The following is a 56,247-nucleotide window of genomic DNA, read 5'->3' as shown; positions in this document are numbered from 1 at the left end:
GCAGATGGCCCAGTTCAGCGCCCACGATGTCGGCATTACGTATCTGCGGCTCCCTTTGTCCAAACAGGCGCGTCAGGGCAGGCACGACATAAAGTTCGAGTGTGCGAATGGCATTGCGCATCTGCGCCCGTGCCGCTGCGCCCGTGACAATCAAGGACGGTTCCGGGAAATTATCCTCAAGATAATCGATGATTGTCTCTGACTCGGCAATCGCCAGACCATTGTCCGTTACCAGAACCGGCAGCTTGCCGATCGGGTTTATGGCCAGATATTCCGGGGAACGGGTGCCACCGCCCAGCGGTGCTTCCTGTTCATAGGCCAGTCCCTTGATCCGTAGCGCGAGCCGGACTCGCGCCGCATAAGGGGACAGGGTGAGGGCATAAAGTTTCATCACTTCTGCTCCACCGGAAACATGTAGGGCACAGTTCCGCTCAACGCGACAGGCACGAAACCGTCGCCATGCGGCCAGTCGAGGAATCCTGCCGCCGCCATCGTGCCACCATCCACATGCATCGTCATGCCTGACACGAAGGTCGCAAGGTCTGAGGCGAGGAACAGCACCGCATTGGCCAGTGCTTCGACCGGGGGTGGACCACCTGCCGGTATATACATCGCCATCGCCTTACCGATCGATTCGGGTAGAACATTGGCATAACCCGCCGCTATCTCAGGCGGCATCGCGCTCTCATTGCCCTTGCTGGGCGTCGTGTCCGGCGCGATGCAGTTCAGGCGGATGCCTTCCTTGCCCAGTTCTACAGCCATGGACCGGGTGAAGTTTGTCGTCGCTGCCTTGGCCCCGGCATAGACCGCAAATGTTGCCGCGCCGCGATGCGCCTCGATCGTGGTGAAGTTTATGATGCTCCCGCCGCGTCCACCCAATCGGATCAAGGGAACGGCACGTTGCACCGACTGAACCACATAGCCATAATTGCGCTGGATATCACGCGCGATCCCAGTGCGATCGAGGTCCATGAAATTGGTGCGATACGTGCCGCCCACGACATTGACGACAATATCCAGATGGTCGAACGCGCGCGCTACATCGTCATAAAAGCGATCAAGCGCGTCCGGGTCCGTCGCATCGATCCGGTCCGAATAGACCTTCCGCCCCATGTCCCTGGCAGTCGCGACAGTCACAGCCATCTGCTCCTGATCGATATCGCACAGCGCGACATCGACGCCAGCGCCGGCCAGGGCAAGCGTGATGCCGGCACCAATGCCGCCACCCCCGCCGATGACCACGGCGGTTCGGCCTGCCAGTCCGGCGCGCTGATCCAGATATCCTTGTGTGTCTGTCATGATCTTCTCACAATATTCAAAGTTGTCAGATGGTGGAATGGATGTGCGCAGCCAACCATGCCTCAATATCGGCGTTTGCCTGACGACTTACCTGCGCTGTTGGGAACATGTCGAACCCATGGATTGCACCGGGGTAGAGATGAGCCTCCACCGCTACGCCCGCCGCGTTCAGACGCCGGGCATAATCCATGTCCTCGTCCACCAGCAGGTCCAGCGCCGCCGCACTGATGAAACAGGGCGGCAGCCCCGAAAGATCTTCTGCCAACGCGGGTGAAAACCAGCCCTTGCGCGAATCGTCGACCATATAGTCGCCGCGCAGACAGTCCCAGCCAAAACGATTGTCCTCCACCTTCCACCCCAGATGGCCTGCAAACGCATTGCGCCACAATCCGGCGTCAGTTCCGGTCCGATGGTCCAGCATCGGATAGATCAGCGCTTGCCCCGCAAGGGGCAGATCGCCACGGTCACGCACCATCAGCGCGAGCGACGCTGCCAGGCAGCCACCCGCGCTTTCGCCAATCACCACAATCCTTGCAGGATTAATTCCGATCGCATCGGCGTGCACAACCATCCACTGGAGCGCGGCGTAGCAATCTTCCTGTGGACCGGGAAACGGAGTCTCCGGTGCCAGACGATATTCCACCGACACGCCCACTGCGCCAAGCCGCTCAGCCCATCCGGCAAGCCGGGCGGATGCCATGTGCGCCGAGCCAATGACCATGCCGCCGCCATGGATGTACAGGATAGCGGGCCGGTCTTGCGCACCTTCGCCATTGTAGATCAGTAACGGCACGTCGGGCGCACCATCCCGCCCCGGTGCCAATGCGTGTCGCGGCTGCGCCTGACTATCTTCACGTGACGCCAGAATAGTGAGGATATCGATGCGGAGTTGCGGAAGCGTCTCTTTGGTGAACACCAGCTCTGGCAGCATATCCAGTAGCGAAACAAGTTCCGGATCCAGCCGCGCCAGCGTACGGTCGCGCGCCTCGCCCATTCGACTTTCCTCTCAATCCTTGTTCCGCCGACCGATTGCCGTCCGCCTAATGTCTCGCCTGTGCTCCGTCCGCGCCAGAGGCAAGCGTAGCGAAGCCCCATTCATCGTCCTTGCGATAGCTGCGCCGGGCCGCTTGTCGCGTTCCGGTTCCCGGCCACATCGCTGTCAACGACAAGGTTTTGGGAGGCGCAATTGGACGATGCAATGGATCTTGGCGCTCTACAGGACAGCATCCGCGACATGCTGACCACGGAGTGCCCCCGTGAACGGGTGGTCCGCCATGCACAGCACGGCAACGGGATCGACCGGGATCTGTGGAGCAAGGCCATCGCGCTTGGCTGGACCATGATCAGCATTCCGGAAGAAAATGGTGGTCTTGGACTCGGCACGGATGCGCTGGCTTTGTTGTATGAAGAAGCCGGGCGTGCGGCGGCCCCGCTGCCTCTGCTTTCCTGCCTGCTCGCCGTGCAGAGCATCGTTGCATCGGCCAGTCCGGCGCAACGCGATAGCTGGCTGCCCCGCATCGCCGAAGGCGCGATCGTGGCGATGGATGCCCCCATCGGCATCACGTCGCCTGGCCTTTCCCTGTCGCGGACGGGCGGTGACATCGTGCTGACCGGCACTGTGCGTGATCTGCTGGACGGAGCGGATGCCCAGTTGCTGCTTTTGACTGCTGCGGATGCCGAAGGTCGCGCTTACCGGATCATGCTGGACGTTGCCGCAGATGACCTGACAATACACCGCGAAACCCTTTGGGATCGGGGCCGTAGCCTGTCGAACATCACGCTCGATGGGTTGAAACTTTCCGCTGACCGGGCCTGGCTCACGACATCTGAAGCCGAAGAGGCACTGGTCGATCATGCCGCCATCGCCCTTGCCGCCGACAGTGTCGGCGGGCAGGACGCTCTCCTCGACCTCACCATAGAATATCTCAAAACGCGCCAGCAATTCGGTCGGCCGATCGGTTCTTTCCAGGCGTTGAAACATCGGGTCGCCGACCATCGAACCCGACTGGAAGGGGCCCGCTGGCTCACGCGCAGCGCGGTTGCGGCCGTGACGGCCGGTTTGGCGCATCACGCGACGGAGGCATCGGCGGCCAAGGCCCAGGCCGCAGCCGATTATATCGATCTGGGTCGTGATGCGATCCAGTTGCACGGCGGTATCGGCTTCACGGCCGAATATCCCTGCCATGTTTTCGTCAAACGGGCATTCCTCAACGAACAATTGTTCGGCAGCCGCACCTTCCACCTGAATAGGGCTGCCGCGCCTGCCTTGTGCGGAGCCGTCTGATGACCAGCCTGATCAACACACCTGTTTCGGTCGCAGATGACCTGGACGCTTTCCGCGACGCACTGCGGCACTGGTTGCCCGGCGCCATCCCGGCGAACTGGCGCGACCGTATCCGCAAGGGTGGCGAGCCTGCCTATCTGGACGTGCAACGGGAATGGTACAAGGCTCTGGCCGATGCGGGCCTCGCCACCGCGCACTGGCCGTCGGCCTGGGGTGGCGCGGATCTGTCGCTGGATGCCCAGATCATATTCTATTCCGAACTGGCCCGCGCCGGCGCACCGATGGCGCTGCTTTATACGGTATCGCTGTATCACATGCCTGCGACCATGTTCGCTTACGGCACGCCTGAGCAGCGGGACCGCTATCTCGAAGGGGTCCGTAACGGTGGCGTGGTATGGTGTCAGGGGTTTTCGGAACCCGGTGCCGGGTCCGACCTCGCCAGCCTCAAGACCCGCGCGGAGCGGCGCGGCGACACATATGTGGTGAACGGGCAGAAAATCTGGTCATCGTCCGGGCAACATGCGGAATTCTGTCTTTTGCTTGCGCGTACCGACCCGACGGCCAAGCGCAAGCAGGAAGGAATCTCATACTTCATCTGCGACCTGCGCAGTCCCGGCGTCACGGTGCGCCCGATCGCACAGCCGACCGCTGAATCGGAATTCAATGAAATCTTCTTCGATGATGTCGAGATTCCGGCCGAAAACCTGATCGGAGAAGAAGGACAGGGCTGGCAGATTGCCCAGACCACGCTGACCACCGAACGCGGGCTGCTGATCTTCGAATGTGTGGAACGCCTGGCCCAAGCCTATCGCAAGGACGCCGACGATGGCCGTGACACCTGGCTGCGCGACCCGGTCGCCCGGCATCAATTTGTCACCTTCTATCCTCGCATTCGCGCCATTCAGGCGCTGGTGGCGCAACTGCTCGCCGAACTGCGTGAGGACCCGCATGGCGGCAACGTGACCGCCACCTATGTCAAACTCTATTGGGGGCCGCTGCTTCAGGATTATGTCCAGTTCACAACCCGCGCCCAAGGCCTTGAAGGGCAACGGTTTACTGAGCCGCAACGATGTGCCGGGCACAATAGCGGTGACGCATTCAGCGATTTTCTGTGGAGTTATGGCTGGACGATCGCAGGGGGATCGAACGAGGTTATGCGCAATCTCGTATCCGAGCGTTTCCTGGGACTGCCCAAGGGATAAAACTGCAAAAGCACTGCTTTCACGCGGAGATTTCCGCGTTACCGGATAAAAAGGGGCCGATCCGAATGCCGGATCGGTCCCTTTTTCATATCATCGGCAATTGGGTTCAGGAACGGCTTTGACCCAGCACATATTGTTCGAGCGTGCGGTGGAAGTTGGTGATTTCCTCCTCCTGCACCGGGTTAGGACGCGCATAGGAGAATACACGGTTCTTCATGCCCTTCTGGACCATGAACATATTGGCCAGGTCCTGATCCACGATCAGGCCAAAGCTCTTGCCCGTGATATCAGTATGGACCTCGGTTTGCGCCTTGGGCTCCTTGCCGGGACCATAGCGTTTTAGCGACCATATGTTGAAGATGCATTTGTTGGGATCATCCCCATCGGGACGGGCGCGATACCACACAGCGCCATCGAAATAGGGCAACGTGACGCAGTTGGGGAAGATATGCCAGTCGGTGCCCGCCTTGTACATCGCTTCCGGCGTCAGGTTCGGCGGATAGCCACAGCCTTCCTCTTCCGCCGCCCTGCGCCCCAGTTCGACCGCCATGCCGAACGCGGTCAGCGGATCCACGTCTGGCGGCAATTCAGTCATGATGCGTTTGGCGGCTTCATAGTCGCGATCGGTGAAGATCGCCGCAAAGTCCTCCTCCATCATGCGGAAGAATTCGATCACGCCAGGCCGTACGTCAGCCGGCGTTTCGCGCTTCAGGCGCGGCGAAGGCGTACCCAGCATGGCGGTCGCGCCCCAATAGCCGAAATGCGCATGCTTGCCGTGCGAGAAGCTGGTCGTATAATCCTCCCCCTGGGTCGGCAACAACTGCGTATGGGTAGCCGCGACATGATAGCCTTCCATGAAGGCTTCCATCGCAACCTTCCAGTTGCAGGGGATGTGGAGTTCCAGTGCCCAACGGAACCGCATATTCTCATATTCGAACGGATCAAGATATTCGGGGATCGGGTTCAGATATTCTTCGAGAGATTCCGAATCCGGGTCCATGTTGATCCAGACAAACCCGCCCCAGCGTCCTGTCTTGACGCGATGCAGATCGATATCCTCATTATCGAGCGTGCCGTTCCAGTCCTCCTTGTCCTGAACCACGACATTCTTGCCATCCAGGTCAAAGGTCCAGTTATGGTACTGGCAGCGGAAGTTCACCGCATGGCCGCAACCTTCCATGATCTGGCGACCGCGATGTGGGCATACATTGAAAAAGGCGCTGAAACTGTCACCATTACGGTCACGCACGACGATGATGCTGTCATCCGCGACATCAAATACGATATAATCTCCAGGATTGGGGATCTGCTCTTCGCGGCAGGCAACCTGCCACACCTTGGGCCACAGATTGTCTTTTTCCTGCTGCACGAATTCGCGTGACAAATAATTGTCGCGAGAAACCCGGATGATGTCGCGGACCCGCGGCTTTTCCGAAACTGTCGCCATAACCGAAATCTCCATCTCCATTCTGTGCATAAATGCCCCATGCCGTGGAGCCTGCACCTACAACCTCAACTGACCAGGAAGCCTCCGTCGACTGCCAGCAACTGCCCCGTTACATAACGCGACGCATCGCTCGCCAGGAACAGGCAAGCGCGAGCAATATCGCACGGCTCGCACGATGTGCCGCCGAGCGGAATGCGACCGGGCTGCGTGAAAGGCCCGCGTAGCGGATAGCCGTCCGCTTCTGCCGCAGCATGGTCGGTCGCAACCCCACCGGGCAGGACGCTGTTCACCCGGATATTATGTTCGCCATATTCCAGCGCGATCGATAGCGTCAGGTTGTTCACACCCGCCTTGCCCACACCATAATGAACATTGTCATAGATGCAGGCGCGCATGGAATTGACCGACGAGATGTTGACGATCGAACCACCCCGGCCATCCACCTTCATGCGCCTGACGGCATGCTGGATGCATTGGAACGGGCCACGCAGGTTGATCGCCAACATCTTGTCGAGCAAGGCCGTGTCCACCTCCTCAAATTTGCGGAATGGATAGATCGCCGCACAGTTTACCAGCACGTCGATCGGCCCGATGGCGTCAACCTGCTCGAAAAGGGCAGCGATGGACGCCGGATCACTCTGATCAAATGCAACAAGATGTACGCCGGGTCGTTCTTCCGACAAGCTGGCGAGGGCCGCTTCATTCAGATCCGCGCCGATCACTGTCGCGCCAGCATCATGAAACAGCCTGGCAATTTCCCGGCCGATACCAGTCGCTGCACCAGTAACCAGTGCCACCTTGCCATGCAGGCCAAAAATCGATGCGACATCTGCCATGTGCGTCATACCTCTTCCATGAGCAATGGCGTCAGGGCCTGACGCTGATCCGATGTAAGCGATACCGGCCTGCGGGTCTGCCGGTCGACATAGACATGAACAAAGTGCCCGGTTCCGGCAGGATGTTCCTCGCCGGGGCGGAACAGGCCGATTTCGTAACGAACACTCTTGTTCCCCAGCCTTCCGATCCGCAGCCGGGCATCCACAATCTCTGGAAACGCGATCGACTGATGGAAATCGCAGGCACTCGATACGCACAGCCCAATAGAAGGCGACGTGCCCATCGCGATCACTCCGGTTTCCAAGATATAAACCGTCACAACCTGATCCATCATCGCATAATAGATGACGTTGTTCACATGGCCGTAAGCATCGCAATCCATCCATCGCACCGGGATAGACAGGCTGTAGCGATAATCGTCGCGCGTTTCAGTCTTGCGGTCGCTCATGCAAGCTCCAGATCAATGATCATTCGCTTCAGTCCCAGGCAGCCGGGAAATGGCGGACGATCCAGAAGTTGATAGCATCATAATATTGAACCGGGGCTGTCAGGCGCAGCTTCGGCAGGCGCCTGATGAAGATGCGCAAGGCAATGCCCGCCTCCATACGCGCCGTCCATGCACCGGGGCAGAAATGCGCGCCGATGCCAAAGGCGATGTGCCGCTCCCCCTTGCGATCGAGCCGGAAACTGTCGGGATCTTTGAAATATTTGGGATCACGGTTCGCGCTAAGCACCGAAAATAGCACCCGCGCCCCTTCCGGGATAGTTTCACCGGACATCTGCACCGGGCATGGCGCGCCACGAAACATGCCCATGGCGGGCGGCTGGAGCCGCAGCGATTCCTCGATCGCCGCATCGACCAGATCAGGATTCTCCTTGACCTCTTCCCACAGGTCCGGCTGCTCCAGCAGGCTGGCGAGTGTGTTCAGCATCAGTGCGCCGGTCGTATCTACCCCGCCGACGAAAAACCCCCGGATAGTGCGACGCAGTTCATCGTTGGTAAGGTAGCGTCCGCGATAGGGCGATGTCATCAGCACGGAAGTCAGGCTGTCGTCCAGCACGGTGCCGACATGCTCCGGCCCCGGCTGGGTCACGCCCGCATCGCGCAGCCTCTGGCGCTTCAATTCGAACTGTTCATCGAAAAAGGCATACATTTCCGCGATGATGCGCTGCTGCGCTTCGGGATCGCGGATCATCGCGTCGAGGAAGGAATCGGTCCAGCGCCGATACATCTCCACCGGCTCTTCGGGAAAGCCGATGGCCCGCGCCGCCACCTTGGCGGGGACCGGCTTGCCGAACAGATGCTGCAAATCACCCGAACCGAGCGCTTCGAAACCGTCGATCACCTCGTTGGCGATACGTGTGCAATCGGCGGCCCAGCGCTTGACCCCGGCGGGAGACATATAGGCATTGTAGAGCCGTTTGAACTCGTTGAAATCCGGCGGATCCTGGTTCAGTGCGATGCCACGTTCCATCGGCGCGAGCTGGCTTCCCCACTCCTTGGAAAAATGCGCGCTATCCTCCAGCACCTGCTTCACATTGTCGAAGCCGGCAGCATAATAATATTCACCATTTGACGCAGCCGCCACGCCAAAATCGCGCAAGCGGTTGTGAAAGGCCGGGCGGTCAGCCAGCGCTTCGGGACTGTTCGGATCAACCGTCTGCATTGCCTCTCCCTTCCGGTCGCTCAGTGCCCGGCGTGTCAACGGAGATAAAAGGGGTGCATCGCGGCTGTGCAATGGCCTGATCGAAAGCATCGTCTCTCCGATACATGCCGGGCATTGAGCATGATCATTCGATTTGGATCACGACCTTGCCGATGCGCGAAGCCGACTCGAAATAACGGAAAGCCTCCGCCGCCCGGTCGAAGCTGAAAGAACGATCAATGACAGGGACTATGCGCGCCTGCATGATCGCACGGTTCATCTGCTCGAAATGTTCGCGACTCCCCACGCGCGTGGGATTGAGGCTAAGGCCACGCATCATGAACAGCGAGGGCATGTCTCCCCCGCTTCGGTCGAGCGCGCCAACCAGGCTGACACGGCCGCATTCGCGGGTCGACTTGATCGTCTCGGCCCAACCTGTCGGTCCACCGACATCCAGAGCCACATCGACCCCGCGACCGCCGGTTGCCGCCAGAACCGCCTTGTGCCAGCCGGAAGCCGAACTATCCACCACGACATCGGCCCCAAGGTCGCGCAATCGTTGCTGTTTGGCGGCTGTGGTCGTCGTGGCGATCACGCGGGCGCCAGCGGCCTTGGCCAGTTGCAGCGCGAAGATGGCGACGCCGCCCGTGCCCATGACCATGACATCCTCGCCCGCCCGCAAGTGCGTTTGCCCCTGAAGCGCCGCCCAGGCGGTAACACCGGCACAGGGAAGGGTAGCGGCTTCCTCAAACGAAAGATGGTCGGGCACGACCACCACCTCACTCTGGTCAACCTTGGTATATTGCGCCAGAAGGCCGTCATTGAGGTGGCGGCCTCGACCCAGCATGTTGAAATCATCCGGGATGCGACCGGATATCCAGCCAGGATGAAAGGTCAGGGCAACCCGATCACCCGGCTTCACGCGGGTGACATTCTCGCCCACGCTGACGACCTCTCCTGCGCCGTCGCACATCGGGATATGATTGGGCGTCATGCCGGTGCCGAACTGCAACATCCCCTGCAACCCCATCAAATCGCGGAAATTGATCGACGTGGCACGCAGTCTTACGATCACCTGCCCTGCGACAGCCGGCGCCGGATCGGGTTCGACACATTGGGTAAGGGCGTCTGGCCCGGTGAAGGCGGGCACGCGATAAAGCTTCATATGATGTCTCCTGATGTGGACGATGATTCAGCCGTTCATGGTGGAGCCGAGTTCGCCGAGAATTTCGATCCGCTGGCGCGAACGACCGAGCGGCATCTGATGATCGGCCAAACCCGCCTCGACGGCTTCGCCCACCGCTTCGACATCAAGGCCGGTCATCCACACGCTGGGCGTGACGATGGCCGGGTGGCTCATCAGCGCGACTTCGCCATCAACGGCCATGAATATCTGGCCGTTGAACCGGCACGAGCGTTCGGAAAGCAGATAGACGGCCAGCGGCGCAACCCCTTCCGGCGACATGCCCTGATTCGTGTCAGGATGGACGATCTGGGCGCTGCGCGTGGCGGCCCGCGGTGAAATGGCATTCACCCGGATGCCGTGCGGCGCCATGTCCATCGCCCAATTATAGGTCAGCGACGCAATCCCGCCCTTGGACGCGCCATAGGCCGCCATGTCCAGCAAGCCGGACTGGGCGCCCGATACGGTGTTGAGTATGGCCCCGCCCCTGCCCTGTGCCTTCATCGCCCGCGCTGCCGCCATGCCGACATAGGCGGTGCCCAGCAGGTTCACCTCGATCGTGCGGCGGAATGTCTCCGGCGCCTCATCAAAGGGCGTCGCCATGGAGAATGTCGCTGCATTGTTGCAAACCGCATCAACCGCGCCAAATATATCGACGCATCGATCGATCAGGGCGCAGGCAAAATCCCAGTCGGCGATATCACCGGGACAGGCGATCGCCTTGCCGCCATCCGCTATGATTTCATCGACCACCGACTGGGCGACCTGCCCATCGACCCCATTGACGACGACGCTTGCCCCTTCGCGGGCAGCCAGGCGCGCATAGGCCGCCCCCAGCCCTCGACCTGACCCGGTGATCACCACCGCCTTGCCTTCCAGCATACCCGGTTCCTTGGCTTGCATGTCCATAGTCATAGCGAAGGAGCATAAGGCGGCTCTTCCCAGCCAGGGAACGGGCCTGATCGCGCTGCACTGACCTTCCCTCCAAAGGCAGGTGCCCGCTTTTCCATGAAGGCGTGCGCGCCTTCGCGCGGGTCGCCACTGCGTGCCATGATGACCAGCCCCTGGCTTTCATGGCGATGCGCGTCCATCGGATGCTGCGCCACCATCCCCTGCCACACCATCTGCCGTGCCAACGCAACCGCCAGCGGAGATGTACCCTCAGCAATGCGATCCGCCAGCGCCAGCCCCGTTGCAATCAGTGCATCTGCCCCGACGATCTCGCGCAGCAATCCGGCCTCGGCAGCTTCGGCAGCATCCACGCTTCGCCCCGTCTGCAACCAGTCGAGCGCGCGTGCAACGCCAACGAGCCTTGGCAGAAACCAGCTTGAGCAGGATTCCGGGACGATGCCGCGGCGAACATAGGGAAAGATATATTTGGCGTTGGCGGTCCCGATACGGTGATCCATCGCCAGCGTGAGGGCGGCCCCCATGCCCGCAGCCGCCCCGTTGACGGCCGCGATCAAAGGCTTTCGGCAATCGAACAGGCGCAGCACCAGTTCGCCGCCCTTGTCACGCGGCGGTGGCCCGTTCGTGCTGTCGGCCTCGCCTGTGTCGCCCGAAATCCGGCTGAAACCGGAACCAAGATCGGTTCCCGCGCAAAACCCCCTGCCCGCGCCGGTGAATAGCACTGCACGGATCGCATCGTCCCGATTGGCACGATCGATTGCCTCGGCGATCAGCCGATGCATATCGAATGTCAGGGCATTGAGCCTGTCCGGCCGATTAAGCGTGACCAACAGCGTCGCGCCCGCCATCTCCGTGATCACTTCAGTCACGCCACCTCTCCTTGCCACGTCTCTGCCAAGGACTGGAGCGCAGCACAGGGACGGGAAGCAAGACCGAAATCAGATCGCAGCGATATCAGCGAGCATGTGATCATCATGCATCAACCGCATGACTGGCAGCGCAAAGAATACCTCCATCGCCGGAGCACGTCCGGGATCATGAGCGCACCTGTATACAGCCAGCCCACCGAAGCGCATTTTCCATGAGAGGCATCAACAATCGCGGCAAATGCAATGCGCCCGGCAAGTCACTGGCACCCACGCAGGCGAATGCCGCGCGCGTCAGAACATGGGAAGCAGCGGGGGCAGGCCAAGAGCGACGCGCCCCGCATCCTCCATCATCGCGCGCTGGTAAACGACATGCCCGCCGGTCGCGTTGACATCACGCAGGGCGCGCTCGAACGGATGACTTTCGAACACAGCCGCACCGCCTGCCGCGCGATAGCACATGCCAACAGCCTCGATCGCTGTCTCCACCGCATGGACCGAAGCACGACGCAGCCTGGCCCGACTTTCCATCGTCGCCCCGTCTTTACGAACCTCCGCCCACATGGACGAGAAAGCATTGCGCACTGCCAGGCGCGCGGCCTCCACCATCGCATCGGCTTTGGCGACGACATATTGCACATGCTGTTGATCGCGCAGGCCGGGGCGCGGTGGCGCCGGAACCTTTGTCACGGCCAACTGCGCAAGACCATCCTTTGCCGCCCGCGCGATGCCCAGGGGCACAGCGGTCAAGCCAAAACCGAAAAAGCTGGTGGGTAGGCGATAGACCGGGTCGGAATGTTTGGGAGCAGCACCGAACATCATGAATGCATGACTGTCGGGCACGAACACATCCTCCAGGTCGAACTCGGTGCTGCCCGTGCCGCGCATACCGCCGGTATGCCAACTATCGATCACTGTCGCGTCGGCGCGGGGCGCCAGCACATGGATCACCACCGGGCCGCCATGGGGGCCAACCCTGCGCTCATCCCCGTCATGCACGAAACAGCCACCCATGACCCATTGCGCCTGATGAATGCCGCTGGCCCAGGCGAAGCGGCCAGTCACGCGATAACCGCCCGCAACGGCAACGGCCCGTCCCTGCGGCGGACCGGACCCGGCCACGGCCGCCTGTCGTGTACCGAATACAGACGCGACTGTTTCTGGCGGAAGCTGGCCTGCGATCATGCCGCTATTGGCGCCGATGGCAAAATTCCACCCGACAGAGCCATCATAATAGGCCACTTCTTCCGTCATATCGAAAGCAGTCAGCGGGTCCACCCCCTGGCCGCCCAGATCCTTCGGCAGGATCAGGCGGTAAAGGTCGAGGTCCATGAAGGCTGCCGCGATCGGATCGGGCAAGCGTCTTTCCATATCCGTTTCCGCCCGGCACGAATCCACGACCGGCTTGAGTGCTTTCGTCCGCTCCCAAAGCGTCCTTGCCTCTTCAGCAGTCATGTGGTTGCCAGCTCCTGTTGACATGGTCGGTCGGGATAGCGAGGCGTGTTGCAGCCATGGTTGCCCAACTCTTTCGAAGTGCATGCATAGTGAGGGGGGCACATTCGTGCCGCAAGCGGTGACACCCCTGCGCGACGGCATCGCAGAGCGAAAATGTCTGAAATCATGTATGCGGTGGCTGGTCGATGGCATGCGTGGCCACGGCTCGCCATTCGCACACCCAGTTCAGGCCAGTATCCTTCTCGCCACTATCCTGAACCGGAGTTGATCGGCAGGATCAGTCCTGGGTCGCGACTTTCCGGGCGCCAGCGCACCGAACCGATGGGCCGTTCGAGCAGGCGTCGAATACGGTCGCCACGCTGATCGACCGTCTGATCCAGCGCACGCTCCAATATGGCCTGTTCGCCTGCCGTCATCCGCTCGCGCTGGCGCAGATAGTCGTGCCATGTGGGGCAGGAAAAACGTTCCAGCCAGCATTGCTCGTCCGCGATGTCGCGGGCCAGCGACCACATATAGGCACCGTTGCGCTGGCGGAAATGCCGCACTTCCAGCATGGCGTCGTAAAATTGGCGCGCCCTTTGCGGGTCGACCCGATAGTCGACCTCGATCACCACAGGACCGCTTCGCCCTGTAAGGGCGAGGCGGACTTCCGGCGTGGCCAGTGGCCGCTCGCGATCACCAAGGTCGGACTCTTCGCGGTTGAGCGGCCAGATACGGCTCGCCACAACGCAGAGGAACATCGCCAGACCGGAACAGGCGATGGCATTCGCAGTCCCCGCCAATTCAGCAACATGTCCCCACAGCCATGCTCCTCCGGCGATCCCTCCGGCCATCGCCGCCTGATAGGCCGCGAGCGCGCGTCCGGCGACCCAGCGCGGCGCCTGCGTCTGGATCGCGATATTGAACTGGGTCAGCGGCTGCATCCACAAAATGCCGGCCACAAACAGGATCGGCATGGCGGTCCATTGTGATCGGGCGAGCGACAGCAGGATGATGGTAAAGCCAAGAAGCGCGGTACTCGCACCGATATGCCATTCGCCAGGCAGACGATGGCGAAGCGCGGGCATGACCAATGCACCCACCACTGCGCCTATACCGAACACGCCCAGCAACAGGCCGTATGTCGCGGCTGTCCCGCCAACCAGATTCCGCGCGATCAGCGGCATGAGCGAAGAGATGGCGCCACCGGCGATCCCGGTCAGGGCCGCGCGAATAATGACCGATCGCGTGGACGGGGAATACAGGACATAGCGCACGCCAGATACCATCGCCCAGCCTATCCGTTCGGGCGGCAGACGTGGCGATTCCTGTTCCCGCCGCCAGAGAAACAAAGCGAACAGGATAGGCAAATAGCAGAATGCCGTCACACCGAACGCCGCGACCGAACCTGCCGCCGCGACAATCAGGCCGCCGATTGCCGGACCGAAACTGCGCGCGATATTGTAGCTGACCGAATTGAGCGCCACCGCCGGCGCCAGATCCTCTGCTGGCACCTGCTCGCTGACGGACGCCTGCCAGGCCGGACCGAACATGGCGTTGGCTGTACCGCTAAGGAAACACAGCATCAGCAACAGCATCGGACTTAGCCAGCCCGCCAGCGCAACTCCGGTCAGCAACAGGGAACTGCAAAGAGCGAAACACAGCATCGTCATGCCGACGGTTCGACGGTCATATGTGTCGGAAATCGCCCCGGCCGGCATCGAAAACAACATATAGGGCAGCATCAGCGCGGTCTGCACCAGCGCGACAAGATCGGCGCGCCCACTCATCTCGGTCATCGCCCAGCCAGCGCCGACACCGTTGATCAAAAGGCCGAAATTGGATAACAGGCTGGCTGTCCAGATACGCCGGAAAACCCGATGTCGCAGGGGCGCGAAAGACGTGCCGCTCCTCATTCCCTCAAGCCTGTCATCATCCCGCCTTCACTACCCTGACCTTAGCGATCATGGTCGCGCATAGGAAATTTGGCCACCGCCCGCAATCATTGCGCGATGCACAGGCCCTGCGCGAGCAGGGCACGGGATTCCGCTGTTCCGTCAAGCAGGCGATTGATCCGCCGGTCCACCCGCCAAAGCCCCGCCTCGTCCCGCGTCAGCTCCCATCGATTGGCGGCAACCCGCACGACCCGCCATTCTTCGCCGGACCGAAGATAGACACGCGAATAATTGGTGGCGACTGCGCTGTTTCCCGTCACGGTGACATGCGGAAGGCTCATGACATGGGCACATCCCGGTTCTACGAAGCCCAGATGCATCGGATCTTCGACGATCGCTCCAACCGCCTGTGCGCCTTCGAATATATGATGTTCGGTATCGTAGCGCCCATCAGGCGCCCACAGGCGCTCAAGCCCTTCGCGGCTCATGCCGTCGGCGGCAAGCCCATAGCTGGCGACCAGTTGGTAGATGGCCTGCCGGTCCTCCAGATCGCGGACCCGACACTCCAGCGCGGCCAGTCGATGCTCGACCGGATCGTCGTCCCCTGCCAGGATCACGCTGGACTGTCCTGATAGCGGGTCATGGGCGTTTCACCAGCCTCCTGCAATTTTCGCAGCGCACCAACGCGCTTGTCAAGCCACCAGCCCGCCTGCTGTGGCCAGTCGTCATAGCCTTCACCCAGCAGAACATGGCGCGCATGGTGCGTCCAGTTCGGATCGGCCAGCAGTTCCCGACCGAGGGCCACGATATCCGCATCCCCGGACCGCAACACCGCCTCGGCCTGATGCGGATCGACAATCAGCCCTACCGTCGCAACCAGGCCTCCGTCCAGCCCCTGCCGCATGGCCCGCGAATAGGGGGCATGAAAGGCATAGCCTCGCCGGACCCGCGTATCGGTCGAACGATCGGACACGGCGCCCCCTGATGAGCAATCGATCACATCCACACCACGCGCCAGCAATTCCCGGCAGAAGATCAGGCTGTCCGCTTCCGTCCAGCCCCCTGCCATCCCATCCAGCACGGACAAGCGATAGAAGATCGCACACGCATCGGGGATGGCGGCGCGCATGGCCGTGATCACCTCCAGCGGATAGCGCATCCGGTTGGCAAGGCTGCCACCATAGCTGTCGGTGCGATGGTTGGAGATGGGTGACAGGAAGGCATGGAGCAGATAGCCATGCGCCCCATGCAGGTCGATGATGCCGAACCCCGCCTGCGCCGCGCGCCGCGCCGCATCCGCCCAGAGTGTGACGTTGGCGGCGATGTCCGCCTCGCTCATTGCTTCGGGCACCTGCCAGCCCTGCCCCGGCGAGATCGCGCTCGGCCCGATGGTCGGCCAGGGCGCTTCCCCACGCGCGATGTCCGCTTCCGTAAGCGGGCCCATACCATCCCAGGGCGCCTGCATCGATCCTTTGCGCCCGGCATGGACGAGCTGGATGCCCGGCACCGCCCCCTGGCTGCTGATAAAGGCTGCGATCCGCGCCAACGGAGCGATCTGTTCATCCGACCACAGGCCAAGGTCCATATGGCTCATGCGCCCGATCGGTTCGATGGCGGTCGCCTCCACAATCACCATCCCTGCCCCGCCCATCGCGAAGCGACCAAGCTGGACAAGGTGGAAATCATTGGCCAGCCCGCTGTCGTCGCTGGCATATTGCTGCATGGGCGACACCATCACCCGATTGGGCGCGGTGAAGCCCCGGATCGTCAAAGGCGTAAAAAGCAGGGAAGCCGGTGCAGCAACATTCACTTTGAGGCGCTCCTTGGTCGCGGAACGCCCTATTGTCCGGCCAGCCCTGATGAACTGCAACCCCGCTTCCCATTGATCGGCAGGGCGATGACAATCATTGCGACCGCTTTTGTACTTATCGCGCCCCGGCCCGCTCTGCCTGCTGCCAGGCAAGCTGGATCAGTTCGGGCAAGACCCGGACCCGCTCCTGCGTCTGGGCGTTGCTGGCGGCGCCCCGGATCATCCGTCCCTTGATCCCATGGAAAATCGCCGCCAGCCGGAAGAAGTTGAACGCCACGTAAAAATCATAGCCCGGCATCCCGTCACGTCCCGTGCGCGCGCAATAGGCGGCCAGATAGTCCGCTTCGGAAGGGATGCCGAGGCCGGCGATATCCGCGCCGACAAGGCCCGCAACGATATAGGGCGGCATCCGGTACATCATCGCATGATAGGCGAAGTCCGCGCCAGGGTGGCCAAGGGTGGACAATTCCCAGTCCAGCACGGCCAGCACGCGCGGTTCGGTCGGATGAAAGATCAGATTGTCGATGCGAAAATCGCCATGGGCCAGCGTGGTCATGTCATCGCCGGCCGGAATATTGGCTTCCAGCCAGGCGATGAGCCGGTCCATCGTCTCGTCCCGGCCCGCCTCGACATCCTCGCGATATTGTTTCGACCAGCGGCCGATCTGCCGTTCGAAGAAATTGCCCGGCCTGCCATAATCACCCAGGCCGATCGCCTGATAATCCAGCGCGTGAAGCTGCGCGATCGTGGCATTCATCGCGTCGAACAATGCGGCGCGTTCCTCTTGCGGGACGCCGGGGATCGTCGCGTCCCAGAAGATGCGCCCTTCCACCATTTCCATGACATAGAAGGCGGAACCGAGGATCGCGCTGTCCTCACACAGGCCATAGACATGCGCAACGGGGAAACCCGCGCCGCCGATCGCGCTCAGCACGCGCGCCTCGCGCTCCACGGCATGGGCACCCTTCAATATCTGGCCCGGCGGCTTGCGGCGCAGCACATAATGGCGGCCAGGCGTCACCAGCTTGTAAGTCGGGTTGGACAGGCCACCCTTGAATTGCTCCACGCTGAGCGGCCCCGAAAAGCCGCCGACATGCGCCTCCATCCAGCGGGTCAGTGCCGCCTCGTCGAAGCCGTAGCCGGCCCGGACCGGGGTGGTCCCGCTATTGGCCGCCGCGTCGGCCGCCCCGCTCACGCCTGCTGTCCCTTCACCCAGTCGCGCTTGATCTTCTTGGCCAGGCTCCATTTGTGCACCTCGGTCGGGCCGTCATAGATGCGGAAGGCGCGGACTTCGCGGAACACCTGTTCGACGATCGTGTCGCCGGTCACGCCGGTGCCGCCCATCACCTGCACGCAATTGTCGGCGATCTTCATCAGCGCCTCGCTGACCGAAACCTTCGCCATCGAGCTTTCGACCGTGCCGAGCGATCCGCTGTCCAGTACGCCTGCACACCAGTCGATCATCAACGCGCACTGCTGGATCAGGATCTTGTTTTCCGCCAGCATGAAGCCCACGCCTTCATGGTCGATCAGCGTCTTGCCGAACGCTTCACGCTTGCAGGCATAGTCGATCGCGATCTCCTGCGCGCGGATACAACTGCCCAGCCAGCGCATGCAATGCGACAGGCGCGCAGGCGACAGGCGAATCTGCGCATATTTGAAACCTTCGCCCGACTGGCCCAGCATCTGGTCGGCGGGAATGCGCAGGTCACGAATGGTGAGGGTCGCATGGCCGCCCGGCATCGAACTGTCGATCGTGTCCGGCACGGCGTCGATGCGGATCGCGGGGTCGGGCAGGTCGATCAGGAACATGCAGGCACCATCGTCCGACTTGGCCATGACGATGCCGATAGCGGCGCCCTGATAGCCGGTGATGAACCGCTTGCGGCCATTTACGACCCAATGATTGCCATCCTGGCGACAGGTCGTTTTCATCATCGACGGGTCAGACCCGGCGCCGCCCTCGGTTGCGGGTTCCGTCATCAGAAAGGCGGAGCGGGCGCGCCCTTCCACCAGCGGTTTCAGGAAGCGCGCCTTCTGCTCCGCCGACCCCTCATGGCCGAGCAGATACATATTGCCTTCGTCCGGTGCCATCGTGTTGCAGGCCAGGGGGCCAAGCGGGCTGAGGCCGGAACGGATGAGGACGATTGCCGTTTCGCGCTGGGTCAGGTGACTGCCATCGGGCATGATGTGGGGGGTCAAGACGCCCGCTGCACGGGCCTTGTCACGCATTTCCATGACCAGTTCGTCCGCAGGCCCGTGGTGGCCACGCGCGCGGGGATCCCGCTCATAGGGGAACACGACATCGCGGACGAAAGCCTCGACCCGGTCGGCAATGGCAACGGCGCGTTCAGTCACTTCCATATCCTTTGGTGATTTTGCTGCATGTTGAGGCATAGCCAGGCCGTGGCCTTGCCGCGTACCTTTTTAAAGGACCGCTGCGGCCCGCAGCGCGGCGATCCGAACATCGTCATATCCCAGCACATCGCGCAGAACCGCGTCATTATCCTGCCCCAGCGTCGGCGGCGGTGTCGCCTCGCCGATCGGGGTCGCCGACATGCGAATGGGATTGCGCAAAATCGGCAAGTCGCCCGCCACGGGATGATGCGTATGGGCCAGCATCGCGCGATGCTTGACCTGGGGGTTGTCGAACACCATCGCCACGTCGTTAACCGGACTGGCAGGAACGTCGGCCGCTTCCAGTGCCTCCAGCCATTCTGTGGCAGTCCGCCTGGCGAACAGGCTGTCGAGAATGGCGAGCAGTTCATCCCGATGCATGATGCGCTTTTGCACCTGATCGAAACGCGGGTCGGAGGCCAGCGACGGTTCTCCCAGCACGCGGGTCAGTGCACCGAACTGCTTGTTGGTACTGGCCACGATGAAAATTTCGCGGTCGCTGCACATGAATGTCTGCGAAGGAATGCCACCAAATCCGCCATTACCCCGCCGTTCGGGCACGACCCCGGAAATCAGGTAATTCTGGACGTAATGGGACAGGGAGGCCAGTCCGCAATCGAGCAGGGCCATGTCGATGAACTGCCCTTCGCCGCTATTGTCCCTGTGGCGCAGCGCGGCAAGGATGGCGCTGCTGGCGTAAAGGCCGGTCAATATGTCGACCATCGACACGCCGACCTTCATTGGCCCGCCGCCCGGCACGCCATCAGGCAGGCCGGACACGCTCATCATGCCGCACATCGCCTGAAACACGCCATCATAGCCGGGCCGGGCCGCATAGGGGCCGTCCTGACCGAATCCGGTTATCGAACAATAGATCAGGCGGGGATTAAGCTCTTTCAGGCTCTCATAGTCGAGGCCATATTTGGCAAGAACGCCGGTGCGGAAATTTTCGATGAACACATCGGATTTCGCTGCCAGTTCACGCAGCAACGCTGCGCCTTCGGGCTTGGAATGATCCACCGTCATACCACGTTTGTTGCGATTGCAGCTCAGGTAAAAGCCGGCGTCCCGCGTCGGATTGCCATCGGCATCGTCCAGAAAGGGCGGGCCGTAGGAACGGCTGTCGTCGCCCGCGCCCGGACGTTCGACCTTGATCACCTCTGCGCCCAGATCCCCCAGCAACTGGGCGCAAAATGGAGCGGCCAGAATACGACTGAGGTCAAGGACCCTGATGCCCTTCAACGCTTCTGACGACATGCTCCCCCGCTCCCTTACACTGAGCAGCCTCATTCACCGACTTTGATGAGAGCGGACAACCTTGTCCCAAGGCACATCGTAACAGCGATATGTCCCGCAGTCAGCGTACCTGCCCTCGCCTTATCCGCCCCCTGTTGCCAAAGGAACGGATGACGGCCCACTTGGCCACACCAATCACAGTATAACCGAGCGGAGGCTGGTATGAGCGCAGTTGCATATGAGGTCGATGGCGAGACTGCGGTATTGACGGTCAACTACCCCCCGGTAAATGCCTTGAGCGCCGCCGTGCGCACCGGGCTTGGTGAAGCGCTCGAACGCGCGGGCGCCGATTCGGCGGTGAAGGCCGTGGTCATTCTGGGCGCCGGCAAGACCTTCATCGCCGGTGCTGACATCACCGAATTCGGCACGGACAAGAGCAAGGTAAAGCCAAGCATCCACGACCTTCAGACCGTGCTGGAAGGGTTCCCCAAACTGACTGTCGCGGCCATTCACGGCACTGCGCTGGGCGGCGGCCTGGAAGTGGCACTGACCTGTCATGCGCGCGTCGCCCTTGCATCGGCCAAGGTCGGCCTGCCTGAAGTGAATCTCGGCATCCTGCCGGGCGCAGGCGGTACGCAGCGCCTGCCCCGCCTGACGGGTGTGGAAGTAGGCATCGACCTCGTTACCTCCGGCAAGCATGTTCCGGCGCCAAAGGCCCTGGAATTGGGCATTGTCGACGCGATCGTCGATGATGTGCGCAGCGGCGGCATTGCGTTCGCCAGGGAAGCGCTGGCCTCCGGCAAGACTTTCGTGCCCGTGATCGAGCGCAATGAGAAGATCACCGGCATCGACCCGTCCGTTTTCGCCGAAGCGCGCAAGAATGTGGGTAAGAAGGCGCGCGGCAAGATCGCGCCGATGGTCATCATCGACTGCATCGAGGCCGCCTGCACGCGTCCAGCCAAAGAGGCTTTGGCATTCGAATCCGAAAAATTCCAGGAGCTGTACGCCAGCGACCAGCGCGCTGCGCTGATGCATTATTTCTTTGCCGAGCGTCAGGCACGCAAGATTCCCGGCATTCCCGCCGATGTGAAGGCCAAGCCGATCACGTCCTGCGCCATCATTGGCGCGGGCACGATGGGCGGCGGCATCGCCATGTCATTTGCCAATGCCGGCATTCCCGTGACCCTGCTCGACCTCAATCAGGAAGCGCTGGATCGCGGTATCGGCGTGATCCGCAAGAATTACGGCATTTCCGTTTCCCGCGGGTCGATCAGCCAGGACAAGATGGACAAGGCCTTGTCGCTTATCACGCCCACGACCGACTATGCAGACCTTGCCCAGTGCGACATCGTGATCGAAGCCGCCCTGGAACGGATGGACGTGAAGAAAGAGATATTCGCGCGCCTCGACGCCCTGATGAAGCCCGGTGCGATCCTGGCCACCAACACCAGCTATCTGTCGATCGACGAGATCGCCAGCGCCACCAGACGGCCCGGCGACGTTGTCGGCTGTCACTTCTTCTCGCCCGCCAATGTGATGAAGCTGCTGGAAAATGTTCGCAGCGCCGTCACATCCGCCGAAACCATCGTCACTGTCATGGAAATGGGCAAGACGATCGGCAAGGTGCCGGTTCTTGCTGGCAGCACCGAAGGCTTCATTGGCAACCGTATGCTGCAATATTATACGGGCGAAGCCGAATTCCTGCTGGAACAGGGTGCGACGCCGGAACAAATCGACCGTGTCGCGACCAAGTTCGGCATGGCCATGGGGCCTATGTCGATGCGTGATCTGGCCGGCATGGACATGGCTGTCGTGTCCCGCAAGGGCCGCGCCGCCAGTATCCCGGAAGGTGAGCGCCTGTCACCGATCGTGGAGCGCTTGGTCGAAGCTGGCCGTTTCGGGCAGAAGACCAACAAGGGCTTCTACCGCTACGAAGGGCGTGACAAATTGTCCGATCCCGAAACGATGGAGATCATCGAGGGCGTTTCGCGCGATTTCGGTATCACCCGCCGGGAGTTTACCGACGAAGAAGTCGAAGCCCGTCTGTTCGCGCCGCTGGTCAACGAAGGCGCCAAGGAGATTGAGGACGGCACCGCCATCCGCGCCGGTGATATCGATGTTGCCTGGGTCAATGGCTATGGCTTCCCCGTTCACCGCGGCGGCCCAATGTACTGGGGCGAGCAATATGGCCTCGACAAAATCTATCAGATGGCATTGGAGGCCGAAAAGCGGAATGGCCCTCGCTGGGGCCCATGCAAGCTGCTGGAGCGTCTGGCCAAGGAAGGCAAAGGCTGGGACGCAGCGTGATCGGGGACGGGATGGCCACGACAATGGCACAGGACTGGGACGAAAATCGTTTCGATCCATTGGCAGGCCCGTCCTCCATCCCGGCTCAACTTGCTGAATCCGCCCGGTGTCATGGCGATCGGACTTTCCTAGTCGGGGAGGATGGTCGCCGATTGACCTTCGGCCAAACCGAAGCGGCGGCACGCCGCATGGCCCGCGCCTTCATCGCATCGGGCCTTGCGATGGGCGAGCGGATAGCGGTCTGGGCGCCGAATGGCATCGACTGGATCATCGCGACGCTCGGCCTGCAACTGGCAGGCGGCGTGCTCGTGCCGCTCAACACCCGGTTCAAGGGCGAGGAAGCCGCCTTCATCCTCGATAAAAGTCGGGCGGCCTTCCTCTGCACGGTCGGTGATTTCCTCGGTAACGACTATGTCGGACTGCTGCGCGCAGTACGCGGCGGGGAGGAAGCAGGTCGCCCGATATCCGGCCTGCCCGATCTGCGCGATATCATCCTGTTCGACACCGATCCCATGGACGGCTTCCTGTCTCGCGCCGACAGTGTAAGCGAGGCCGAGCTGGATGAACGTATCGCGACTATCGGGCCGGACAGCCTGTGCGACATCTTGTTCACCTCCGGCACCACCGGCAATCCCAAGGGCGCGATGTTCAGCCATGCGCAAGCGCTGGGCGTCGTCCGCAGCTATAATTTCGTCAACCGCATCCAGCCCGGCGACCGGATGGTCATCGTCAACCCCTTTTTCCACAGTTTTGGCTATCGGGCCGGATGGGTGTCCTGCCTGATCGGCGGCATGACGGCCTATCCCGTCGCCGAATTGAAGGCTGACGCCCTGACCGCCCTTGTCGAACGCGAACACATCACGGTGCTGCCGGGGCCGCCGGCTCTGTTCCAGACGCTGGTCGACCAACCGACCGGCCATGATATTTCGTCTCTCCGCATCGGCATCACGGGATCGGCCAATCTTCCCGTATCCCTGATGCAGGCATGCCATGATCAACTTGGCATGGAACTGGTGCTGACCAGTTACGGCCTGACCGAAAATACCGCGATGGGCACAAGCTGCCGCTTCGGCGACAGCGCCGAAACCCTGGCCAACACGGTCGGACGCCCGTTTCCTGGCTGGGAAATGCGCCTTGTCACGTCCGACAACCAACCCGTGCCGATTGGCGAAGCGGGTGAAGTCTGCTTTCGCGGGTTCAGCGTCATGCAGGGCTATTTCGAGGATCCGACCGCGACAGCGGAAGCGATCGATGCCGATGGCTGGCTGCATAGCGGCGATGTCGGCATCCTCGATGAACGCGGCTATCTGCGTATCGTCGACCGGCTGAAGGATATCATCATCGTGGGCGGCTTCAACGTCTATCCGGCCGAAGTGGAGAATATCCTGCGCCAGGCCCCCGGTATCGCCGAAGTCGCAGTCGTCGGGATGCCCGATCACCGTATGGGTGAAGTCGCCGCCGCCTTCATCGTGCCAGTGCCCGGCATCGCGCCAAATCCTGTCGAACTGACCACATGGTCGCGTGAACATATGGCTAATTTCAAGGTGCCGCGACGCTTCGTGACGCTTGACGTCCTGCCCAAGACGCCTCTTGGCAAGGTCCGGCGGGTTGAACTGAAGCAAATAGCCCAGACATTGAACGACACATCGCCCCAAGCAAACTGAGCGTCCCTGCCGGGGCAGGCGCCAGAGCGTTGCCGCTATGAAGGCATCAGGGCACGATCTGGCGTCGCTGGACCTTAAGGCTTGAGGATGATCTTGCCCCTCAGGCCACCTGCATCCACGGCCTTCTGCCCTTCGGCCGCAGCGTCCAGCGGCAGGACACGATCAATCATGACCGGCAACGCACCCGCCGCAACAGCCGCGAGTATTTTTGTCAACTGGGCGCCGTCGGGATTGATACCATAGAATTCGGGCACAACCGGCAGGCCATCGGGCGGAATCGGACTATCCGATGCAGTCGCGATGCGCCCGCCCGGCTTCAAATGACGCATCAGGGGCGCCACACTGGGTCCGCCGATCGTGTCCGCGACCTCGTCGAACGCTTCCCCGGTCCATTCCTCTCCGATAACGGCAATCTCCGCCGCACCTGCTTCCCGCGCTTCAACGGCCCGGTCAGCCCTGACTGCGGCAATGATATGCGCCCCCCGACCACGCGCTGCGAACATGGCCGCGCGCCCGACATTGCCCAACGCGCCGGTGATCAGCACACGCTGCCCGGCTTTCAGGTCGAGTGCCGTTTCAATGAGTTGCACACCCGTGAGGTTTGCACAGGGCACCGCCGCAGCCGTCTCGAAACTCATCCCGTCGGGAATTTCCGCTACGCTGGAAACGACTGCGCTGGCATATTGGGCATAGCCACCCTTGGTCATGGGATTGAGCATGGCCGCAACCCGTGTCCCCTTGGAAAAACCCTCACCCGCCTCGACCGTACCGGCAATATCATAGCCCAGTATATGGGGCATCGTGAGGGGGATGAAGGCCTGGTACTTGCCTGACCGCCACTTGCCGTCCGCCGGATTGACGGCGGCGGCGTGAACCTTGATCAGCACTTCACCCGATGCGCATTCAGGAACCGGCATTTCGGCCGGTTCGAGCACATCCGTGTCACCATAACCGTGGATTACTACAGCGCGCATGTGCGATTTTCCTGCTACAAGATCGAAATTAAAGGGGTCTGGCGCGAGAAGGTCATGCCGGCTGCCATGCAGCAGCCTGATCATAGGCATCCAGGATCCGGTCCAGATGATGCTTTACCAGCGGGCGCATCCCGGCATGGGTAACGATCAGCGGATGATTGGCCTTCACGCCGGAAATAGCGCGAGCAGCCACTTCCTGCGGCGACAGGAAGAAAGGCGCTTCGGGCATCGGCATGCCGTCACGCGGCATGATTTGCGCGCCGGGCGTCACCTGTCGCGATCCGGCCGGATTGCCCATGGCGGTGTCCGTGGCCGAAGGCAGCAATAGCGAGACTTGCACGCCATATTTTTCCGCTTCGGGCCGCAGCGCGAATACCAGCGCGACCAGCGCGGCCTTTGCGGGCACATAAGGACCATGTCCGACCACCCAGTCCGGCACCAGCGACGTTTGCGATCCCGTAATCAGGATGGTGCCCGACCCCCGTTGGGTCATGACCGGATAAAATGCCTGGATGGAGTTGGTCGCGCCGGCGAGGTTGACGCCAAGCGTCCAGTCCCAGTCCGCATCCTGATGATCGCGATATTCGCCCGCCGTGGTCACGCCGGCATTGGCACAGAGCATGTCGACCGCACCGAACCGCGCTTCGACCTGGCCCGCCATTGCCCTGACCTGCGCGCGATCAGCCACATCACAAACGATGGCTTCCACAACGGCACCGCTATCGTCACGCAGCATCTTCGCCGCCTTTTCAAGGCGGTCCTGGCTGCGGCCGCAGATCACGACATGCATGCCCTCACCCGCCAGTGCGCGCGCCAGTTCAAGGCCGATGCCCGAACCGCCGCCCGTGACAACCGCTGTACGTCCGGGACCGATCGACGCCATCTTCTGCCTCCTCACCAGGGAACCTATATTCGTCGCGCACGGCCCTGCGGGCTTTCGTCACTTGGAATTGGCCTGTCGATGGTGCTGCCAGAACGGCACAGACGGGCCAAGGCAAAGCATCGCGCCATCATGTGACAATCGTATCCATGATGCAGAATGAAGGCCACCCGCCGTTCGATCAGGCGGCCGTCCCGAAATGCGGGGTGGCACTGGTGAATCCGCCCAGTTCGGCCAGCCGCGCGATCTGGCTCTCCGTATCGCCCAGCACCATGCCAATGGCGGTCAGTCGCCGGAAATAATGGCTGATCATATGCTCTTCGCTGACACCAATGCCACCATGGAGTTGCACCGAATATTGCGCGACAAAGCGGCCGGCCTTCCCAATGACCGCCTTGATCGCGGCATAGCCGGTGGCGCGGACATGATCATCCTGTTCGTCCGCCAGCAGAGCGGCATACATGGCGGCGGAGCGCGCCTGCTCTACTTCCACCAGCATTTCTGCCGCGCGATGCTGCAATGACTGGTTGACCGCGATCGGCTTGCCGAATTGTTCGCGGGTCTTGAGATAGTCCACCGTCAGGTCGAGTGCAGCCTGCATCGCGCCAACCGCCTCCGCCGCCAGCCAGGCGACACCCGCCTCGATCGCCCGGCCGGTGCCGCCATTGCCGCCCAGCCGGTCCGCATCGGTCAGCTTTACTCCGGCCAGCTTCACATCCGCAGCGCCGCCGCCGCCATGCAGGCGATAGCCGCGTCGCTCCAGGCCGGTTACGTCGCCGGGCACGACGAACAGGCCATCGCTGGTCGGGATGATCAGCAACGTCGCGCTGTCACCACCCAGAACGACATGGGCCGTGCCGTTCAGGGTCCAGCCGTCGCCCTCCCGTTCTGCGATTACAGCTGAATCCGTCGCCAGCGCGCCGATCGTCTCTCCGCTCATGATGCCGGGCAGCCATCCCGCCGCCTGTTCGGGCGTCGCGACATGGCTGATCGCCGTGCCAGCCAGCACGATGGAGGACAGATAGGGTTCGACCACCAGGCCGCGACCAAAGGCCTCGCCCACGATCATCGTTTCCACCCCGCCCAGGCCAAGGCCGCCCTGCTCGTCGGAGAAAGGCAACATCGTCAGGCCCAGTGCGACAAATGTGGACCACATTTCCTGCGACCAGCCCCCCGGCTGGCTCATATAGGTTTTGCGATGATCGAGATCATAATGTTCGGTAATGATGCGGTCGACGCTGTCCTTCAGCATACGCTGATCATCGGATAGTTCGAGATCCATAGATTTTCAAAGCCCCAACTGGGTTTTGGCAAGGATGCCCTTTTGCACCTCGCTCGATCCGCCATAAATGCTGGCGGCGCGCAAAATGCCGTAATTGGGCATGATCGTGCCCAGCCATTCGGCATCGTCCTCACCAAAGGCCGCGTCATCATGCCGCACTTCCAGGGCAGCGGGACCAGCCGCCGCCAGCAGCAATTCCGACGCGGCCTGCCGCAATTCCACGCCTTTCAGCTTCAGGATGGACGAACGCGGGTCCGCCGCGCTGGAACGACGCTGGCCATCCAGGATGCGAAGCTGGGTGATCTCCAATATCTTGAGTTCCGCCTCCAGCGCTGCCGCCTTGGCGAGTATGGACGTGTCGCCATCCGCCAGCCGTTTGATGCGGCGGATGAGATGCTTGGTCATGCCGATCCGGGCAATGCCGGTGCGCTCGTTTGAAAGCAGGAACTTGGTTACGTCCCAGCCCTTATTCTCCGCCCCGATCAGACAGTCGACCGGAACGCGCACCTCATCCAGGAACACTTCGTTCACTTCATGCCGTTCATCAAGGGTGATGATCGGCCGTACGGTGACGCCCGGCAGGCGCAGGTCGATCAGCAGAAAGGAAATGCCCATCTGCTTCTTGGGCGCCTGCGGGTCGGTGCGGACGAGCGTGAACATCCAGTCGGCATGATGGGCCATGCCCTGCCAGATCTTGTGGCCGCTCACCACATAATGATCGCCCTCGCGCCGGGCGGATGTGCGCAGCGAGGCAAGGTCGGACCCTGCCCCCGGTTCCGAGAAACCCTGCGCCCACCAGATATCGAGATTGGCCGTCGCCGCCAGAAACCGTTCCTGCTGTTCCGGCGTGCCATATTGGATCAGCACCGGGCCGATCATGGACACGTTGAACGACACCGGCTCAGGCGCCGGTGCCTGATGCAATTCGTCCAGGAAGATATAGCGCTCGACCGGGGTAAAACCCGGCCCGCCATGGGACTGCGGCCAGGAAGGGGTCGCCCATTTGCGGCTGTTCAGCATCCGCTGCCAGGCGACGATCTCTTCCTTGTCCGGGATGCGGCCTTCCACCATCTTGCGATGGGTCACAGGGTCGAGATTTTCGCGGATGAAGGCGCGCACGTCCTGACGGAACGCCTCCTCCTCGGCGGTAAACCGCAGGTCCATGGTCCGTGTCGCCCCTTATTTGCCGACAAAGACCGGCTTGCGCTTCTCGGCGAAGGCGCGAATGCCTTCCTTATAATCTTCCGAAGCGTAGCAGATCTGAAACAGCTCTTCGCAACGGTCAGTGTCGCGCTTGCTTTCGTCCTGGCTATATGTCCAGAGCGTATATTTGACATCTTCCGCCGTCAGCGGCGCACCGACAGAGATGGTCTTGATGATCTTGTCGATCCAGGGCTGGAATTCCTCATTGGGAAGGACGCGACCGACCAGGCCCTTGATATAGGCTTCCTGCGCATCGAACCGCAAACCGCCCAGCAGCATGTCCTTGGCAGCGCCATAGCCGATAATGTCGACCATGCGGCGCAACGAGGAATAACGATAGCCGATGCCGATGTTCATCGCCGGCTGGCCGAAGCTCGACTGGGCAGAGCAGTAGCGCAGGTCGCATACCAGCGCCACCGACACGCCGCCACCGATGCAATAGCCGTCGATCGCGGCGACAGTCACCTTCTTGGACTTGTAGATCGCCTGAAGCGCGTCCTCGCCGGTCTTGGCATAATGTTCCTGCGCGTCCTTGTCGCCGCGCTCCTGCTCATATTTGCCGACGTCCGCCCCCGCGACGAACGCCTTGCCGCCCGCACCGGAAAACACGATCACGCGCACGTCGTCGTCATTTTCGAACTGCGCCATGGCGTCGCTCATACCCTGCCACATTTCAAGGCAGATGGCGTTCATCTTCTCCGGCTTGTTGAATATGACATGGCCGATCGCGCCTTCCTTGCGCGTGACGATATACTGGGTCACTGATAACCTTTCTGTAGGGGAATATAAGGTGCCGGACCGTCAGCGTACTGCGGCGATGGCGGGCCGTTCGACCTCCCGCATGTCCGGGCGGGACCAGGGCGAGAGCCGGCTGGCGATGGCGCCCCGCAGGGTCTGGACCAACTGGTCGCAACGCGCATGAATCTGCTCGCTCTTGCCGGCGATGCCGATGACCAGTTGCTCTTCGCCCAGGCGGTGGGGCAGCAGAACCGCGACGGCCGCGAACCCGTCGCCCAGGTCGCCGACGACATAGCCCTGCTTGCTCGCACGGTTGAGCTGCGCTTCCAGGTCACTGTACCGCACATGCAAGGCGGGGTCACTTTCCGCATTGAGACGATGAACCAGCTTGCGCACATGCTCGCGATACATGACCGACAGCAACGCCACGCCGAAAGGCGAATGGAGGACATGATGTTCCGTGTCGGAAGCAATTGCATCCGACAGACCTTCGCCGACCACATGGACATGCTTCACGTCCAGACCGATCATCGATGCAAGGATGACCGCCTCTCCGGTTTCCTCCAGCAGACCGTCCATCATCGGCAACAGCCGGCCATGGCGGAACAGTTGCGGCTGGACCCAGGCGCCCAGCAAAGCCACGCGCGCGGTCGGACGGAAAGTGCGGGCAGCGCGATCGCGATAGAGATAGCCACGACGCACAAGCGAACTCAAAAGCTCTGACGTGCTCGACTGGGGCACGTTGAGCGAGCGGGCCACGTCCATCACCGTGACTTCCTGGCGATCGGCCGAGAACATCTCGAAAATTTCAAGCACCCGGTCGGCGGACTTGATCTTCTTCTCACGCATCACGGTCGCCATCGCTCGCTCTCCTAAAAACAGTCCACCAGCAGTTGCTATGCCATGTTATGTTGTCATCATATGATACTGACTCGCGGTTTTGGCAAGCGAAACATTCGCACCTGTGATGAAGGCGGCGCAGGTTCGCAAAGTTACCAAAATCCGCTAGAAACCACGCATTTTCAACGTAGAGGCGAGGACCGGGATTGATGACTTCTTTCGTAAATGTTGAGCGGCGCGGCCGCATCGCCGTCGTCACGCTCAACCGTCCCGACTCGCTGAACGCCATCGCCACGCATCAGGATTGCCATGATCTTGTCGAAGCCATCGAGTCGCTGACGGACGACCGTTCCATCTCCGCCGCCATCCTGACCGGAAGCGGTCGCGCCTTTTCCGCCGGCGGCAATCTCAAGGCGATGAAAGAGCGCAACGGCATCGGCCCGCTCGATCAGCCCGACTCCACCCGCCACAATTATCGGCGCGGGGTACAGCGGATCACCACCGCATTCATGGATTGCGAAGTTCCACTGATCGCCGCGATCAATGGCCACGCCGTGGGCCTGGGATGCGATCTGGCCTGTCTGTGCGACATGCGGATTGCCGCAGACAGCGCCAAATTTTCCGCCAGCTTCATCAAGGTCGGCATTGTCCCCGGCGATGGCGGCGCATGGTCGCTCCAGCGGGTGGTGGGCTATGCCCGCGCGGCGGAGATGTTCTTCACCGGCGATCGCTACAGCGCACAGGAAGCCCTTGGCTTTGGCCTGGTAAGCCGGGTCGTCCCGGACGAACACCTGTTGCCGGAAGCGCTGGCGTTGGCCGAACGCATCGCCGCCAATCCCGCCCGCGCCTTGCGACTGACAAAGCGCCTGCTGCGCGAGGCGCAGACCCAGCGCATGTCTGAAATCCTTGAACTATCGGCCGCCTATCAGGCGCTGGCGCACGAAACCGGCGATCATGCCGAAGCGCTGGATGCGTTCATGGCCAAGCGCGATCCGGTGTTCAAGGGGGACTGACGCAGGCCGATCGCTGGCGCCGCGAATGTTCCGGCGCCAGCCCCCCTGTCACAAACCCCGTCACCAGACCCTGTCAGACGCTTTGCAGGCTGGCCCGCAGTTCGACTTCATAACGATAGCGTTCGGGGTGATAGCGCTGGCGGGCCACCTCTATCAGCTCGCCTGTGCTGGTATAATATTTACGCTGCGCGCCCAGCACCGGCGTACCTTCGGGCAGGCCCAGATATTTGACCGTCGTGCCCCTCACCTCTGCCGGTTCGATGATCTGGGTCGCCCGGCTGACGCGCACGCCCAATTTACGTTCCAGGATGCGTATGATCGGTTCGCTGCCGACGATGTCGTCCACGGTGAGCCTGCCGGTCATGGCCGGGGTGAAGTAGAATTCGGAATGTGCGGTCGGCCCGTCCCCTGTCCGGCTGATCAATTCCAGCCGCAGCAGTTTCGTGCCTTCATCAAGGCCGAAATCGGCCAGAATCTCGTCCGGTGCGACCCGCTCGTCGAGCGAAATGACCACTGGCTCCAGTTCGGATGCGGTCATGAGGAAGGCATCGAGCGACCCGCTCAATTGCACAGCATGAAAGCCCGAAGAACGGTCCGCCACGAACGATCCGACCCCGCGACGACGCTGGATAAATCTTTGCGCCTCCAGCGATGCGAGCGCCCGCCGCACCGTGATGCGGCTGACGCCATAGGCCAGTCCGATCTGCTCTTCGGTCGGCAGCATGTCGCCCGGCGCAAATTCGCCAGACGTGATGCGCGCCTTCAAATCCTGCTCCAGTTGATGATACAACGGGATTGGGCCGACCGCGAGTTTCATTGCCGCCAACTGTGTCATCTTCCTGCCTTACACTCAGACTCGCCGGTCGCAAACGCTTAGGTGCGCAAATCACCTGTGCGATGACGCCGCGCCCGCTTGCACCTCACCGTCCATATTCGTCGAAAAACGCTATGACATCTGCGGCGAAAGCATCCGGTTCCTCCATCGCCGCGAAATGCCCGCCGGCCGTCATCTTGCTCCATCGCGTGACATTATAGGCTTGTTCGGCCAGGCGCCGGCTGGGCATCGGATAGAATTCCGCCGGAAAATGCGCCAGTCCGCTCGGCACAGTGACCGGACCTGGGCGCCGCGGCTCATGGGCGCTGGCATAATACATCCAGAAAGACGAGATGATGTTGTCCGTCACCAGATAACTCATCAGGTTGGTGATCAGGTGATCCTTGTCGAACCGGCTTTCAATATTCCCGCCGGTATCGCCCCATCGCCAGAATTTTTCCACCGCCCAGGCCGCCCATCCGACCGGATTGTCGTGCAGGGCAAGGCCAATGGTCTGCGGCTTGGTCGCCTGTTCGTGCTGATAACCGCTTTCCGCCTGCATGAGCTTGCCCACCGCGCCCCAATAATCGGCCAGTTCGGGATCATCACTCGATCCCGGCGGCGGCCCCATGAAGAAATTGACGTGGATGGCCGCGACCACATCGGCATGGGACACGCCAAGCTGCTGCGTGACGGCGCTGCCCCAGTCGCCGCCCTGGGCAAGGAAGCGGGGATAGCCCAGCACATCCACCATCAGCCTGCGCCACAGCGCCGCGACACTGGCGGGGCCGATCGGCCTTGCGGGGCGGCCCGACCAGCCATAACCGGGCAGGGAAGGGATGACGAGCGTGTAGCCCGCGCCGTTCAACAACGGGATCGCCGCCTGGAACTCCACCACCGATCCTGGCCATCCATGCGTCAGGATGATCGGCAGCGGGCGGGAGCCGTCGCCGGGAATATGGTAGAAATGAATGTCCACGCCATCCACGTCCGCCACGAACTGCGGCCAGCGGTTCAGTTCGGCTTCCTGCGCCCGCCAGTCATAATGGTCGCGCCAATACTCCACGAGTTCGGCCAGATACCGGCGATCCATGCCATAATCCCACGGACCGCCTTCCGCCGGGGCATAGCCGATGCGGGTGTCGGCGACGCGGGCGGCGATACGGTCAAGCACGGGTTGCGGCACATCGATGCGAAACGGGCGCATGGTCATTGAAGGCGTATTCCCCTCTCCTGAGGCCCTGCTTTCGGCCACGAAGAATAGTGTGCGACGCGATTGGCCATGCGGCGACAGCATGGCGCGTCGCATCGCAGTTATGATCTTCGCGATGGCAAGCTGCCAAGACTGGCGCTGCTTGTTAGATTCCGGCGCGTGTTCTGGACCGCTGATAAAGCATGACCCGCCCTGGTCGCGGCCCGGACAATCTGCATCAGGATTAGGAATGAGGATGGAACAGATGGCTGAAACCAGCACCCCCCAGCGGGGCGATTTCCAATGGCTGGGCATGTCGGGTTCATTCGAACCGTCGGTCGAAGGGGCATCGGCTTCGCGCGGCTATTTCGGGCTGGTGCCGGAAGCGACATATCCGTGGGGCACCTTCCGCGACGAAGACGGCAAGGTCTATATCTTCATGCGCCGCTTTCCCTTCGACGGCCTGACCGAGCCGCCGCGCGAAGCCGGTACGCGCAGCACCATCGGCCGGCGCGCCGTATTGTTCGTGCAGAATGACGCGGGCGAGCTTCATGTCGATCACCGTTCGATGCGCACCGGCTACAACACCGACACGATCATCGAGGTCGATGATGAAAAAATCGTCTGGCGTGCTGACGAAGTGGACGAGAAGCGCCGCGGTTTCCATGCGACATACAGGCCCGATCACCTCAGCTATCGGGAAGATGGCCTGATCGACATTGCCGGGCCGTCGCTCAAGCCGGGCCTGCAATGGTATCTGCCCGGTCGTGACAATGGCCTGTTCTATGCTTCGCAGACCTTCGCCTGCGAAGGCACGATCCTGGACAAGAAGGTCACGGGCTTCCTGTTCATAGAGCAGGCCTATATGAAGCCGGACAGCGTGCTCTACATGGTCAACGACGTACTTGTCGGCGCCGAAACGCACCTGACCTGGTACAGCTTCGCCACGGAATATGAGGACGGCGCGTTTGAATTCGGCCACTTCATCGTCGGCCATGACCGGCTGGGTATCGGCATTGTCTCCAATCAGAACGGTCTGGTCGTGCAATCCTCAACCGTGTCGGCAAAGGTCAGCCGCGCCGCCGATGGCTGGTCGGAACGGGTCGATCTCGATGTGGATGGGCAGGCCTGGGAAATCATCCAGCCGGTCGATCTGCGGATTTTGCCGACCGCGCATACGCCCAACCGCCAGCAGGAAGGCATTGTCCGCCGCGTTGGCGAGACACGCAAGCCGGTACGCTGGATGGCATGGGGCGAAACCGCCCATGGCGAGCAGCGCACCCTGCGCTACGCCTCTCCCTTCCGTCCGGTCGCCACCCACGGCTGACATAGATCGGTAGGCTGCAAGCCACCATGTTGCCTCCAGGAGCTCGTTTTTAATGTCCAATTTTCCTGATCTTGCCGGTCGCGTCGTTCTGGTGACCGGGGCCTCGTCCGGCCTTGGCGCGCACTTTGCCAGGTCGGCCGCGGCGGCCGGCGCTGCTGTCGCGCTTGCCGCGCGCCGGGTCGACCGGCTGGCCGCGCTCAAGGCGCAGATCGAGGCGACAGGCGGCAAGGCCGTGGCGGTCGCCATGGACGTGGAGGATGAAGCCTCCGTCGCGCAGGGGTTTGACGAGGCGCAGGCCGCGCTTGGCCCGGTCATGTCGGTGATCGCCAATGCGGGCATGAATGCGCCCAGTTCCGCACTTGGCCTCCCGATCGAGAATTTCGACCAGGTCGTCAGCGTCAACCTGCGCGGCGTGTTCATCACCGCGCGCGAAGCGGCCAAGCGGATGATTGCCGCCGGGTCGGCGGACAGCGGGGCTGGCCGCATCGTGCTGGTCGGTTCCGTCGGCTCGCACCGCGTCCTTGACAAGCTGGTGGCCTACAACACCACCAAGGCCGCCGTGCTGATGATGGGCAAGGCGCTGGCAAAGGAATGGGCGCTCAAGGGCATCAACGTGAACACGATCTGCCCCGGCTGGATCAAGACCGAACTGAACAGCGCGTGGCTCGAAACCCCGGCTGGCCAGGCGCTCATCGGCAGCTTCCCGCGCAAGCGGGTAATGGAACCAGCCGACCTGGCCGACATGACCCTGTTCCTGTTGTCCGATGCGGCACGCACGATCACCGGCGGCAGTTTCGAATTGGACGATGGCCAGTCACTCTGACGACGGATGGCAATCTGTCCGGTTTTTCAAGGGAAGCGACATGGACCATCTGCTGATCGATCGTCCGCTGGATGGCGTCGTGCGCCTGACCCTGAACCGCCCGGACAGTCTGAACAGCCTCTCCAGGGAGATGGTGAAGGATTTCTCCGATGCCCTGGATGATCTGGCCGAGGATCCGACCTGTCGGGTGGTGATCGTCACCGGGGCGGGACGGGGCTTCTGTTCGGGGCAGGACATGTGGGCGGCGGCGCAGCGACAGCAGCCCGGTGTCAGTTCCCCGGTCGAGAAGATGGGCTGGCAAAGCCGCTTTGCGGGCATGGCGCAGCGGATGCGGCGCATGCCCCAGCCCGTCATCTGCGCGGTCAATGGCGTCGCGGCGGGCGCAGGCATGGCCATCGCGATGGGGGCGGACATGCGTATCGGCACGCCGGCCACCCGCTTCCTCGTGGCGTCCGTCCGCATCGGCCTCAGTGCCGGGGAAAGCGGCATCAGCTATTTCCTCCCCCGCTGGATCGGCGCGGCCCGTGCCTTCGAAATCATGCTGACCGGCCGCCCGATCGAGGCCCCTGAAGCACTGGCCACAGGACTCATCCTGCGGATGGTGGAGCCTGAAGCACTGGCCGATGCGGCGCTCGACCAGGCCCGCGCCATCCTCGTCAACAGCCCGTTCGCTGTCGCGCAGACCAAGCGGATCATGTGGCGCAATCTGGATGCCGCCAGCCTGGATCATGCGCTGGATATCGAGAACCCGACCCAGATCGTCGCGAACAGCACGGCGGACTATAAGGAGGCGCTGACCGCCTTCGCGGAAAAGCGCCCGCCCCGCTTCACGGGAGCGTGACCAGCGTGGCGACCGTCCCCAACTGGGGATGGCCTTTCAAGGTGCGCCGCCTACCATCTTCACAAACAAGGACTTCAGGAGAGTGTGATGCGCGCAGCGGTGTTCAAGGAAGCCGGCAAGCCATGGGTCGTTGAGGAACGGCCGGACCCGACACCTGGCGACGGCGAGGCGGTGATCAAGGTCGGTCGCTGCGGCATCTGCGGCACGGACCTCAACATGACATCCGGCAAGGGATATGATTTCCCGTGCGACACCATCCTGGGCCATGAATTTTCCGGCGAGGTGGTCGCCATCGGCAAGGGCGTGACCAGCCTGAAGGTCGGCGATCGCGTCACGGCCCTGCCCGCGGCGGGTTGTGGCGCATGCGACATGTGCCGGGCGGGGCAGGTCGTGATGTGTCCCAATATGTCGCCCTATGCTGGCGGCTATGCCGAATATATGCGTATTGCGGAACGCACGGCGGTGCAATTGCCGGCTGCGCTCAGCCTCAACGATGGCGCTCTGGTGGAGCCGCTGGCCGTCGGCCTGCATGGCGTGCGCCTGGCCAATCTGCCTCTCGGCGCGAAGGTTCTGGTGCTGGGCGCAGGGGCTGTGGGCCTTGCCGCCACATTCTGGGCCAAGCGCCTGGGCGCCGGGCGGGTCGTTGCCGCATCGCGCTCGGAACGCCGCCGCGACATGGCCCTTGCCCTTGGCGCGGACGATTATGTCCTGACCGGCGAGGGAGAGGCGGAGCGTGTCACCCAGGCCCTGGATGGCATGCCCGACTATGTGTTCGAAGCCGCCGGAGCCGTCGGCCTGCTGCAACAGTCGATCAACCTGGTAAAACCCAACGGCCACGTCATCTCGCTCGGCTTCTGCATGGCCCCTGATCCCGTCATTCCCGGCATCAGCACTTTCAAGCAGGTCAAGCTCACATTCTCGATGGCGTGGACCGTGCCCGAATTTCAATATGCGGTGGACATGCTGGATTCAGGCCATGTCGAACCACGGCACATGATCACCAGCAATATCGGGCTCGATGCCCTGCCGGACATGATCGAAACATTGCGCGGTCCGCACAATGAAACGAAAGTCCATGTCGACCCCTGGGCCTGACAAAGGACAGGACATGCAAAAAGTGGTCGGGAATCCAGTCCCGGCCACCTTCAGTCCTGCCCCAGCACCCGCCCCCAAAATGCCTGCGCATCGGCGTCCAGCATATCCGCGCCATAGGTGATCAGGCCATTTTCCACCCGGTAGAGCATGGCCCATTCATAACGCAGTTCCTCGCCCGTCGCCCTGCTCTTGCGCCAGGCCCGGCCGTGGACGAAAGCCCCCTCCTCATCGATCGGCATAATCGCCACTATCTCGTCGGTACGGTCCGCCAGGGCCGCCGCGCAGCGGCCGACAAAATCGACGAAGGCTTGCTTGCCCTCCAGCATCTCCTTGCGGCCGGAAGGGCCGAACATACTGAACCTGGCATCGGGATGAATATTGGAGAAAGGCGCACCGCCCGCATCCGCCTGATTGTCGAATGCATCGCACGGCCAATCGCCGGTGCCGAACCCGAATTGCAGCGAAAGCATGGCGACCGCCGCGTTGCCATCCGGTCCCATGATCTTGATCCTTCCGTTCAGATCAAATCCGGGCGGAAGAACAGTTCCGTCCCGCCATCGACGAATATGATCTGGCCCAGCAGATAGCGGCCACGCAGCGTGGCCAGGAACGCGATGATCTCCGCCAGTTCCGATGCCTCGCCATAGGCACGGCCGGGCAGCGCGATCGGCGTCGCCTTGGCCAACATCGCGCGTCCTTCGGGGGTGGATAGAAAATCTTCCGTCATCGGCGTCAGCACCGAACCGGGACCAACGCCGTTCAGCAACAGGCCCGAACCGCCCCATTCTTTCGACACGGCAGCGCGACGCAGCCAGCGGGCAAGCGCCTGTTTGCTGGATGCATATCCCGTCGCCTCGGTTGCGCCATGCGTGTCCGCCATTGCCTGTGCCGCCGCCTCGTCCCCGGACAGGCAGGCTTCCACCAGCGCGTCGTCATAATCCATCAACGCGGCCGTGGAGATGACGGCGACAGCACAGGGCGTAGCCGACCGCAGCAACAAGGGCCGCAGCAATTCGAACGTCGCGACCGCACCGAAATAATTGACCGCAATGATCTTGCTGGGCGGCAGGGGCACGGTGACACCCGCCGCCGCGACGACGCCGTCGATACCGTCAGGCGCCAATCGGGCGACGCTATCGGCCATGGCCGATCGCCCAGCCGGCGTGGAAAGGTCGGCGATGACCTCCACATCCCGCAGGTCGACCCCGATCACCCGATGACCGGCCGCCGTCAATTCCTCTACCGTGGCGCGGCCCATCCCGGACGCGGCGCCTGTGACCACAATGGTTCTTGTCATGCGCGCAACATTGCCGACTGGCCGAACAGCGCAAGCCTGTACTGACGCAGGCAAGCAATCAGCGCAGATGCGATGCGCCGGAGCACTTCCAGCCAGCCCCGGCAGCCAGCCCCGGTCAATAGCCCCAGCGCGCCAGCGACGCTCTGGCGCGCGTGGAGATATCCGCGCGCCGCTGCGCCGGGGATATGCGCCGCGCATGGGGCAAGCGCGCAGCCACATCGGCCAGCGGGATTTTTTCCACGTCCGGCGCGGCCGCCACCGCGCCATCATACCAGCGCATCTGCACCAGCCCGGTCGGCGTACCGATCGGGTCGAGCCAGTTGGCGATGCCGGGATCGTCCAGGCTGAGCACCATGGCGATGCGCCCGTCCGGGTCACGCTCTGCCTGAAAGCCGTTGAGACCGCTCTGGTGATAGCTGAAATCCAGCGTCATCCACCACCAGTCGACAAGCTGGAACGACCAGTAGCGCGCCTGCGGTTCGTCCAGCGTGATCAGCAGCGCCTCGCCCGGCGCAATGTCCCACACCATCCCGCCATAGCCCGCCCGGCCCGATGCGCCATGATCGGTGGAACCCGATCCATGCACCAGCCCAAACGCATTGTCGCGCCCGCCGGCCAGTTTCCTGTTCATGTTGGCATAGCCTATCGCGCGGGCGACCGTGCGCTCCAGCAGATGGCCCGACCGAAGCAGCCGTGCATGTGTTTCCGCCGTGGGCAGGACCATGGCGTCATCCGCCGGATCCAGGCACGCGATATGGATGTCGATGCCCCGATCCCCGGCCCAGTCCCACCATGTGTCGCGCAACTGGGCGCAGATCACAGGTTCGGCGGGATCGAGGGGCAGCCAGTCCCCGTCCCACCCGGCCGGCCGCCGTGCCGACGCGATGAAGGAAAAGCTGCCGTCCGGGCCGGTGGCCAGGCTGTCGAAATCGAGATTGCCAAGCCCGCGCATATCCTCCCGCTCGAAATAGCCGTTGAACAATTGCAGGTCGGAAAAGCGGGTCGTGCCCCGGCGCCCGTGAATGCGATAGGTCCGCCGGCCGTCCAGGAACGTCCAGGCATAGACCATGTCCGATGACGGTCCGCCCCATGACGCTTCATAGGGACTCCACACTGTCTGCCGGTAAAAGGCGGGATAGTCGGGGCGGTGCAGCGCGTGGAAATGATGGCACCCGGCCTGCATCGCGACGAGCGCATATTCGGCCTGGTCGCGAACCCGCTGATGCACCGCTTCCGGCCGCGCCAGCATCCGTTCCCGCGCCTTCTGGACCAGCGCATTATATTCGGCCCAGACGCCAGCCCCTGCATCGACCCCAGTATCCGCCCCGCTCATGCCACGAACTTCGGGTCAGGGGTCAGGCCGAACCGCGCATAATAGCCGTCAAGCCGCGCGCGCAGACGGGGTATGTCGATGCCGAAATCCGCCGGACCATAGTTTACGGGAACCCGGTCCTTCCTGCCATTGTCCGCCACATAGGCGGCCATGGCGGCCCGCGCCTCATCCGTCATCGGCACGCCCGCCGCCGCCAGCACGCGCGCGGCCAGGGGAAGCGGATCCCCCATCAGGTCGGCAAAGGGCACGCTGATGAAGTGCGGGTCATTGTCCGGCCGGTCCCGCACATAAGCCTCGACCAGCCGGCCGATCATCGCTTCCGCCGCCGCGCCCGTGGCCAGCGGGTCCGGTCGGTCGGTGCGCAGGCGCTGGCCATAACAGCACAGATTGGCCAGACTGGCGGCGGCCGTCAGGGGGTCGCGCAGCGTCTCCACGATCACCGCGTCGGGGAAGGCGGCGCGCAACGGCCCCAACTGCTCCATATGCTGCGGGGCTTTCAGCAGCCAGCGCCGGCCGCCGCCGCGCATCCATTGCAATGTCTGGAGTATCTGCCGGAAATGGCGATAGCCCGCGCTGTGATCGGCCGACGCATACCATCTGCCAAAGGACGGCAGGATATAGACCCATTCATAGACGGTCGAGGCAAAGCCCGGTCCCAGCAGGTAGATTTCCTCTTCCGGCTCCTCCGCCGCCACCTGATGCAGGGCCAGCAGGCCGGGCGCGAAGCGCCGCAACCCTTCGACATTGCGTTCGGCCTGCGCGATCAGCGGCGCGTCGTCGGGCGGGCGGATGGCGGGATCATGCTGCGGCAGGGGCGCCAGATTTTCCCAGAAAGGCACCGCGCGCAGCGCCGGATGCTGGGCAAGCAGTTGTTGCAGGAATGTCGTGCCCGACCGGGGCAGGCCGACGATGAAGATCGGCGCCTCGATCGTCTCGTCCAGGATTTCGGGATGCCGGTTCCACAGGTCCTGGAACCGGAGCCGCTGCACCAGATGGTCGAGAATCTGGCCGTAAAGATTGCGGCGGCCGACGGGGCTAAGGTCCAGTTCCTCCTCCGCCGACCGGCACAGGCGGTCGAGCACCGCACGGAAATAGTCGTCGCCAAAGTCCGAAAGGCCGGTCGCGTCCCTGGCTGCGGCGATCAGGTGCGCAGGGTCGAACGGCCAGCGCTCTGCCGCCACGGGCCGCAGCTTGTCATTGGAGGCGGCAAGACCATCGGGCAGTTCGGGAAAAGCCAGCGCGCGACCAACATCCGTCAGGGTGGCGGCATCAATCGAACGGCCCTTCAGCATTATCGCCTCTCCGGTACGGAATTTCCGGGCAAATGCTAGCGATCGTCCGGGAAAGGGCGCAAATATGCCCGGCTATTCAGCGCAACTGCGATAGAGGGCGCCGGACCACGACAAGACAGCGCCAGACGCCGCCGCCGCCGTAACGCCACGCACATATCGGCATCGCGATCATCGCGCCATCGCGCCGGGATCGGGCATATGCAAACTCGACAAGCCGGCGGCGCGGCGACAAATGTTGCCAATTCCCATTCGCGCAACAGGACCCGCAGATGCCAGATTCCATCGCCGAGATAAAACCGGACGAGCAGTTCACGGCCTTTCTCGCCGAAGGACGCTTCATGATCCAGCGGGGCGTGGAAACCGGCACCCATGTGTTCTTTCCCCGCGTCGTCGCGCCCGTGACCGGCGAGGACCTGGAATGGGTCGAGGCGTCGGGGCATGGGACGGTCTATTCCACCACGGTGGTGCGCAAGCGGCCGCCCGAACCCAGCCTGAACATCGCGCTGATCGACCTGGCCGAAGGGCCGCGCATGATGAGCCGGGTGGAGGGGATCGACGCCGCCGATGTCCGCATCGGCATGGCGGTGCGTGCCCGCATCGTGACGGCGGAGGACGGGCCGCTGGTGGTGTTCGTGCCGCAGGACGCCCTCGACGGAAAGGATGCCGCATGACCACCGACGCTTTCCCCAGGGGCAAGACCGCCATCGTCGGCGTCAGCACTTTCGGCACCGGCAAGGCGCCGGGTTATGAACCGCACGACCTTGCCGCCATCGCCGCGCGCAATGCCCTGCGCGAAGCGGGCCTGACCTTCGCCGATGTGGACGGGCTGTTCTACACCAACAGCGCCGACACCTTTGGCGGCGGCACCAGCTTCGCCCAATATCTGGGCATCCAGCCAAAGGTGATCGACAATAGCCGCCCCGGCGGCAATGTGTTCGAAACCTGGCTGGAACGCGCGGCCTGGCTGCTTGACGCGGGCCTGATCGACTGCGCGCTGATCGCCTATGGCTCCAACCAGGCGTCGGCGTCGGGCAAGCTGGCGCGCACGTCGCAGCCATGGCCCTATGAAGCGCGTTACCAGCCGATCAATCCGGTCAGTTCCTACGCGCTGGCGGCCGCCCGCCACATGCATGAATTTGGCACGACCAGGGACCAGCTCGGCGCCGTCGCCGTCGCCGCGCGGCAATGGGCGATGCTGAACCCCGAAGCGTTCAAGCGCGATCCCATGACGCTGGACGATTATCGCGCATCGCGGCTGGTGTCCGATCCGCTGTCGGTGCTGGACTGCTGCCTTGTGACGGACGGGGGCGCGGCGATCGTGATGACGCGGGCGGACCGGGCGGCGGACCTCAAGGCAAAGCCGGTCAGGATATTGTCCGCCGCAAGCGGCACGACCCATCATAATATCTCGACCATGCCGGACCTGACCCGCACGGCGCTCGCCGAATGCGGGGCGCGCGCCTATGCGGCCGCAGGGCTGGGGCCGCAGGATATCGACGTGGTGGAACTGTACGATGCCTTCACGATCAACACGATCCTGTTCCTCGAAGATCTGGGTTTCTGCCCCAAGGGCGAAGGCGGGCGCTTTGTCGAAGGCGGCACAATCGCGCCGGGCGGCAGCCTGCCGGTGAACACCAATGGCGGCGGCCTGTCGTGCACCCATCCCGGCATGTACGGCCTGTTCACGATCATCGAGGCGGTGCGGCAGTTGCGCGGCACATGCGGCGAGCGGCAGGTGGCCGGGGCGCGGACCGCCATCGCCCAGGGCAATGGCGGCGTGCTTTCGGCCCAGGCGCTGGCGATATTGGCGACCGACTGAAAACTGTATAAAGGACCGTGATGGAAACACCCTTCGCCACTGCGCGCCCAGAACCTGAATATCGGCCGGTCCGGTCCGTCCGCACATTTGAAGGGGTTGTGGAGCGCATTCGCGCCATGATCGGCGAAGGGCATCTCAAGCCCGGAGACAAGCTGCCGGCGGAACGCGATCTCAGCGCCCGTCTGGGCATCGGCCGCAATGCCGTGCGCGAAGGGCTGCGCGCGCTGGAACAGGCCGGGATCGTGGACCTGCGCCCCGGCAAGACCGGCGGCGCCTTCGTCACGTCCGGGCGCACCAATGTCATCAGCGAAAATATGGGCGACCTGCTCTCGCTCGGCAAAATCTCGTTCGAGGACCTGTGGGATACGCGCCTGCTGCTGGCGGACGTGGTGATCCGCCTGGCGGTGGAGCGCATGACCGAGGACGATCTCGCCGCGCTCAAGGCGAATGTCGCGCGCGCGCGGGCGCTCTATGACAGCGGGCGGCTGCGTGAAAAATCACGCTGCAATATCGAATTTCACGATGTACTGGCGGCCGCCACCCACAATCCGCTGCTGGCCGTGTTCATGACCAGCATGGCCGATCTGGTCCGCCGCTTCACCGAACAACTGGGTTCCGATCCGGGGCCGGAAACGCTGCAATCGCGCGAACGCCTGCTGGACGCATTGCAGGCACGGGATGCCGAAGCCGCGATTGCCGAAATGCGGGCCGACCTGATCCGGGTGCATGATTTCTACAAAAGCCTTGCCCGCACACCGATCACGGGATGAGGATCATCGCGACGGCCGGCCGGCGCGCAATCGCGCATAAGTGGAACAACGAGTGGAACAGCTATATCGCATTTTTGTCCGTCCGGTGACGCCTTATTACTCAGAGTAATAGGGATGATGCCGGGCGGGCCGGATCACCCTTGAGCACAAGCGGCAGGCCGGCCGCGACGAACACCACTTGGGTGGCGGTGGCGGCGACCGCCTGGTTGATGCGGCCAGCGGCGTCGCGGAAACGGCGCGCCAGCGCATTGTCGGGAACGATGCCAAGGCCGACTTCATTGGCGACAAGGATGACCGGGCCGGGCGCGCCTGCGATGGCATGGGTCAGCGTCGCACGCTCCACGTCCATGTCCCGTCCGGCAAGAAGCAGGTTCGACGCCCAGAGGGTCAGGCAGTCGATCAGCAACAAGGTTTCAGGCCGGCTGTGCGCCGCGATGATGGCGGCAAGGTCCAGCGGCTCTTCGACCGTGCGCCAGCGCGGGCCGCGATCGGCGCGATGGGCCGCGATCCGCTCTGTCATTTCATCATCCCATGCCTGGCCCGTCGCGACATAGACCAGATCGCCCACGAAATCTTCCGCCTGGGCCTGCGCATACCGACTCTTGCCCGACCGCGCCCCACCCAGAACCAGAAGGCTGTTCATCCTGTCGCGTCCCCATCGTCAGTTCCCGCTTGCCCTATAGCGCGACATTGGCGAACAGCAGCCCGCAATATGCACTTGCAGGAGAAAGCCAAGCCTTGCCCGACTGGACGATACATGGCGGACGCCTCTCCGGCGCGCGGCAAGCCTATCCGCACGCGCGCACGCCCTGGCTCGACCTGTCGACCGGGATCAACCCGCTGGCCTGGCCGGGTGCGGACGGGATCGCGATCGATTGGCGGCGCTTGCCCGACGAAGCCGATCTGGCGACGCTGGAAAGCGTTGCGGCTGTCAACTTCGCTGTATCACCCGACCGGGTCTGCGCCCTGCCCGGCACCGAAATGGGGCTGCGCAGCCTGTCGCTGCTCGGCCTGCCCGGCCCCTGGCGGCATGGCGTGCCGGGCTATGCCAGCCATGCCGCCGCCTTTCCCGGCAGCCGCGGCGTTCCCGACGCGGCGTTGATGGATGAAGCGGTGCAAGGCGGCACGATGCTGATCGCCAACCCGGCCAATCCCACCGGCCGGATGCTGACGGTGGCGGCGCTGCTGGCGCTGGCCCGGCGCATCGGCGCGGCGGGCGGCTGGCTGGTGGTGGACGAGGCATTTGTCGATGCCCAGCCGGACAGCAGCATCCTGCCACATCTGCGCCCCGACGATCCGGTGATCGTGCTGCGCTCCTTCGGCAAGTTTTTCGGGCTGGCCGGGGTGCGGCTGGGCTTTGCCGTGGGACCGGCGGAGCGGCTGGCGCCGCTGCGCGACCGGATGGGAAGCTGGCCGCTGTCGGCCGCCGCCATTGCGATCGGGACGGCGGCCTATGCCGACCGGGACTGGATCGGGGCGACGCGGGATGCGCTGGTCGCGCGGGCGGCGGCGCTGGACGCGGTGCTGCGCCGCCATCATCTGGAACCGCAGGGGAAATCGCCCCTGTTCCGGCTGATCGTCGATTGCGACGCACCCGCCCTGTTCGACCGGCTCGCCCGGCAGGGCATATGGACCCGGCCGTTCGATCATGATCCGCGCTGGCTGCGGCTGGGCGTGCCGGGTCATGCCGCCGATCTGGCGCGGCTCGACCGGGCGTTGGCCCATGGCTGATCCGGTCACGCTGGCGGCGCTGGCGATGGATGCGGCGATCGGCTGGCCGGATGCGCTCTATCGACGGATCGGCCATCCGGTGGGCGGCTTTGCGCGGCTGATCGACTGGTGCGAACGGCATGGCAACCGCCCGACCCGCAGCGCGGGACTGCGCCGGATGCTGGGCGTGGCGACGATGCTGCTGCTGATCGGCCTGACCGCCGGCATCGCCTGGGCGGCGCAGGCGATGCTGGTCGCCTGGATCGGCGATTGCGCCTGGATCGGCATCGCGCTGCTGGCTTTTCCCGCGCTGGCGCAGCGCAGCCTGAACGACCATGTGCGCCCGGTGCAACAGGCGCTGGAGCGCGGGGACATCGCCGAAGCCCGGCACGCGGTCGGGATGATCGTCGGGCGTGATACGGGCGCGCTGAACAGCGCCGGGGTGAGCCGCGCCGCGATAGAGAGCCTGTCGGAGAGTTTTTGCGACGGCGTGGCGGCGCCCTTTTTCTGGCTGTTGCTGCTCGGCCTGCCGGGGGTGTGGACTTATAAGGCGATCAACACCGCAGACAGCCTGATCGGTCACAGGGAGGACCGCTGGCGCGCCTTCGGCTGGGCGGCGGCGCGGATCGACGATGGCGCGAACCTCATCCCGGCGCGGCTGGGCGGCGCGCTGATCTGCATCGCCGGCGCGGGCGGCTGGCGGATCATGCGGCGGGACGCGCGGCGGCATGCGTCGCCCAATGCCGGCTGGACCGAAGCGGCGATGGCGGGCGCACTGGGGCTGAAGCTGGCAGGCCCGGTCAGCTATGACGGCATCGCCCATGCCAAGCCCTGGATCGGCGACGGGCGCACCGACGCCGGGCCGGCCGATATCGGCCGCGCGCTGATCGTCTATCGTCGCGCCTGCCTGCTGCTCTGGCTGATCGCGGCGGGGGCATGGATCATCGGCTGAGCAGCAGGGCGGCGACCAGCAGGCCGCTTTCGACCAGTTCGATTCCCGCACCATGGCAGTCGCCCGATACACCGCCGATGTGGCGATGCAGCCAGAGGCCCCACAGGCCGATGAGCAACGGCGCGGCGAGCAGGGCAGGTGCCCATGGCGCGAGCAGCAGCAGGAGGCAAAGCCAGAAGCTGACATGGCGCCAGCCAATCGCATCCCGAAAACCGGCGGCAAGGCCCGCATGCAGCGGCGGCAACCATGATGTCCAGACCAGCGGCCCGATCCGCGCGGCGAAAGGGATCAGCATGAGCGGGAACCAGAATGCGCGGTCCGCCAAGCCATGCAGCAGCACCAGCTTGACGATCAGTTGCAGCCCGATCGCCACCACGCCGAAACTGCCGGCATGGGGATCGGCCAGCACGGTCAGGAAGCGCTGCCGGTCGCCATGCGCCGCGCCCCGCGCATCGGCGAGGTCGCAGAGGCCGTCGAGATGGAGCGCCCCTGTCACCCCTATCCACAGGACAAGCGCCGCCAGCGCCGCGATCCAGGGATCGACATGCGCCCCGGCCCGGCCCGCACCGGCGACCAGCGCGCCGATCACCAGCCCGGCGACCGGGAAGCAGCGCATCGACCGGGCAAAGCTGGCCGCATCCGTTTCGACGCGCGGCGTCGGCAGGCGGGTGAGGAACTGAAGCGCGATCCAGACGCCCTTCATGTGCGCAGCCCGACGATCTGCGCGGCCGGCCGGTCGCCGGGCCAGACCCGCAGCGACAGCAGCGCTGCATAAGGCAGGTCGAACGCCCATGCCTGTGCCGCGCTGAACCCGCACAGCGCCGCCAGCGCGGCGCGCATCGCCCCGCCATGGGTGACGACCAGCGTGGGATGCGGGGGCAAGGCAGCGATCGCCCCGCTCACCCGCGCGACCAGCGCCGACCAGCGCTCGCCGCCCGGTGGTGGCGCAGCGTCAGGCGCGTCCCAGAAACGCGCCATGGCGGCCGGATCGATGTCCGCCACCGCCCGCCCGTCCCACGCGCCGAAATCCAGTTCCCGCCAGCGCGAATCGGTCCGCAGCGGCAGGCCCGCCACCGCCCCGATTGCGTCGCCGGCCAGCGCGGCGCGGCTGAGGTCAGAGGCCCAGAGCGCCGCCACGTCCAGCCCGCGCGCCCGGTCGACACAGGCGGCGATGCCCGCAGCGGTCGGCGGCCAGTCGCCATGACCGAGCAAATGCCCCGCTGGTTCGGGTTCGCCATGGCGCAGCAGGTGGAGCAGGAAACCGCTCACCCCGCCGTCGCCACATTGGCCTGCGCGAAGGTCGCCATCCGCGCATGCGCGGCCAGCGCCGCCCGGACGATCCCCGCCGCCAGTGCCGCGCCGCTCCCCTCCCCCAACCGCATGTCGAGCGCCAGCAACGGGTCCAGCCCCAGCCGATCGAGCAGCCGCCGATGCCCCGGTTCGGCCGAGACATGGCCGGCAAGGCAATGATCGACGATCGCGGGCGCGACGACGGCAAGCGGCGCCAGCGCGGAACAGCAGATGAAACCGTCGAGCAGCACCGGCACCCGCAACTGCCGCGCGCGCAGGATCGCGCCTGCAATGGCGGCGATTTCCCGCCCGCCGACCCGGCGCAGCGTTTCGAACGGGGTCATCGGCGCGGCGGCGTGACGGGCAAGCGCCCGTTCGACCACCGCTGCCTTGTGCGTGACGCCGGCATTGTCCACGCCAGTCCCCGGCCCCACCCAGTCAGAGCCCGCGCCACCAAAGCTGCGCGCGCACAGCGCCGCCGCCGCCGTCGAATTGCCGATGCCCATTTCGCCCAGCACCAGCAGGGCCAGGCCCGGATCGACCGCCGCCGCGCCGGCGGACAGCGCGGCCAGGCATTCCGCCTCGTTCATCGCCGGGCCTTTCGTGCAATCCGCCGTTGGCCGGTCGAGGTCGAGGGCGACCACTTTCAGGTCCAGCCCCGCCACGTTCGCCAGCGCATTGATCGCCGCGCCGCCGCTTTCGAAATTGGCGACCATCGCCCGCGTGACGCTGGCGGGGTAGGCGCTCACCCCTTGCGCCACGACGCCATGATTGCCGGCGAAGATGACCGCGCGCGCCGGCGCCATCAGCGGCCGTTCACGCCCCTGCCAGCCAGCCATGAACAGCGCGATCGCCTCCAGCCGGCCGAGCGATCCGGCAGGCTTGGTCAGTTCCGCCTGTCGCGCCCGCGCCGCGCTGGTCGCGGCGGCATCGGCGCGGGTCAGATTCGCCAGCGCGGCGTCAAAAGCCGCAATGTCCTGAAACGCGCTCATTCAGCGACGAAGCCGGGCGGCGGGGTGCGGGTAATGAAATGGCCCTTCACCCCCTGCGGCCATTGTTTGAACGGCACCCGTCCATGCGCGCTGTCGGCATAGGCGACCGCATAGTCCAGGATGGCGCGCGCGGCGTCCATGTCCGGGCTGAAGCGGCCCAGCACATAGCCGACCTTGCCCGGCGCGCGCAGATGGACGGTGCAATGGTCGGCGCAGGCGAACAGGCAGGGCATCTGCTGCACGGCGATGCCGGCATAGCGCGGGTCGGCCGCCTTTGCACACGCGAGCGCGTCGGCCAGCAGCGCGCCGCCGCGCCTGCCCGCGCCATCCTCGCGCATGTCGGTGCTGAGGCGACAGGTGTTGCAGGCGACCACGGCGGGGCCATCCTCCACGGCTTTCAACATGCGTTTGGGTTCCTTGGTTGTGAAGGGATCATCGGTCGAACAGCCGGTCGGCCAGCGGCTCGCGCGCCTGCCAGCCATGCTGCTCCAGTGCGGGCGTGTCGGACGGCGCGGCGGGATAGCCGATGCAGAGCAGGGCGATCAGCGTCCAGTCGGCGGGCACTTCCAGCATCGCGCCCAGTGCGGGGGGATCGACGATCGACACCCAGCCAAGGCCGATGCCCCGCGCCCGCGCCGCCAGCCACAGGCCATGGACGGCCATCACGGTCGAATAGCGGAGCATTTCTGGCATGGTGGCGATGCCCAGCCCATGGCCGGCGACGGGGCGATCGTCGGAAAAGACGGCCATTATCTCCGGCGCTTCACGCAGGCCGTGCAGCTTGAGCGCGTGATAGCAGTCGCGCTGGGCGGGATCGGTATAGCGGTCCGCCGCCGCCCGCGCCTGCGCATCGACATGGGCGGCGATGCGGTCGCGCCGCCCGGCCGATCGCACCCGCACCAGCCGCCAGGGCTGGGCATGGCCGACCGATGGCGCGTGGCTGACTGTGGCGAGCAGCGCCTGCATTGCCGCCTCCGGCACCGGATCGGTGCGGAAATGGCGCACGTCGCGCCGCCAGCGCAACAGCGTATCGAACTGGTCCGCAAAGGCCGGATCGAAATCGGGCGGGGCGTCGTTCAAAATTCGATGCCCTTCTGTGCCTTCACCCCCGACCGGAAGGGATGCTTGACCATCACCATGTCGGTGACGAGATCGGCCGCCGCGACCAGCGCATCGGGCGCGTTGCGGCCGGTGATGATGACATGCTTCATCGGGGGGCGCGCATTCACCGCCGCCAGCACTTCATCGACCGGCAGATAGTCGTAGCGCAGCACGATGTTCAGTTCGTCGGCCAGCACCATGGCGCAGGACGGGTCGGCGATCATCCGCTTTACCTCGTCCCAGGCGGCGCGGGCATGGGCAATGTCGCGGGCGCGATCCTGCGTGTCCCAGGTGAAGCCTTCGCCCATCGGCTTGAATGCGACATGATCGGGGAAGGCGTCGAACACCGCCTTTTCCCCGGTCGCCATCGCGCCTTTCACGAACTGGACGACGCCGACCTTCATGCCATGGCCGATGGCGCGGACGACCATGCCCAGCGCGGCGCTTGTCTTGCCCTTGCCCTTGCCGGTGTGGACGATCAGCAGCCCCTTTTCCTGTGTCTTGTTGGCCATGATCTTCGCCTGCGCCGCCTGCTTCCGGCGCATTTTTTCGCTGTGGCGCGCTTCGTCCGCTTCGCTCATTTCGTTTCCCTTCGCATCAGATAGACATCCATGATCCAGCCATGCCGCGCCCGCAGCGCGGCCCGTTGCGCGACGATAGACGCGCCGGCTTGGGCAAGCGGGCCAGAGATCAGCGCCTGCTGCGCCATGCCGAGATAAGCCCCCCACCAGATATGGACCCCCGCCGGATCGATCGCCTGGAACGCGCCGCCACCGTCCAGCATCACCGCCACGCTGTCCGCCTGCGCGGGCCAGCCATGGTCGCGGATCTGCCGGCCGGTGGTGATGACGACCGGATCGGCCAGCGCGTTCAGGGGAATGGCGTGGGCGGCGGTCAGCGCCTGAAGGCTGCTGATGCCGGGGATGACCGTGACGCGCAGGTCCATGCCCTGCGCCCGCAGCCGGTCGGCGATGCGCAAGCTGCTGTCGTACAGCGACGGATCGCCCCATACGAGCAGGGCCAGCCGGCCGCCTTCGGGCAGATGCGCGGCGATCTGCGCCGTCCAGCCATGGGCGATCGCATCATGCCAGTCCTGCACCGCCTCCAGATAATCGCCCTGGGCGCGGCGCACGGGCAGGTCGAACGCCACGACGCGGGTGGCGCCGGTCAGCACATCGGCGCAGATTTGCCGCCGCACCGCGATCAGATCGCTTTTCTCCGCGCCCTTGCGCGGCAGCAGGATCAGGTCGGCGGCGTTCATCGCCCGGATCGCCGCCAGCGTGAGTTGTGCCGGATCACCCGTGCCGATGCCGATCAGGGTCAGGTCGATCATCGGGCCGGGGCGATCATGTGAAAGAAGCTGCCGGTCACTTGGCCGCGCTGCGACCCGGTTTCCGGGACGGTCGTGCCATCGGCATCGGTGACATGCGCGAGCGGGGCGTCGGGCTGGGCGATAATGGTCGAATAATGAAATTCATGACCGCGCAGCGCCGTGCCGGACGTGATCGTCCCGACCGGCGCCAGCAGGGTCGCGTGACGATAGCCCAGATGCATGCGCCGCTGGGCATAGCTGGTGACAAGGCCCAGCAGGCCCGCCATGGCGTGGCGCGCGCCCGCCTTGTCGATCAAGGCGTCACCCAGCACCATATAGCCGCCGCACTCGCCATGGACCGGGCGGGTCCGCGCATGATGGCGCAGACCGTTCAGGAAGCGCGACGCGGCGGCGATCCGCCCGGCATGCAGTTCGGGATAGCCGCCGGGCAGCCAGACCAGATCGGCGTCCGGCGCGGGCGCTGCATCGGCCAGCGGCGAGAAGGGCAGAATGTCCGCGCCGGCGCGCCGCCAGCCCTCCAGCAGATGCGGGTAGGTGAAGGAAAATGCCTCGTCCCGTGCCAGCGCGATGCGCTGCGCCGGGGGAAGTGGCAGGCTGTCTGCATTAGCCGGGGTCACGCCGCGCGCCGTCTGCCGGATCGCGTCCAGATCGACATGCGCGCGCAGGAATGCGGCATAGCCGACGATGGCGCGGTCGAGATCGGGATGTTCGACCGCCTGCACCAGTCCCAGATGCCGTTCGGGTAGGGCCAGGTCGCCGCGCCGGGGCAGCGCGCCCAGCACCCTGATGCCCACAGCCTCCATGCCCCGCCGCACCAGCCGTTCATGGCGCGGGCTGGCGACACGGTTGAGGATCACCCCGGCAAAGGGCAGGTCGGGATCGAGGCGGGCGAAGCCGAGCGCGGTGGCGGCGGCAGACTGGGCCTGGCCCGACACGTCGATCACCAGGATGACCGGCCAGCCCATAAGCCGGGCAATGTCGGCGCTGGCGCCATGGCCGGTCCCGCCGATGCTGGCCACGCCGTCATACAGCCCCATCGATCCTTCGGCGATGGCAATGTCCGCGCCCGCAGCCTGCCCCGCGATGGCGTCCAGCAGGCCAGGCGTCATCGCCCAGCTATCAAGATTGAACGACGCCCGGCCGCAGGCGGCGCGATGGAAGGCGGGATCGATATAGTCGGGGCCGCTCTTGTAGGGTTGCACGGTCAGGCCGTCCTCGCGAAGCGCGCGGAGCAGGCCAAGCATCACCGTGGTCTTGCCGGTGCCCGACGCAGGCGCAGCGATCATCAGGCCGGGGACGCTCATTCGCTTGTCCCCGCAAAGCGCGAAGCCGCCGATTGCGGACGGAAACGACGGTCATAATCGGGAGTGTAAAGGCTGCTTTCCGCGAAGTCGGGCAGGCCAAGCACCTGGCCCACAAGGATCAGGGCGGTGCGTTCCATGCTGCCGGCGACGGCGTGCTCGATGGTGGCCAGCGTCGCACGGACGATGCGCTGGTCGGGCCAGCTCGCCCGCCACACCACCGCCACCGGGCAGTCGGAACCATAAGTCGGGATCAGGTCCGCCACCGTCTGCGCCAGATTGTGGATCGACAAATGGATGGCGAGGGTCGCGCCGGTCGCGGCGAAGGCGGTCAGGCTTTCCGTCGGCGGCATGGCGCTGGCGCGGCCCGGCGTGCGGGTCAGCACCAGCGACTGGGCCAGGCCGGGCAGGGTCAGTTCCACCTCCAGCGCGGCCGCGGCCGCAGCGAAGGCGGGCACGCCGGGCGTCACATCGAAGGGGATGTCGAGCGCGCGCAGCCGGCGCAACTGCTCGCCCATGGCCGACCAGATCGACAGGTCGCCCGAATGGAGCCGTGCCACATCCTGCCCGGCACCATGGGCGGCGGCCATTTCGGCGATGATCTGGTCGAGGGACAACGGTGCCGTGTTCACGATCCGCGCGCCGGGCGGGCAATGGCCAAGCAGCGCGACGGGCACCAGCGACCCGGCATAGAGGCAGACGGGCGAGGCGGCGATCAGATCGCGGCCGCGCAGGGTGATGAGGTCGGGCGCGCCGGGGCCGGCACCGATGAAGTGAATGGTCATGGGGTCTGTCCTTGGGCGATGGCGCAGGTCGCCATCCGATCGGGCGACATGACGCGACGGCCGATCAGGGTCGCGCCGGGTCCGGCGGCGGCCAGCGCGGCGGCTTCGCACAGGCTGCCGACGCCGCGCGCCATCAGGCTGGCGGTGGATTGGGTCGGCGTGACGATGACGGTCAGCGCATCGGGCGCGATGCCGGTGATCGGCAGGCCCAGTGTCGCTGCGAGCGGGGCCAGCGCGGGCAGCTTGTCATGCGGCGCCGCCAGCAGGGTAATGGGCGGCACGCCCCGTTGCGCACGGTCCAGCGCCGCGCGGAGTGACACAGCGCTCGCGCCGGCGCGACATCCGAAGCCGGCGACGATCACAGGATGACGCTCCATTGCACCACAGGATAGCTGGCGCGCCAGCCGCGCCGCGCCCCGATCGGCGCGGCCTGGGCCAGGTCGATCCGCAACAGATGGCCGCCCTTTTCCGCCTGCCAACGGGCGAGCAGGGCTTCGGACTCCAGTGTCACCGCATGGGCGACCAGCCGCACCCCGGCAGGCAGCCTGGCCCAGAGCGTGGCGAGCAATGCGTGCGACAGGCCGCCGCCGATGAATAGCGCGTCGGGCACGCGATCGGGCAACAGGTCGGGCGCGCGGCCGGCCAGCACCTCGATCCGGTCCATGCCCAGTGCTTTGGCGTTCGCACTGATCCGTGCGGCGCGCACCGGGTCAGCCTCCAGCGCGACGGCGCGGTTGGCGGGATGGGCAAGCAGCCATTCGATCCCGATCGATCCCGATCCCGCGCCGATGTCCCACAACATGTCTCCCGGCCGGGGCGCGAGCGCCGAAAGGGCGAGGGCGCGGACGGGGCGCTTGCTGATCTGGCCATCATGGTCGAACCAGTCGTCGGCGATGCCCGATGCGCAGGGCAGCACCCTGCCCCCGCCCGCGCAGTCGATGCCGATCGCGACCGGATGGGTGCTATCGTCGGGTATCGGCGCATCGGCGCGCATGACCCGCACCCGCTCACGCGGGCCGCCCAAGGCTTCGAGCAGGTGCAGGGTCGATGTGCCGAACCCCTGATCGCGCAGACAAGCCGCGACATCGCCCACCGCCGCGCCATCGCGCAGCAGCGCCACGATGCGCCGTCCCGGCACGAGATAGGGCCGCAATCGCGTCACCGGCGCGGCGTGAAGCGCGACGCAGGCCATGTCCTGCACCGCCCAGCCCAGCCGCGCCGCCGCCAGCGAGACGGTGGAGGGCGCCGGGTGCGCGATCCACTCGCCCGGCTCCAGATGCCGGGTCAGGCTGCTCCCCGCCCCGAACCAGAAGGGATCGCCCGACGCCAGCGCCACCACGCGCCGGCCACGATGCGCCAGCAGTTGCGCGACACCATCGGCGAAGGGGACTGGCCATGCCATCGCCCGCCGCTTATGATCGCCAAGCAGCGCCAGATGCCGGGCCGGTCCCATGACCAGTTCCGCCGCATCGATCGCCGCGCGGGCTGGCGGCGCCAGTCCGTCCCATCCATCCTCGCCCACGCCGACGATCGTCAGCCATGGCCTTGCCGGACCATCAGCCATGCGCAACATCCTGATCCTGGGCGGCACCACTGAGGCGAGCGCGCTCGCCCGGCTGCTGGCGGAACAGGGCGAGCGGGCGGTGCTCAGCTATGCCGGCCGGGTGGACAGTCCGCGCGCGCAGCCGGTGCCGGTGCGGGTCGGCGGCTTTGGCGGGGTGGCGGGGCTGGCGGCCTATCTGCGCCAGCACGGCGTCACGCATCTGATCGATGCGACCCACCCCTTCGCCGCGACGATGAGCCATAATGCAGTCGCGGCGGCTCGACTGGCAGGCGTCGCCCATGTCGCCCTGACGCGCCCGGCCTGGCGCGCGGGGGCGGGCGACCGCTGGACCCATGTGCCCGATATTGCCGGCGCGATCGCCGCGCTGGACGGTCCCGCCCGCCGCATCCTGCTGGCGCTCGGCCGGATGCACGCCGACGCCTTCGCCGCGCGGCCGCAGCATTTCTACCTCCTGCGCTTCGTCGATGCGCCGGTCGTGCCGCCGGTCCTGCCCCGGCACCAGCTTGTGATCGATCGCGGTCCCTTCCATGTCGAGGGCGATGCGCGGCTGATGCGGGCGCATGGCATCGACCTGCTGGTCTGCAAGAATGCCGGCGGCACGGGCGCGCAGGCCAAGCTGGTCGCGGCGCGGCAATCGGGGTTGCCGGTGCTGATGATCGACCGCCCTGCCCTGCCCGACCGGCCGGAGGTCCATGATCCCCATGAAATTCTGCGCTGGCTGGATCATGCGGCGAACCGGGGCGTGTAGAGGATCGGCGCGCCGGCGCGCGGAATGATCCGCGTCTGGCTGGACCCGATGATGACCATCGTGCGCATGTCCGCCATGTCGGGCATCGCCTGCGACAGGGGGACGATGTTCAGTGCTTCGTCCGGGGTCGATACCGCCCGCGCGAACAGGATCGGGCGATCGTCGCTGCACGTTGCCCGCAGCAGTTCCAGCGCACGGGCGAACCCCTGCGGCCGCGCCTTCGACCGGGGGTTGTAGAGGGCGATGGCGAAATCCGCCGCCACCGCCAGCCGCAGCCGCCGCTCGACCAGATCCCAGGGTTTCAGATTGTCGGACAGGTTGATCGCGCAGAAATCATGGCCAAGCGGCGCGCCCGCCCGCGCGCTGGCCGCCAGCATCGCGGTGATGCCGGGCAGGACGCGAATGTCGAGATCCCGCCAGTCCGCAGGCCCCGCCTCCAGCGCCTCGAACACGGCCGAGGCCATGGCGAAAACGCCCGGATCACCCGACGACACCACGACCACGCGCCGCCCCGCCGCCGCC

At 64.3% G+C, this 56,247-nt stretch carries 57 protein-coding genes (2 of these 57 running past the window's edge); 15 read left to right on the top strand and 42 right to left on the bottom strand.

Annotated elements, in window-relative coordinates:
• The 3 genes in view from Q4610_RS16845 to Q4610_RS16835 are tightly spaced (at most 25 nt apart) and all read right to left on the bottom strand, a layout consistent with a single transcriptional unit that may run on beyond the window.
• Nucleotides 1–391: the 5' portion of a glutathione S-transferase family protein gene (locus tag Q4610_RS16845; protein WP_304537137.1), read on the bottom strand. 254 nt of this gene lie to the left of the window's left edge; the window shows 391 of its 645 coding nt (coding positions 1–391); its start codon is at nt 389–391; its stop codon lies beyond the left edge, outside the window.
• Nucleotides 391–1,299, bottom strand: coding sequence for an SDR family NAD(P)-dependent oxidoreductase (locus Q4610_RS16840; protein WP_304537136.1), 909 nt, complete (start codon nt 1,297–1,299; stop codon nt 391–393). Before Q4610_RS16840 ends, Q4610_RS16845 begins: the two co-directional genes overlap by 1 nt.
• A gap of 25 nt (nt 1,300–1,324) precedes the next feature.
• Nucleotides 1,325–2,293 (bottom strand): alpha/beta hydrolase, encoded by a 969-nt coding sequence (locus Q4610_RS16835; protein WP_304537135.1) that lies wholly within the window; start codon nt 2,291–2,293, stop codon nt 1,325–1,327.
• Between the two features lie 192 nt (nt 2,294–2,485).
• Here Q4610_RS16835 and Q4610_RS16830 point away from each other — a divergent pair, with 192 nt between their 5' ends.
• Nucleotides 2,486–3,583, top strand: a complete 1,098-nt coding sequence (locus Q4610_RS16830; protein ID WP_304537134.1) for an acyl-CoA dehydrogenase family protein — start codon at nt 2,486–2,488, stop codon at nt 3,581–3,583.
• Nucleotides 3,583–4,785, top strand: coding sequence for an acyl-CoA dehydrogenase family protein (locus tag Q4610_RS16825; protein ID WP_304537133.1), 1,203 nt, complete (start codon nt 3,583–3,585; stop codon nt 4,783–4,785). The genes Q4610_RS16830 and Q4610_RS16825 overlap by 1 nt, the downstream gene beginning before the upstream one ends.
• Before the next feature lie 106 nt (nt 4,786–4,891).
• Here the strand turns inward: Q4610_RS16825 and Q4610_RS16820 are convergent, their stop codons facing one another.
• The 14 genes from Q4610_RS16820 to Q4610_RS16755 all read right to left on the bottom strand — a co-directional run bounded on the left by Q4610_RS16820 (nt 4,892) and on the right by Q4610_RS16755 (nt 20,466).
• Nucleotides 4,892–6,232 (bottom strand): aromatic ring-hydroxylating oxygenase subunit alpha, encoded by a 1,341-nt coding sequence (locus tag Q4610_RS16820; protein ID WP_304537132.1) that lies wholly within the window; start codon nt 6,230–6,232, stop codon nt 4,892–4,894.
• 65 nt (nt 6,233–6,297) lie between these two features.
• Complete coding sequence (locus Q4610_RS16815) at nt 6,298–7,077, bottom strand: SDR family NAD(P)-dependent oxidoreductase (protein ID WP_304537131.1); 780 nt, start codon at nt 7,075–7,077, stop codon at nt 6,298–6,300.
• Nucleotides 7,074–7,517, bottom strand: a complete 444-nt coding sequence (locus Q4610_RS16810; protein WP_304537130.1) for an acyl-CoA thioesterase — start codon at nt 7,515–7,517, stop codon at nt 7,074–7,076. The genes Q4610_RS16815 and Q4610_RS16810 overlap by 4 nt, the downstream gene beginning before the upstream one ends.
• Nucleotides 7,518–7,545: 28 nt before the next feature.
• Nucleotides 7,546–8,736, bottom strand: coding sequence for a cytochrome P450 (locus Q4610_RS16805; protein ID WP_304537129.1), 1,191 nt, complete (start codon nt 8,734–8,736; stop codon nt 7,546–7,548).
• Between the two features lie 124 nt (nt 8,737–8,860).
• The gene (locus Q4610_RS16800) at nt 8,861–9,880 is read right to left on the bottom strand and encodes a zinc-dependent alcohol dehydrogenase family protein (RefSeq protein ID WP_304537128.1); all 1,020 of its coding nucleotides are present in this window, start codon (nt 9,878–9,880) and stop codon (nt 8,861–8,863) included.
• A gap of 27 nt (nt 9,881–9,907) precedes the next feature.
• Nucleotides 9,908–10,801: an SDR family NAD(P)-dependent oxidoreductase gene (locus tag Q4610_RS16795; protein WP_304537127.1), complete on the bottom strand. Its 894-nt coding sequence runs from the start codon at nt 10,799–10,801 to the stop codon at nt 9,908–9,910.
• Nucleotides 10,802–10,809: 8 nt separating this feature from the next.
• Nucleotides 10,810–11,676 (bottom strand): enoyl-CoA hydratase-related protein, encoded by an 867-nt coding sequence (locus tag Q4610_RS16790; RefSeq protein ID WP_304537126.1) that lies wholly within the window; start codon nt 11,674–11,676, stop codon nt 10,810–10,812.
• Between the two features lie 291 nt (nt 11,677–11,967).
• Nucleotides 11,968–13,128, bottom strand: coding sequence for an acyl-CoA dehydrogenase family protein (locus Q4610_RS16785; RefSeq protein ID WP_304537125.1), 1,161 nt, complete (start codon nt 13,126–13,128; stop codon nt 11,968–11,970).
• Nucleotides 13,129–13,376: 248 nt separating this feature from the next.
• Complete coding sequence (locus tag Q4610_RS16780; protein ID WP_304537124.1) at nt 13,377–15,023, bottom strand: MFS transporter; 1,647 nt, start codon at nt 15,021–15,023, stop codon at nt 13,377–13,379.
• An 86-nt stretch (nt 15,024–15,109) separates the two neighbouring features.
• Nucleotides 15,110–15,619 (bottom strand): nuclear transport factor 2 family protein, encoded by a 510-nt coding sequence (locus Q4610_RS16775; RefSeq protein ID WP_304537123.1) that lies wholly within the window; start codon nt 15,617–15,619, stop codon nt 15,110–15,112.
• Nucleotides 15,616–16,812 (bottom strand): NADH:flavin oxidoreductase/NADH oxidase, encoded by a 1,197-nt coding sequence (locus tag Q4610_RS16770; RefSeq protein ID WP_304537122.1) that lies wholly within the window; start codon nt 16,810–16,812, stop codon nt 15,616–15,618. The genes Q4610_RS16775 and Q4610_RS16770 overlap by 4 nt, the downstream gene beginning before the upstream one ends.
• Nucleotides 16,813–16,927: 115 nt before the next feature.
• Nucleotides 16,928–18,007 (bottom strand): phosphotransferase, encoded by a 1,080-nt coding sequence (locus Q4610_RS16765; protein WP_304537121.1) that lies wholly within the window; start codon nt 18,005–18,007, stop codon nt 16,928–16,930.
• Nucleotides 18,004–19,176 carry an acyl-CoA dehydrogenase family protein gene (locus Q4610_RS16760; RefSeq protein WP_304537120.1) on the bottom strand — a complete coding sequence of 391 codons (1,173 nt, stop codon included), beginning with the start codon at nt 19,174–19,176 and terminating at the stop codon, nt 18,004–18,006. The genes Q4610_RS16765 and Q4610_RS16760 overlap by 4 nt, the downstream gene beginning before the upstream one ends.
• 63 nt (nt 19,177–19,239) lie before the next feature.
• Nucleotides 19,240–20,466 (bottom strand): CaiB/BaiF CoA transferase family protein, encoded by a 1,227-nt coding sequence (locus Q4610_RS16755; protein WP_304537119.1) that lies wholly within the window; start codon nt 20,464–20,466, stop codon nt 19,240–19,242.
• A 201-nt stretch (nt 20,467–20,667) separates the two neighbouring features.
• On the opposite strand from Q4610_RS16755, the gene Q4610_RS16750 reads away from it, so the two are divergent.
• Together Q4610_RS16750 and Q4610_RS16745 are read left to right on the top strand one after the other, a co-directional pair.
• Nucleotides 20,668–22,752, top strand: a complete 2,085-nt coding sequence (locus Q4610_RS16750) for a 3-hydroxyacyl-CoA dehydrogenase NAD-binding domain-containing protein (protein WP_304537118.1) — start codon at nt 20,668–20,670, stop codon at nt 22,750–22,752.
• A gap of 23 nt (nt 22,753–22,775) precedes the next feature.
• Nucleotides 22,776–24,416, top strand: coding sequence for an AMP-binding protein (locus Q4610_RS16745; RefSeq protein ID WP_304537144.1), 1,641 nt, complete (start codon nt 22,776–22,778; stop codon nt 24,414–24,416).
• A gap of 74 nt (nt 24,417–24,490) precedes the next feature.
• Here the strand turns inward: Q4610_RS16745 and Q4610_RS16740 are convergent, their stop codons facing one another.
• The 6 genes from Q4610_RS16740 to Q4610_RS16715 form a co-directional block, all read right to left on the bottom strand.
• A complete protein-coding gene (locus Q4610_RS16740) occupies nt 24,491–25,390 on the bottom strand; it encodes an NADP-dependent oxidoreductase (RefSeq protein WP_304537117.1) in 900 nt (299 codons plus the stop codon).
• Between the two features lie 52 nt (nt 25,391–25,442).
• The gene (locus Q4610_RS16735) at nt 25,443–26,273 is read right to left on the bottom strand and encodes an SDR family NAD(P)-dependent oxidoreductase (protein ID WP_304537116.1); all 831 of its coding nucleotides are present in this window, start codon (nt 26,271–26,273) and stop codon (nt 25,443–25,445) included.
• A gap of 178 nt (nt 26,274–26,451) precedes the next feature.
• Complete coding sequence (locus tag Q4610_RS16730) at nt 26,452–27,552, bottom strand: acyl-CoA dehydrogenase family protein (protein ID WP_304537115.1); 1,101 nt, start codon at nt 27,550–27,552, stop codon at nt 26,452–26,454.
• Between the two features lie 6 nt (nt 27,553–27,558).
• Nucleotides 27,559–28,716: an acyl-CoA dehydrogenase family protein gene (locus Q4610_RS16725; protein ID WP_304537114.1), complete on the bottom strand. Its 1,158-nt coding sequence runs from the start codon at nt 28,714–28,716 to the stop codon at nt 27,559–27,561.
• Nucleotides 28,717–28,731: 15 nt separating this feature from the next.
• On the bottom strand, nt 28,732–29,517 hold the full coding sequence (locus Q4610_RS16720; RefSeq protein ID WP_304537113.1) for an enoyl-CoA hydratase: 786 nt from the start codon (nt 29,515–29,517) through the stop codon (nt 28,732–28,734).
• 39 nt (nt 29,518–29,556) lie between these two features.
• Nucleotides 29,557–30,354: a helix-turn-helix domain-containing protein gene (locus Q4610_RS16715; protein WP_304537112.1), complete on the bottom strand. Its 798-nt coding sequence runs from the start codon at nt 30,352–30,354 to the stop codon at nt 29,557–29,559.
• A gap of 188 nt (nt 30,355–30,542) precedes the next feature.
• Between Q4610_RS16715 and Q4610_RS16710 the strand changes: the two genes are divergently transcribed.
• Nucleotides 30,543–31,346 carry a crotonase/enoyl-CoA hydratase family protein gene (locus Q4610_RS16710; RefSeq protein WP_304537111.1) on the top strand — a complete coding sequence of 268 codons (804 nt, stop codon included), beginning with the start codon at nt 30,543–30,545 and terminating at the stop codon, nt 31,344–31,346.
• A gap of 73 nt (nt 31,347–31,419) precedes the next feature.
• On the opposite strand, the gene Q4610_RS16705 is transcribed toward Q4610_RS16710, so the two are convergent.
• Together Q4610_RS16705 and Q4610_RS16700 are read right to left on the bottom strand one after the other, a co-directional pair.
• Nucleotides 31,420–32,181, bottom strand: a complete 762-nt coding sequence (locus Q4610_RS16705) for a GntR family transcriptional regulator (protein WP_304537110.1) — start codon at nt 32,179–32,181, stop codon at nt 31,420–31,422.
• A gap of 85 nt (nt 32,182–32,266) precedes the next feature.
• Nucleotides 32,267–33,373 carry an epoxide hydrolase family protein gene (locus tag Q4610_RS16700; protein WP_304537109.1) on the bottom strand — a complete coding sequence of 369 codons (1,107 nt, stop codon included), beginning with the start codon at nt 33,371–33,373 and terminating at the stop codon, nt 32,267–32,269.
• Nucleotides 33,374–33,617: 244 nt separating this feature from the next.
• On the opposite strand from Q4610_RS16700, the gene Q4610_RS16695 reads away from it, so the two are divergent.
• The 4 genes from Q4610_RS16695 to Q4610_RS16680 all read left to right on the top strand — a co-directional run bounded on the left by Q4610_RS16695 (nt 33,618) and on the right by Q4610_RS16680 (nt 37,438).
• Nucleotides 33,618–34,679 carry a hypothetical protein gene (locus tag Q4610_RS16695; protein ID WP_304537108.1) on the top strand — a complete coding sequence of 354 codons (1,062 nt, stop codon included), beginning with the start codon at nt 33,618–33,620 and terminating at the stop codon, nt 34,677–34,679.
• Between the two features lie 52 nt (nt 34,680–34,731).
• Nucleotides 34,732–35,502 carry an SDR family NAD(P)-dependent oxidoreductase gene (locus Q4610_RS16690; RefSeq protein WP_304537107.1) on the top strand — a complete coding sequence of 257 codons (771 nt, stop codon included), beginning with the start codon at nt 34,732–34,734 and terminating at the stop codon, nt 35,500–35,502.
• A 40-nt stretch (nt 35,503–35,542) separates the two neighbouring features.
• Entirely contained in the window at nt 35,543–36,343 is an 801-nt protein-coding gene (locus Q4610_RS16685) for an enoyl-CoA hydratase/isomerase family protein (RefSeq protein WP_304537106.1), read from the top strand.
• A gap of 87 nt (nt 36,344–36,430) precedes the next feature.
• Entirely contained in the window at nt 36,431–37,438 is a 1,008-nt protein-coding gene (locus tag Q4610_RS16680; protein ID WP_304537105.1) for an alcohol dehydrogenase catalytic domain-containing protein, read from the top strand.
• A 50-nt stretch (nt 37,439–37,488) separates the two neighbouring features.
• Here the strand turns inward: Q4610_RS16680 and Q4610_RS16675 are convergent, their stop codons facing one another.
• From Q4610_RS16675 to Q4610_RS16660, 4 genes are all read right to left on the bottom strand, one after another.
• Nucleotides 37,489–37,938: a nuclear transport factor 2 family protein gene (locus Q4610_RS16675; protein WP_304537104.1), complete on the bottom strand. Its 450-nt coding sequence runs from the start codon at nt 37,936–37,938 to the stop codon at nt 37,489–37,491.
• Between the two features lie 17 nt (nt 37,939–37,955).
• Nucleotides 37,956–38,735: an SDR family oxidoreductase gene (locus tag Q4610_RS16670; RefSeq protein WP_304537103.1), complete on the bottom strand. Its 780-nt coding sequence runs from the start codon at nt 38,733–38,735 to the stop codon at nt 37,956–37,958.
• A gap of 115 nt (nt 38,736–38,850) precedes the next feature.
• Nucleotides 38,851–40,068, bottom strand: a complete 1,218-nt coding sequence (locus Q4610_RS16665) for a DUF1214 domain-containing protein (RefSeq protein WP_304537102.1) — start codon at nt 40,066–40,068, stop codon at nt 38,851–38,853.
• Complete coding sequence (locus Q4610_RS16660; RefSeq protein ID WP_304537101.1) at nt 40,065–41,360, bottom strand: sulfotransferase family protein; 1,296 nt, start codon at nt 41,358–41,360, stop codon at nt 40,065–40,067. Before Q4610_RS16660 ends, Q4610_RS16665 begins: the two co-directional genes overlap by 4 nt.
• A gap of 269 nt (nt 41,361–41,629) precedes the next feature.
• Here Q4610_RS16660 and Q4610_RS16655 point away from each other — a divergent pair, with 269 nt between their 5' ends.
• Genes Q4610_RS16655 through Q4610_RS16645 form a run of 3 tightly spaced genes read left to right on the top strand, consistent with a single transcriptional unit; the run spans nt 41,630 to nt 43,949 of the window.
• A complete protein-coding gene (locus Q4610_RS16655) occupies nt 41,630–42,031 on the top strand; it encodes a Zn-ribbon domain-containing OB-fold protein (protein ID WP_304537100.1) in 402 nt (133 codons plus the stop codon).
• Nucleotides 42,028–43,179: an acetyl-CoA acetyltransferase gene (locus Q4610_RS16650; RefSeq protein WP_304537099.1), complete on the top strand. Its 1,152-nt coding sequence runs from the start codon at nt 42,028–42,030 to the stop codon at nt 43,177–43,179. The genes Q4610_RS16655 and Q4610_RS16650 overlap by 4 nt, the downstream gene beginning before the upstream one ends.
• 20 nt (nt 43,180–43,199) lie before the next feature.
• On the top strand, nt 43,200–43,949 hold the full coding sequence (locus tag Q4610_RS16645) for a FadR/GntR family transcriptional regulator (RefSeq protein WP_304537098.1): 750 nt from the start codon (nt 43,200–43,202) through the stop codon (nt 43,947–43,949).
• 100 nt (nt 43,950–44,049) lie between these two features.
• Here the strand turns inward: Q4610_RS16645 and cobU are convergent, their stop codons facing one another.
• Nucleotides 44,050–44,592, bottom strand: coding sequence for a bifunctional adenosylcobinamide kinase/adenosylcobinamide-phosphate guanylyltransferase (gene cobU / locus Q4610_RS16640; protein WP_304537097.1), 543 nt, complete (start codon nt 44,590–44,592; stop codon nt 44,050–44,052).
• A 95-nt stretch (nt 44,593–44,687) separates the two neighbouring features.
• Here cobU and Q4610_RS16635 point away from each other — a divergent pair, with 95 nt between their 5' ends.
• Both Q4610_RS16635 and cbiB read left to right on the top strand, forming a co-directional pair.
• Nucleotides 44,688–45,680, top strand: coding sequence for an aminotransferase class I/II-fold pyridoxal phosphate-dependent enzyme (locus Q4610_RS16635; RefSeq protein ID WP_304537096.1), 993 nt, complete (start codon nt 44,688–44,690; stop codon nt 45,678–45,680).
• Complete coding sequence (cbiB, locus tag Q4610_RS16630) at nt 45,673–46,611, top strand: adenosylcobinamide-phosphate synthase CbiB (RefSeq protein WP_304537095.1); 939 nt, start codon at nt 45,673–45,675, stop codon at nt 46,609–46,611. Before Q4610_RS16635 ends, cbiB begins: the two co-directional genes overlap by 8 nt.
• Here the strand turns inward: cbiB and cobS are convergent.
• The 11 genes from cobS to cbiE are packed head-to-tail and all read right to left on the bottom strand — an operon-like array spanning nt 46,601 to nt 54,977.
• Nucleotides 46,601–47,314 carry an adenosylcobinamide-GDP ribazoletransferase gene (gene cobS, locus Q4610_RS16625; protein WP_304537094.1) on the bottom strand — a complete coding sequence of 238 codons (714 nt, stop codon included), beginning with the start codon at nt 47,312–47,314 and terminating at the stop codon, nt 46,601–46,603. The two genes, cbiB and cobS, sit on opposite strands and share 11 nt — an antisense overlap.
• Nucleotides 47,311–47,880, bottom strand: coding sequence for a histidine phosphatase family protein (locus Q4610_RS16620; protein WP_304537093.1), 570 nt, complete (start codon nt 47,878–47,880; stop codon nt 47,311–47,313). The genes cobS and Q4610_RS16620 overlap by 4 nt, the downstream gene beginning before the upstream one ends.
• Complete coding sequence (cobT, locus tag Q4610_RS16615) at nt 47,877–48,893, bottom strand: nicotinate-nucleotide--dimethylbenzimidazole phosphoribosyltransferase (protein WP_304537092.1); 1,017 nt, start codon at nt 48,891–48,893, stop codon at nt 47,877–47,879. The genes Q4610_RS16620 and cobT overlap by 4 nt, the downstream gene beginning before the upstream one ends.
• Entirely contained in the window at nt 48,890–49,297 is a 408-nt protein-coding gene (locus Q4610_RS16610) for a DUF1636 domain-containing protein (protein ID WP_304537091.1), read from the bottom strand. Before Q4610_RS16610 ends, cobT begins: the two co-directional genes overlap by 4 nt.
• A gap of 28 nt (nt 49,298–49,325) precedes the next feature.
• Nucleotides 49,326–49,973: a 5,6-dimethylbenzimidazole synthase gene (gene bluB, locus Q4610_RS16605; RefSeq protein ID WP_304537090.1), complete on the bottom strand. Its 648-nt coding sequence runs from the start codon at nt 49,971–49,973 to the stop codon at nt 49,326–49,328.
• A complete protein-coding gene (cobO, locus tag Q4610_RS16600; protein WP_304537089.1) occupies nt 49,970–50,575 on the bottom strand; it encodes a cob(I)yrinic acid a,c-diamide adenosyltransferase in 606 nt (201 codons plus the stop codon). Before cobO ends, bluB begins: the two co-directional genes overlap by 4 nt.
• A complete protein-coding gene (cobF, locus tag Q4610_RS16595) occupies nt 50,572–51,327 on the bottom strand; it encodes a precorrin-6A synthase (deacetylating) (protein WP_304537088.1) in 756 nt (251 codons plus the stop codon). The genes cobO and cobF overlap by 4 nt, the downstream gene beginning before the upstream one ends.
• Nucleotides 51,324–52,631: a cobyrinic acid a,c-diamide synthase CobB gene (locus Q4610_RS16590; RefSeq protein WP_304537087.1), complete on the bottom strand. Its 1,308-nt coding sequence runs from the start codon at nt 52,629–52,631 to the stop codon at nt 51,324–51,326. The genes cobF and Q4610_RS16590 overlap by 4 nt, the downstream gene beginning before the upstream one ends.
• Nucleotides 52,628–53,413 carry a precorrin-4 C(11)-methyltransferase gene (gene cobM, locus Q4610_RS16585; protein ID WP_304537086.1) on the bottom strand — a complete coding sequence of 262 codons (786 nt, stop codon included), beginning with the start codon at nt 53,411–53,413 and terminating at the stop codon, nt 52,628–52,630. Before cobM ends, Q4610_RS16590 begins: the two co-directional genes overlap by 4 nt.
• The gene (locus Q4610_RS16580) at nt 53,410–53,775 is read right to left on the bottom strand and encodes a cobalamin biosynthesis protein (RefSeq protein WP_304537085.1); all 366 of its coding nucleotides are present in this window, start codon (nt 53,773–53,775) and stop codon (nt 53,410–53,412) included. Before Q4610_RS16580 ends, cobM begins: the two co-directional genes overlap by 4 nt.
• Nucleotides 53,772–54,977 carry a precorrin-6y C5,15-methyltransferase (decarboxylating) subunit CbiE gene (gene cbiE, locus Q4610_RS16575; protein WP_304537084.1) on the bottom strand — a complete coding sequence of 402 codons (1,206 nt, stop codon included), beginning with the start codon at nt 54,975–54,977 and terminating at the stop codon, nt 53,772–53,774. The genes Q4610_RS16580 and cbiE overlap by 4 nt, the downstream gene beginning before the upstream one ends.
• On the opposite strand from cbiE, the gene Q4610_RS16570 reads away from it, so the two are divergent.
• Complete coding sequence (locus tag Q4610_RS16570) at nt 54,976–55,725, top strand: cobalt-precorrin-6A reductase (RefSeq protein WP_304537083.1); 750 nt, start codon at nt 54,976–54,978, stop codon at nt 55,723–55,725. The two genes, cbiE and Q4610_RS16570, sit on opposite strands and share 2 nt — an antisense overlap.
• Here the strand turns inward: Q4610_RS16570 and cobJ are convergent.
• Nucleotides 55,701–56,247: the 3' portion of a precorrin-3B C(17)-methyltransferase gene (gene cobJ / locus Q4610_RS16565; protein ID WP_304537082.1), read on the bottom strand. Its footprint extends 203 nt past the window's final position; only the last 547 of its 750 coding nucleotides appear in the window; its start codon lies off the right edge, out of view; the stop codon is at nt 55,701–55,703. The genes Q4610_RS16570 and cobJ overlap by 25 nt on opposite strands.

Source organism: Sphingobium cyanobacteriorum (assembly GCF_030580935.1).
Lineage (GTDB): Bacteria > Pseudomonadota > Alphaproteobacteria > Sphingomonadales > Sphingomonadaceae > Sphingobium > Sphingobium cyanobacteriorum.
This window is presented reverse-complemented; position numbering and strand designations above follow the sequence as displayed.

Bases quoted from the DNA above. Each gene is read 5' to 3' on its own strand.
- Q4610_RS16840 (WP_304537136.1), bottom strand. From the start codon at position 1,299: ATGACAGACACACAAGGATATCTGGATCAGCGCGCCGGACTGGCAGGC.
- Q4610_RS16835 (WP_304537135.1), bottom strand. From the start codon at position 2,293: ATGGGCGAGGCGCGCGACCGTACGCTGGCGCGGCTGGATCCGGAACTT.
- Q4610_RS16825 (WP_304537133.1), top strand. From the start codon at position 3,583: ATGACCAGCCTGATCAACACACCTGTTTCGGTCGCAGATGACCTGGAC.
- Q4610_RS16820 (WP_304537132.1), bottom strand. From the start codon at position 6,232: ATGGCGACAGTTTCGGAAAAGCCGCGGGTCCGCGACATCATCCGGGTT.
- Q4610_RS16815 (WP_304537131.1), bottom strand. From the start codon at position 7,077: ATGACGCACATGGCAGATGTCGCATCGATTTTTGGCCTGCATGGCAAG.
- Q4610_RS16810 (WP_304537130.1), bottom strand. From the start codon at position 7,517: ATGAGCGACCGCAAGACTGAAACGCGCGACGATTATCGCTACAGCCTG.
- Q4610_RS16805 (WP_304537129.1), bottom strand. From the start codon at position 8,736: ATGCAGACGGTTGATCCGAACAGTCCCGAAGCGCTGGCTGACCGCCCG.
- Q4610_RS16800 (WP_304537128.1), bottom strand. From the start codon at position 9,880: ATGAAGCTTTATCGCGTGCCCGCCTTCACCGGGCCAGACGCCCTTACC.
- Q4610_RS16795 (WP_304537127.1), bottom strand. From the start codon at position 10,801: ATGCAAGCCAAGGAACCGGGTATGCTGGAAGGCAAGGCGGTGGTGATC.
- Q4610_RS16785 (WP_304537125.1), bottom strand. From the start codon at position 13,128: ATGACTGCTGAAGAGGCAAGGACGCTTTGGGAGCGGACGAAAGCACTC.
- Q4610_RS16780 (WP_304537124.1), bottom strand. From the start codon at position 15,023: ATGAGGAGCGGCACGTCTTTCGCGCCCCTGCGACATCGGGTTTTCCGG.
- Q4610_RS16760 (WP_304537120.1), bottom strand. From the start codon at position 19,176: ATGGAAGTGACTGAACGCGCCGTTGCCATTGCCGACCGGGTCGAGGCT.
- Q4610_RS16755 (WP_304537119.1), bottom strand. From the start codon at position 20,466: ATGTCGTCAGAAGCGTTGAAGGGCATCAGGGTCCTTGACCTCAGTCGT.
- Q4610_RS16750 (WP_304537118.1), top strand. From the start codon at position 20,668: ATGAGCGCAGTTGCATATGAGGTCGATGGCGAGACTGCGGTATTGACG.
- Q4610_RS16745 (WP_304537144.1), top strand. From the start codon at position 22,776: ATGGCACAGGACTGGGACGAAAATCGTTTCGATCCATTGGCAGGCCCG.
- Q4610_RS16740 (WP_304537117.1), bottom strand. From the start codon at position 25,390: ATGCGCGCTGTAGTAATCCACGGTTATGGTGACACGGATGTGCTCGAA.
- Q4610_RS16735 (WP_304537116.1), bottom strand. From the start codon at position 26,273: ATGGCGTCGATCGGTCCCGGACGTACAGCGGTTGTCACGGGCGGCGGT.
- Q4610_RS16730 (WP_304537115.1), bottom strand. From the start codon at position 27,552: ATGGATCTCGAACTATCCGATGATCAGCGTATGCTGAAGGACAGCGTC.
- Q4610_RS16725 (WP_304537114.1), bottom strand. From the start codon at position 28,716: ATGGACCTGCGGTTTACCGCCGAGGAGGAGGCGTTCCGTCAGGACGTG.
- Q4610_RS16715 (WP_304537112.1), bottom strand. From the start codon at position 30,354: ATGGCGACCGTGATGCGTGAGAAGAAGATCAAGTCCGCCGACCGGGTG.
- Q4610_RS16710 (WP_304537111.1), top strand. From the start codon at position 30,543: ATGACTTCTTTCGTAAATGTTGAGCGGCGCGGCCGCATCGCCGTCGTC.
- Q4610_RS16705 (WP_304537110.1), bottom strand. From the start codon at position 32,181: ATGACACAGTTGGCGGCAATGAAACTCGCGGTCGGCCCAATCCCGTTG.
- Q4610_RS16700 (WP_304537109.1), bottom strand. From the start codon at position 33,373: ATGACCATGCGCCCGTTTCGCATCGATGTGCCGCAACCCGTGCTTGAC.
- Q4610_RS16695 (WP_304537108.1), top strand. From the start codon at position 33,618: ATGGCTGAAACCAGCACCCCCCAGCGGGGCGATTTCCAATGGCTGGGC.
- Q4610_RS16690 (WP_304537107.1), top strand. From the start codon at position 34,732: ATGTCCAATTTTCCTGATCTTGCCGGTCGCGTCGTTCTGGTGACCGGG.
- Q4610_RS16685 (WP_304537106.1), top strand. From the start codon at position 35,543: ATGGACCATCTGCTGATCGATCGTCCGCTGGATGGCGTCGTGCGCCTG.
- Q4610_RS16680 (WP_304537105.1), top strand. From the start codon at position 36,431: ATGCGCGCAGCGGTGTTCAAGGAAGCCGGCAAGCCATGGGTCGTTGAG.
- Q4610_RS16675 (WP_304537104.1), bottom strand. From the start codon at position 37,938: ATGGGACCGGATGGCAACGCGGCGGTCGCCATGCTTTCGCTGCAATTC.
- Q4610_RS16670 (WP_304537103.1), bottom strand. From the start codon at position 38,735: ATGACAAGAACCATTGTGGTCACAGGCGCCGCGTCCGGGATGGGCCGC.
- Q4610_RS16665 (WP_304537102.1), bottom strand. From the start codon at position 40,068: ATGAGCGGGGCGGATACTGGGGTCGATGCAGGGGCTGGCGTCTGGGCC.
- Q4610_RS16660 (WP_304537101.1), bottom strand. From the start codon at position 41,360: ATGCTGAAGGGCCGTTCGATTGATGCCGCCACCCTGACGGATGTTGGT.
- Q4610_RS16655 (WP_304537100.1), top strand. From the start codon at position 41,630: ATGCCAGATTCCATCGCCGAGATAAAACCGGACGAGCAGTTCACGGCC.
- Q4610_RS16650 (WP_304537099.1), top strand. From the start codon at position 42,028: ATGACCACCGACGCTTTCCCCAGGGGCAAGACCGCCATCGTCGGCGTC.
- Q4610_RS16645 (WP_304537098.1), top strand. From the start codon at position 43,200: ATGGAAACACCCTTCGCCACTGCGCGCCCAGAACCTGAATATCGGCCG.
- cobU (WP_304537097.1), bottom strand. From the start codon at position 44,592: ATGAACAGCCTTCTGGTTCTGGGTGGGGCGCGGTCGGGCAAGAGTCGG.
- cbiB (WP_304537095.1), top strand. From the start codon at position 45,673: ATGGCTGATCCGGTCACGCTGGCGGCGCTGGCGATGGATGCGGCGATC.
- cobS (WP_304537094.1), bottom strand. From the start codon at position 47,314: ATGAAGGGCGTCTGGATCGCGCTTCAGTTCCTCACCCGCCTGCCGACG.
- cobT (WP_304537092.1), bottom strand. From the start codon at position 48,893: ATGAGCGCGTTTCAGGACATTGCGGCTTTTGACGCCGCGCTGGCGAAT.
- Q4610_RS16610 (WP_304537091.1), bottom strand. From the start codon at position 49,297: ATGTTGAAAGCCGTGGAGGATGGCCCCGCCGTGGTCGCCTGCAACACC.
- cobO (WP_304537089.1), bottom strand. From the start codon at position 50,575: ATGAGCGAAGCGGACGAAGCGCGCCACAGCGAAAAAATGCGCCGGAAG.
- cobF (WP_304537088.1), bottom strand. From the start codon at position 51,327: ATGATCGACCTGACCCTGATCGGCATCGGCACGGGTGATCCGGCACAA.
- Q4610_RS16590 (WP_304537087.1), bottom strand. From the start codon at position 52,631: ATGAGCGTCCCCGGCCTGATGATCGCTGCGCCTGCGTCGGGCACCGGC.
- cobM (WP_304537086.1), bottom strand. From the start codon at position 53,413: ATGACCATTCACTTCATCGGTGCCGGCCCCGGCGCGCCCGACCTCATC.
- Q4610_RS16570 (WP_304537083.1), top strand. From the start codon at position 54,976: ATGCGCAACATCCTGATCCTGGGCGGCACCACTGAGGCGAGCGCGCTC.
- cbiE (WP_304537084.1), bottom strand. From the start codon at position 54,977: ATGGCTGATGGTCCGGCAAGGCCATGGCTGACGATCGTCGGCGTGGGC.